The organism is Temperatibacter marinus (genome assembly GCF_031598375.1).
GTDB lineage: Bacteria > Pseudomonadota > Alphaproteobacteria > Sphingomonadales > Kordiimonadaceae > Temperatibacter > Temperatibacter marinus.
On sequence record NZ_CP123872.1, the window covers coordinates 2,273,187 to 2,330,689 of the forward strand.

At 43.5% G+C, this 57,503-nt stretch carries 57 protein-coding genes and 3 tRNA genes (2 of these 60 cut by a window edge); 33 read left to right on the forward strand and 27 right to left on the reverse strand.

Going from position 1 to position 57,503, the window contains the following annotated elements:
• Both ettA and QGN29_RS10080 read left to right on the forward strand, forming a co-directional pair.
• On the forward strand, positions 1-534 hold the end of the coding sequence (gene ettA, locus QGN29_RS10075; protein WP_310797728.1) for an energy-dependent translational throttle protein EttA. The gene continues 1,137 nt to the left of window position 1, outside the view; 534 of the gene's 1,671 nt are visible here — the last part of the coding sequence; its start codon lies beyond the left edge, outside the window; the stop codon is at positions 532-534.
• A 185-nt stretch (positions 535-719) separates the two neighbouring features.
• The gene (locus QGN29_RS10080; RefSeq protein ID WP_310797729.1) at positions 720-1,808 is read left to right on the forward strand and encodes a hypothetical protein; all 1,089 of its coding nucleotides are present in this window, start codon (positions 720-722) and stop codon (positions 1,806-1,808) included.
• A gap of 31 nt (positions 1,809-1,839) precedes the next feature.
• On the opposite strand, the gene QGN29_RS10085 is transcribed toward QGN29_RS10080, so the two are convergent.
• Genes QGN29_RS10085 through lptF form a run of 5 tightly spaced genes read right to left on the reverse strand, consistent with a single transcriptional unit; the run spans position 1,840 to position 7,493 of the window.
• Positions 1,840-2,472, reverse strand: coding sequence for a hypothetical protein (locus tag QGN29_RS10085; protein ID WP_310797730.1), 633 nt, complete (start codon positions 2,470-2,472; stop codon positions 1,840-1,842).
• An 8-nt stretch (positions 2,473-2,480) separates the two neighbouring features.
• Positions 2,481-3,620 carry a hypothetical protein gene (locus QGN29_RS10090; protein ID WP_310797731.1) on the reverse strand — a complete coding sequence of 380 codons (1,140 nt, stop codon included), beginning with the start codon at positions 3,618-3,620 and terminating at the stop codon, positions 2,481-2,483.
• Positions 3,621-3,622: 2 nt separating this feature from the next.
• Positions 3,623-5,131, reverse strand: a complete 1,509-nt coding sequence (locus QGN29_RS10095; RefSeq protein ID WP_310797732.1) for an oligosaccharide flippase family protein — start codon at positions 5,129-5,131, stop codon at positions 3,623-3,625.
• A 14-nt stretch (positions 5,132-5,145) separates the two neighbouring features.
• Complete coding sequence (lptG, locus tag QGN29_RS10100; protein WP_310797733.1) at positions 5,146-6,306, reverse strand: LPS export ABC transporter permease LptG; 1,161 nt, start codon at positions 6,304-6,306, stop codon at positions 5,146-5,148.
• A complete protein-coding gene (gene lptF / locus QGN29_RS10105) occupies positions 6,303-7,493 on the reverse strand; it encodes an LPS export ABC transporter permease LptF (RefSeq protein ID WP_310797734.1) in 1,191 nt (396 codons plus the stop codon). The genes lptG and lptF overlap by 4 nt, the downstream gene beginning before the upstream one ends.
• 240 nt (positions 7,494-7,733) lie before the next feature.
• On the opposite strand from lptF, the gene QGN29_RS10110 reads away from it, so the two are divergent.
• The 3 genes from QGN29_RS10110 to QGN29_RS10120 all read left to right on the forward strand — a co-directional run bounded on the left by QGN29_RS10110 (position 7,734) and on the right by QGN29_RS10120 (position 10,387).
• Positions 7,734-8,303 (forward strand): DUF2141 domain-containing protein, encoded by a 570-nt coding sequence (locus tag QGN29_RS10110; protein ID WP_310797735.1) that lies wholly within the window; start codon positions 7,734-7,736, stop codon positions 8,301-8,303.
• A 158-nt stretch (positions 8,304-8,461) separates the two neighbouring features.
• Positions 8,462-9,439 (forward strand): diacylglycerol/lipid kinase family protein, encoded by a 978-nt coding sequence (locus QGN29_RS10115; RefSeq protein WP_310797736.1) that lies wholly within the window; start codon positions 8,462-8,464, stop codon positions 9,437-9,439.
• 12 nt (positions 9,440-9,451) lie between these two features.
• Positions 9,452-10,387, forward strand: coding sequence for a hypothetical protein (locus tag QGN29_RS10120; protein ID WP_310797737.1), 936 nt, complete (start codon positions 9,452-9,454; stop codon positions 10,385-10,387).
• A 101-nt stretch (positions 10,388-10,488) separates the two neighbouring features.
• Here QGN29_RS10120 and QGN29_RS10125 read toward each other — a convergent pair whose 3' ends face one another.
• The 5 genes from QGN29_RS10125 to flgI form a co-directional block, all read right to left on the reverse strand.
• Positions 10,489-11,319, reverse strand: coding sequence for a flagellin (locus QGN29_RS10125; protein ID WP_310797738.1), 831 nt, complete (start codon positions 11,317-11,319; stop codon positions 10,489-10,491).
• 254 nt (positions 11,320-11,573) lie between these two features.
• Positions 11,574-11,948, reverse strand: coding sequence for a hypothetical protein (locus QGN29_RS10130; RefSeq protein ID WP_310797739.1), 375 nt, complete (start codon positions 11,946-11,948; stop codon positions 11,574-11,576).
• Positions 11,949-11,950: 2 nt separating this feature from the next.
• Entirely contained in the window at positions 11,951-12,526 is a 576-nt protein-coding gene (locus tag QGN29_RS10135; RefSeq protein ID WP_310797740.1) for a hypothetical protein, read from the reverse strand.
• Positions 12,523-12,882 (reverse strand): rod-binding protein, encoded by a 360-nt coding sequence (locus QGN29_RS10140; RefSeq protein WP_310797741.1) that lies wholly within the window; start codon positions 12,880-12,882, stop codon positions 12,523-12,525. Before QGN29_RS10140 ends, QGN29_RS10135 begins: the two co-directional genes overlap by 4 nt.
• Before the next feature lie 16 nt (positions 12,883-12,898).
• Entirely contained in the window at positions 12,899-14,122 is a 1,224-nt protein-coding gene (gene flgI / locus QGN29_RS10145) for a flagellar basal body P-ring protein FlgI (protein ID WP_310797742.1), read from the reverse strand.
• Between the two features lie 205 nt (positions 14,123-14,327).
• On the opposite strand from flgI, the gene QGN29_RS10150 reads away from it, so the two are divergent.
• Both QGN29_RS10150 and dksA read left to right on the forward strand, forming a co-directional pair.
• Positions 14,328-14,750: a flagellar assembly protein FliX gene (locus tag QGN29_RS10150; protein WP_310797743.1), complete on the forward strand. Its 423-nt coding sequence runs from the start codon at positions 14,328-14,330 to the stop codon at positions 14,748-14,750.
• A gap of 205 nt (positions 14,751-14,955) precedes the next feature.
• Positions 14,956-15,393, forward strand: coding sequence for an RNA polymerase-binding protein DksA (gene dksA / locus QGN29_RS10155; RefSeq protein WP_310797744.1), 438 nt, complete (start codon positions 14,956-14,958; stop codon positions 15,391-15,393).
• A 64-nt stretch (positions 15,394-15,457) separates the two neighbouring features.
• On the opposite strand, the gene spt is transcribed toward dksA, so the two are convergent.
• The 4 genes from spt to QGN29_RS10175 all read right to left on the reverse strand — a co-directional run bounded on the left by spt (position 15,458) and on the right by QGN29_RS10175 (position 19,732).
• Complete coding sequence (gene spt, locus QGN29_RS10160) at positions 15,458-16,654, reverse strand: serine palmitoyltransferase (protein ID WP_310797745.1); 1,197 nt, start codon at positions 16,652-16,654, stop codon at positions 15,458-15,460.
• A gap of 38 nt (positions 16,655-16,692) precedes the next feature.
• Complete coding sequence (locus tag QGN29_RS10165) at positions 16,693-16,932, reverse strand: acyl carrier protein (RefSeq protein WP_310797746.1); 240 nt, start codon at positions 16,930-16,932, stop codon at positions 16,693-16,695.
• A 127-nt stretch (positions 16,933-17,059) separates the two neighbouring features.
• Positions 17,060-17,995, reverse strand: a complete 936-nt coding sequence (locus QGN29_RS10170) for an NAD-dependent epimerase/dehydratase family protein (RefSeq protein WP_310797747.1) — start codon at positions 17,993-17,995, stop codon at positions 17,060-17,062.
• Between the two features lie 3 nt (positions 17,996-17,998).
• Positions 17,999-19,732 (reverse strand): fatty acyl-AMP ligase, encoded by a 1,734-nt coding sequence (locus tag QGN29_RS10175; RefSeq protein WP_310797748.1) that lies wholly within the window; start codon positions 19,730-19,732, stop codon positions 17,999-18,001.
• Positions 19,733-20,020: 288 nt separating this feature from the next.
• Here QGN29_RS10175 and QGN29_RS10180 point away from each other — a divergent pair, with 288 nt between their 5' ends.
• Both QGN29_RS10180 and QGN29_RS10185 read left to right on the forward strand, forming a co-directional pair.
• Positions 20,021-21,217, forward strand: a complete 1,197-nt coding sequence (locus QGN29_RS10180) for an aminotransferase class V-fold PLP-dependent enzyme (protein WP_310797749.1) — start codon at positions 20,021-20,023, stop codon at positions 21,215-21,217.
• Entirely contained in the window at positions 21,217-21,771 is a 555-nt protein-coding gene (locus QGN29_RS10185) for a regulatory protein RecX (protein WP_310797750.1), read from the forward strand. The genes QGN29_RS10180 and QGN29_RS10185 overlap by 1 nt, the downstream gene beginning before the upstream one ends.
• A gap of 18 nt (positions 21,772-21,789) precedes the next feature.
• Here QGN29_RS10185 and QGN29_RS10190 read toward each other — a convergent pair whose 3' ends face one another.
• Entirely contained in the window at positions 21,790-22,710 is a 921-nt protein-coding gene (locus QGN29_RS10190; protein WP_310797751.1) for an MBL fold metallo-hydrolase, read from the reverse strand.
• A gap of 198 nt (positions 22,711-22,908) precedes the next feature.
• Between QGN29_RS10190 and nhaB the strand changes: the two genes are divergently transcribed.
• From nhaB to QGN29_RS10230, 7 genes are all read left to right on the forward strand, one after another.
• Positions 22,909-24,498, forward strand: a complete 1,590-nt coding sequence (gene nhaB, locus QGN29_RS10195) for a sodium/proton antiporter NhaB (RefSeq protein ID WP_310797752.1) — start codon at positions 22,909-22,911, stop codon at positions 24,496-24,498.
• Between the two features lie 225 nt (positions 24,499-24,723).
• Positions 24,724-25,299 (forward strand): cold-shock protein, encoded by a 576-nt coding sequence (locus tag QGN29_RS14495; RefSeq protein WP_375164601.1) that lies wholly within the window; start codon positions 24,724-24,726, stop codon positions 25,297-25,299.
• A gap of 94 nt (positions 25,300-25,393) precedes the next feature.
• Positions 25,394-25,891 (forward strand): DUF192 domain-containing protein, encoded by a 498-nt coding sequence (locus tag QGN29_RS10210; RefSeq protein WP_310797753.1) that lies wholly within the window; start codon positions 25,394-25,396, stop codon positions 25,889-25,891.
• A 1-nt stretch (position 25,892) separates the two neighbouring features.
• Entirely contained in the window at positions 25,893-26,360 is a 468-nt protein-coding gene (locus QGN29_RS10215) for a PaaI family thioesterase (RefSeq protein ID WP_310797754.1), read from the forward strand.
• Between the two features lie 118 nt (positions 26,361-26,478).
• Positions 26,479-26,555 (forward strand) — tRNA-Pro (locus QGN29_RS10220).
• Positions 26,556-26,726: 171 nt separating this feature from the next.
• Positions 26,727-27,476, forward strand: coding sequence for a hypothetical protein (locus QGN29_RS10225; protein WP_310797755.1), 750 nt, complete (start codon positions 26,727-26,729; stop codon positions 27,474-27,476).
• A gap of 142 nt (positions 27,477-27,618) precedes the next feature.
• On the forward strand, positions 27,619-27,897 hold the full coding sequence (locus QGN29_RS10230) for an ETC complex I subunit (protein WP_310797756.1): 279 nt from the start codon (positions 27,619-27,621) through the stop codon (positions 27,895-27,897).
• 83 nt (positions 27,898-27,980) lie between these two features.
• Here QGN29_RS10230 and QGN29_RS10235 read toward each other — a convergent pair whose 3' ends face one another.
• Positions 27,981-29,804: a PHA/PHB synthase family protein gene (locus QGN29_RS10235; protein ID WP_310797757.1), complete on the reverse strand. Its 1,824-nt coding sequence runs from the start codon at positions 29,802-29,804 to the stop codon at positions 27,981-27,983.
• Between the two features lie 164 nt (positions 29,805-29,968).
• On the opposite strand from QGN29_RS10235, the gene QGN29_RS10240 reads away from it, so the two are divergent.
• From QGN29_RS10240 to QGN29_RS10260, 5 genes are all read left to right on the forward strand, one after another.
• On the forward strand, positions 29,969-31,276 hold the full coding sequence (locus tag QGN29_RS10240) for a homoserine dehydrogenase (RefSeq protein WP_310797758.1): 1,308 nt from the start codon (positions 29,969-29,971) through the stop codon (positions 31,274-31,276).
• 83 nt (positions 31,277-31,359) lie between these two features.
• A complete protein-coding gene (gene glpX, locus QGN29_RS10245) occupies positions 31,360-32,316 on the forward strand; it encodes a class II fructose-bisphosphatase (protein ID WP_310797759.1) in 957 nt (318 codons plus the stop codon).
• A gap of 13 nt (positions 32,317-32,329) precedes the next feature.
• Positions 32,330-34,147, forward strand: a complete 1,818-nt coding sequence (gene recJ, locus QGN29_RS10250; RefSeq protein ID WP_310797760.1) for a single-stranded-DNA-specific exonuclease RecJ — start codon at positions 32,330-32,332, stop codon at positions 34,145-34,147.
• A gap of 163 nt (positions 34,148-34,310) precedes the next feature.
• A tRNA-Glu gene (locus QGN29_RS10255) sits at positions 34,311-34,386 on the forward strand.
• Positions 34,387-34,423: 37 nt separating this feature from the next.
• Positions 34,424-34,499: transfer RNA gene (locus tag QGN29_RS10260), tRNA-Glu, on the forward strand.
• A 52-nt stretch (positions 34,500-34,551) separates the two neighbouring features.
• Here the strand turns inward: QGN29_RS10260 and QGN29_RS10265 are convergent.
• Together QGN29_RS10265 and QGN29_RS10270 are read right to left on the reverse strand one after the other, a co-directional pair.
• Entirely contained in the window at positions 34,552-35,943 is a 1,392-nt protein-coding gene (locus tag QGN29_RS10265; protein ID WP_310797761.1) for an FAD-binding oxidoreductase, read from the reverse strand.
• Positions 35,940-36,884 carry an L-threonylcarbamoyladenylate synthase gene (locus QGN29_RS10270; RefSeq protein ID WP_310797762.1) on the reverse strand — a complete coding sequence of 315 codons (945 nt, stop codon included), beginning with the start codon at positions 36,882-36,884 and terminating at the stop codon, positions 35,940-35,942. Before QGN29_RS10270 ends, QGN29_RS10265 begins: the two co-directional genes overlap by 4 nt.
• Positions 36,885-36,989: 105 nt before the next feature.
• Between QGN29_RS10270 and QGN29_RS10275 the strand changes: the two genes are divergently transcribed.
• The 6 genes from QGN29_RS10275 to rlmD all read left to right on the forward strand — a co-directional run bounded on the left by QGN29_RS10275 (position 36,990) and on the right by rlmD (position 44,046).
• Positions 36,990-38,786, forward strand: coding sequence for an acyl-CoA dehydrogenase (locus QGN29_RS10275; protein WP_310797763.1), 1,797 nt, complete (start codon positions 36,990-36,992; stop codon positions 38,784-38,786).
• Between the two features lie 122 nt (positions 38,787-38,908).
• On the forward strand, positions 38,909-39,154 hold the full coding sequence (locus QGN29_RS10280; RefSeq protein WP_310797764.1) for an exodeoxyribonuclease VII small subunit: 246 nt from the start codon (positions 38,909-38,911) through the stop codon (positions 39,152-39,154).
• A gap of 3 nt (positions 39,155-39,157) precedes the next feature.
• Positions 39,158-40,060, forward strand: a complete 903-nt coding sequence (locus tag QGN29_RS10285; protein ID WP_310797765.1) for a polyprenyl synthetase family protein — start codon at positions 39,158-39,160, stop codon at positions 40,058-40,060.
• A 35-nt stretch (positions 40,061-40,095) separates the two neighbouring features.
• Positions 40,096-42,027 (forward strand): 1-deoxy-D-xylulose-5-phosphate synthase, encoded by a 1,932-nt coding sequence (dxs, locus tag QGN29_RS10290; RefSeq protein WP_310797766.1) that lies wholly within the window; start codon positions 40,096-40,098, stop codon positions 42,025-42,027.
• A 2-nt stretch (positions 42,028-42,029) separates the two neighbouring features.
• On the forward strand, positions 42,030-42,782 hold the full coding sequence (locus tag QGN29_RS10295; protein ID WP_310797767.1) for a TlyA family RNA methyltransferase: 753 nt from the start codon (positions 42,030-42,032) through the stop codon (positions 42,780-42,782).
• Positions 42,775-44,046 carry a 23S rRNA (uracil(1939)-C(5))-methyltransferase RlmD gene (gene rlmD, locus QGN29_RS10300; protein ID WP_310797768.1) on the forward strand — a complete coding sequence of 424 codons (1,272 nt, stop codon included), beginning with the start codon at positions 42,775-42,777 and terminating at the stop codon, positions 44,044-44,046. The genes QGN29_RS10295 and rlmD overlap by 8 nt, the downstream gene beginning before the upstream one ends.
• Here the strand turns inward: rlmD and QGN29_RS10305 are convergent.
• The 7 genes from QGN29_RS10305 to QGN29_RS10335 all read right to left on the reverse strand — a co-directional run bounded on the left by QGN29_RS10305 (position 44,030) and on the right by QGN29_RS10335 (position 50,168).
• Positions 44,030-44,590: a PAS domain-containing protein gene (locus tag QGN29_RS10305; protein ID WP_310797769.1), complete on the reverse strand. Its 561-nt coding sequence runs from the start codon at positions 44,588-44,590 to the stop codon at positions 44,030-44,032. The genes rlmD and QGN29_RS10305 overlap by 17 nt on opposite strands.
• Positions 44,591-45,535 carry an alpha/beta fold hydrolase gene (locus QGN29_RS10310; protein ID WP_310797770.1) on the reverse strand — a complete coding sequence of 315 codons (945 nt, stop codon included), beginning with the start codon at positions 45,533-45,535 and terminating at the stop codon, positions 44,591-44,593. It lies immediately after the preceding gene.
• 13 nt (positions 45,536-45,548) lie between these two features.
• A complete protein-coding gene (locus QGN29_RS10315) occupies positions 45,549-46,157 on the reverse strand; it encodes a PAS domain-containing protein (RefSeq protein WP_310797771.1) in 609 nt (202 codons plus the stop codon).
• Positions 46,158-46,189: 32 nt separating this feature from the next.
• Positions 46,190-47,263, reverse strand: a complete 1,074-nt coding sequence (gene aroC / locus QGN29_RS10320) for a chorismate synthase (RefSeq protein WP_310797772.1) — start codon at positions 47,261-47,263, stop codon at positions 46,190-46,192.
• Positions 47,264-47,279: 16 nt separating this feature from the next.
• Positions 47,280-48,086 carry an enoyl-ACP reductase FabI gene (locus tag QGN29_RS10325; RefSeq protein ID WP_310797773.1) on the reverse strand — a complete coding sequence of 269 codons (807 nt, stop codon included), beginning with the start codon at positions 48,084-48,086 and terminating at the stop codon, positions 47,280-47,282.
• Between the two features lie 115 nt (positions 48,087-48,201).
• A complete protein-coding gene (locus QGN29_RS10330) occupies positions 48,202-49,128 on the reverse strand; it encodes a YihY/virulence factor BrkB family protein (RefSeq protein ID WP_310797774.1) in 927 nt (308 codons plus the stop codon).
• Between the two features lie 41 nt (positions 49,129-49,169).
• Entirely contained in the window at positions 49,170-50,168 is a 999-nt protein-coding gene (locus QGN29_RS10335; RefSeq protein WP_310797775.1) for a DnaJ C-terminal domain-containing protein, read from the reverse strand.
• 124 nt (positions 50,169-50,292) lie between these two features.
• On the opposite strand from QGN29_RS10335, the gene pdxH reads away from it, so the two are divergent.
• The 3 genes from pdxH (at position 50,293) to QGN29_RS10350 (ending at position 52,906) form a co-directional block, all read left to right on the forward strand.
• A complete protein-coding gene (pdxH, locus tag QGN29_RS10340; RefSeq protein WP_310797776.1) occupies positions 50,293-50,886 on the forward strand; it encodes a pyridoxamine 5'-phosphate oxidase in 594 nt (197 codons plus the stop codon).
• Positions 50,887-50,998: 112 nt separating this feature from the next.
• A complete protein-coding gene (locus QGN29_RS10345) occupies positions 50,999-52,456 on the forward strand; it encodes a coniferyl aldehyde dehydrogenase (RefSeq protein WP_310797777.1) in 1,458 nt (485 codons plus the stop codon).
• A 36-nt stretch (positions 52,457-52,492) separates the two neighbouring features.
• Positions 52,493-52,906, forward strand: a complete 414-nt coding sequence (locus QGN29_RS10350; protein WP_310797778.1) for a PaaI family thioesterase — start codon at positions 52,493-52,495, stop codon at positions 52,904-52,906.
• A 9-nt stretch (positions 52,907-52,915) separates the two neighbouring features.
• On the opposite strand, the gene QGN29_RS10355 is transcribed toward QGN29_RS10350, so the two are convergent.
• Positions 52,916-53,800, reverse strand: coding sequence for an acyl-CoA thioesterase (locus QGN29_RS10355; protein ID WP_310797779.1), 885 nt, complete (start codon positions 53,798-53,800; stop codon positions 52,916-52,918).
• 6 nt (positions 53,801-53,806) lie between these two features.
• Complete coding sequence (locus QGN29_RS10360) at positions 53,807-55,228, reverse strand: MATE family efflux transporter (protein ID WP_310797780.1); 1,422 nt, start codon at positions 55,226-55,228, stop codon at positions 53,807-53,809.
• 152 nt (positions 55,229-55,380) lie between these two features.
• On the opposite strand from QGN29_RS10360, the gene QGN29_RS10365 reads away from it, so the two are divergent.
• From QGN29_RS10365 to QGN29_RS10375, 3 genes are all read left to right on the forward strand, one after another.
• The gene (locus QGN29_RS10365; RefSeq protein ID WP_310797781.1) at positions 55,381-55,851 is read left to right on the forward strand and encodes a MaoC family dehydratase; all 471 of its coding nucleotides are present in this window, start codon (positions 55,381-55,383) and stop codon (positions 55,849-55,851) included.
• A 67-nt stretch (positions 55,852-55,918) separates the two neighbouring features.
• Positions 55,919-56,830, forward strand: a complete 912-nt coding sequence (locus QGN29_RS10370; RefSeq protein ID WP_310797782.1) for an SDR family oxidoreductase — start codon at positions 55,919-55,921, stop codon at positions 56,828-56,830.
• Positions 56,831-56,971: 141 nt separating this feature from the next.
• Positions 56,972-57,503 carry the start of a hypothetical protein gene (locus tag QGN29_RS10375; RefSeq protein WP_310797783.1) on the forward strand. 542 nt of this gene lie beyond the right edge of the window, so 532 of the gene's 1,074 nt are visible here — the first part of the coding sequence; the start codon lies at positions 56,972-56,974; its stop codon lies beyond the right edge, outside the window.

Consider the following 57,503-nt stretch of genomic DNA (forward strand, 5'->3'; position numbering starts at 1 on the left):
TCTGTTGATATCGGGGATACCGTGCAGCTTGGGTATGTGAATCAAAGCCGTGATGCCTTAGGCGGTGACAATACTGTTTGGCAGGAAATTTCAGAAGGCCATGATATCTTCTATTTTGGCAAACAAGAGATTAACACACGGGCTTATGTTGGGTCTTTTAACTTTAAGAAAGGTGATCAGCAAAAGAAGGTCGGTCAACTTTCCGGGGGGGAGCGAAATCGTGTCCACCTTGCAAAGATGCTGAAAGAACCCGCGAATGTGTTGCTTCTCGATGAGCCTACAAACGATCTTGATGTTGAAACATTGGCAGCGCTTGAAGAGGCTCTAGAGGTCTATGCTGGCTGTGCTGTGGTCATTTCTCACGATCGTTTTTTCTTAGACCGATTGGCTACACATATCCTAGCATTTGAAGGGGATAGTCATGTGGAATGGTTTGAAGGAAACTATGAAGATTATGAAAAAGATCGCAAGCGTCGCTTAGGGGACGCCGCGGCTCAACCGCATCGAATTAAATATCGCAAATTTGAGCGTTAAAAGTAATATCTTTTAAGACACTGAAAAGACTGCTTTAAGGGCGGTCTTTTTTTATTTTTAGATGACATAAAACCTGTCCGGACAAGAAAATATTAAAAAATAGAGCTGTCCTGACAGGCTTTTCCTCGTTTTTTCGGTGTGAGGTTTTTATGAAGAGACCACACGAATAACAAAGCGAGAAAACAATGTTACATTTATTATTAGCTTCCACCATGCTTTTGACGGGGGCACAAGAAAGCAAAGTATCAACCCCAAATTCCTTGCAAGAGATTTGTTCTCTGCCAACGTTAGACTGTGAAATATCTCACCAGGGTGTTGTGGTTGGAATGAAAGGAAATACGACGGGTTATGAAACAGCTATAGAAGAGGCATCAAAAAGATTTGAAGCGTATTTTGGCAGGCCCGCCCCGAAGGCGGCAATTATACTTGGCAATAGTGTGTCTGATACCCAGAGACGCCGCATCAGACAGGATCATCCCGTGGTTCTGCCTTGGTTAACCCCAAAAGACAAAAAAGCTCTTATTGAAAGAAGTATCCGGCAACAGTTGAAACAAAGAATGCCAAACCTGACGGACGCTAAGTTAGATGCCATGGTTCAACAGTCTCTTAAAGCAAGTCAGAAAGCAAAGGGCGTTAAAGAAGGCGCAGATGAATTGCACCAAGGAGTGGTCGCGCATGAATTGGGCCATCTATATTTTATAGAAACCTATTGGCCGAATAATCTCATGGATATTGGAAGCCCGTCAGCAGGGCATATGGCCAAAGAATATGGGGGACCTGCTGCTGATTGGTTGGATGAAATTGCTGCGGTTCTTTTAGAAACACCTTTTTTAAAAGCGCAGAGAAGGCAGGGCTTAAGCGAAATTGTTAGAGAGGCACGCTTGGATGATCTTTGGTCTCTGGAAGAGTTTTTCTTTATGACCCATCCAGCCTTCGAGCAAGCGAAAAAAGTTATTAAAGCACGCCAAAATACTGCGGAAGGACGCTCCAAAGGCGGAGTCGTGATCCTTTCCAAGGAGGATGTTCAGTCTAAAGGGGGAAGGTCACCCTTAAATTTCTATCTCCAAGCACAAGGATTTGCTGATTATTTGATAGAAAAAACAGGAGATAAGAAGGTTTTTGCTTCGATTGCAGAAAGCCTGTCAAAAGGGGGATCCTTTATTAGCTGGCTTGAGACCAAAGGTCAGGTTTTGGGAATTCCATTAACGGTAGCGAAATTGGATATCGACTTCAAACAATGGATTACGCAGACCTACAAAAGAAAAGACCGTTAGTTGTTTAAGACAGGTATTTTCTTCTCTATGTTTACTGACTAATAGCATTAAGAAGCTTTTGAAGCTTTTCTAGAGTCTCTGCTTTTAGGGCTGCGTCCTTTGAGTATTTTTCTAGAAAAGCTTTTCTTTCTTCAGGGCTTAGATGTGGAGGGATGATAATGACTTTTTCCTTGCGTGTCGAAGGGGCGTAATCACTGTGCGCTTTGGATTGGTTCAACTCTATGAGGATCGTAGAATAACCAGTAAATTCTGTAGGCGATAGTAGACCGTCTTGATTGGCGTCGGCGGCATTAATCAACCACGAGAGAGCCTGATTTTCTTCAGCAGGAATATTCTTTAAATCTTTTATTGAGAGAAGGCCGTCTTTATTTTGATCAAAATATGTGAAGACCTTTTGAGCATTTGAAAGAGGTTTATCATTCACAGGTAAACGGTAAAGATAATAAGCCAATAACAATGCCGTTAATCCAGAGAGGCAAAGAAAGAAGGGCAGCCTTTTTCTTCGGTTCATTTTTTTTTCATCTAGAGAATGAGAGATATGAGTTCGAATAGATTCACTGGCTGTGATTCCTGCTTTTTTGCTGGCTTCCATAAAGGCAGACTTCTCCGAATGAGACACTCTCACTTCGATGGTTTCACTCTTCTTTTCCGGTCTTTTCGCCATACTATAGATTATAATGCTTTCTCATAGATATGATAAGTTTTATAGACCTCACCCCCGAAACGAGTCAGCATGTTATTCATGGCTTTATTATCTTCTAAAATCCAGGAAAATTCACTGAAGACACCGCCGTGTTCAATGACTCCCTGCTTAGCCTCTTCTATGATATTATAGAGCATGGCCATGCCTAAACGATTGCCGTGGATAGATTGCCTCATCCCCATGAGCGGCGTACGTATGCGCATATCTGTATTCTTTGTTAAGAAGAGGCGTTTGATGAGTTTAAACACACCAAAAGGGAAGAGTTTGCCGTCTAAATCTTTGATCATTGAATTGATATCAGGCAGATTGATGATGAAGGCAACGGCTTCGCCGTCTAGTTCTGCAATCAAGGTTCTATAGGGCTTTACAATGGGTTTCAGCGACTTGGCCATATGAGCAATTTCGCCGGATGTCATAGGGACAAAACCCCAGTTATTTTCCCAAGCATCATTGAAAATATCAAGAACAAGGGCGAGCTCTTCATCAAAACGAGACATATCGAACTGACGTGTAGTGACGCGATCACTCTTGTCGGCCATTGCTGCAATTTTTTTGATCTTTTCAGGCGTTTCTGATTGGGTTTCGTAGCCATAAGCAAACATGCGCTGTACAACTTCAAAGCCTTGATCTTGTGTCCATTTGGTATAGTCAGGTCGGCCGTGAGGCATCATAATCATAGGCGGTGTATCAAATCCGTCTGCTAACATACCGCATTGTTCATTCGGTGAAAGATTCCATGGGCCTTGCATTCGTTTCATGCCCTTTTGTGACAACCAATTTTCAGCCGCCGCAAAAAGGGCCTTGGCAACCTTTTCATTTGCGGCTTCAAAAAGGCCGAAATGTCCCAAATTTGGTCCCCATTTTTCTTGGGCGAGAGAGTCTATTTGTGCTGAAATTGTTCCCGCATCTCTCCCGTCTTGAACGGCGATATAAAAGATATGATCAGCATGCTCGAAATAAGGATTTTTTCCAGGAGTAAGTGCGTCTAAACGCTCAAACATCAAAGGCTTGATAAAAGCAGGGTCATCTTTATAGATCTCATACTGAACCGAGATGAAACGCTTCAATTGTTTTTTACTTTCAACACGCTCAATCTGAATAGTGGACATGTTTATCTCCTGAAAACTTGAGCCCATTTCCCTAGGCTTTTTGCGTCAACTTCACTGAGTCCATAGCGCATGATGAGTGCCATAGATAGGAAGAGACTTGTAAAGGCACTTATAATCATAAATGGGGGGTCTAAATATGATTTATAGTGGATGCAAATGAGAAAAGGTAAAAGGCTTAAAATACTGACGGCCACTGGACGCAGTAGAGAAGCTGAATAAGGTTTTACTGAATAGGTGATCATACATTCAAGCATGGCTAGCCAAGCTGTAGTATTAAGTCCGCTGGTGGCGGCTATCGCAGCGCCTATGACACCATACTTAGGAATGAATAAATAGCTCAAGACACACATAACAGTGAGGCCGACAGCGCTATTTACAGTCGATAAACTGCGATGGCCTATCATTTCAATTATCGAGGTTGAAGGCCCACTCATGGCTTCAAGAGCTCGTCCAAGAGAGAGGATAATGATTGCTGTAGATGCGATCATAAACTCTTTTGGCATTGTTGCGAGAACATCATAATGACCGGTAATTAGAAGGGCACAAATTGGGAGGGCAAAGGTAATTGAAAGCCGCGTAGCATATTGAAACATCGAACTAAGAGCTTCTTGGTCACCCAGGGCTCTCTTTTCAGAAGCAAGTGGGGCCATGACATATTCAAAGGTAAGACGAATAACTTGAAGGATGCTCGCAATTTTACGGGCTACAGCAAAATATCCTGCAGCAGCTGCGCCGCTAGCACCTGGTAAAAATTGATTGAGTAGAATGACAGGCACTTCAGAGAACATACGTTTTGTAAGATTGGCAGGCATTAAATTCATGCCATAAATCAAGACTTCATAATTAGACTTTTTAAAAATTGGGGATCTTATGACCTCAGAAATAGAATAATGTTGTTTGACAAGTTTGAGGCCAAACAGTGCTGCAACAAAAACACTAAGAAAATGCGCGATGAATAAGCCATGACTGACCATTCCAGCAACTGCCAAAGAGACGCCCAGAATCAATCTTAGGATTTGTTCATAAAAAATTCTGACTTTTATTTCTGGCCCAAAAGTCCTTTTCGCGCGAATAGAAGCTGTAGAGACCTCAACAAGAGTCCAAAAGGGAAGAGTGAAAGCGTAGAATCGCATGATGGAGACAAGCTGTTCACTATCTTGGTTATTCGCATTGACAACAGCGGCTAAATCTTTAGCGAAATAAACAATTATTAAACTGATACTAAAAGCAAAGAGAAAACTAGCTTTCAAAGCAAAGCCTGCAATTTTGTCTGCCTCTGCGGCAGTTGCCTGAGGAATATAGCGTTGCAAGGCTGTGGTCATTGCACCATCCGTAAATGCAGCAATGACTTTTATGGCTGCCCATAAGAAAGCAAAAAGACCAAAAGTCTCTGCTCCGTACAGCCAAGCGAATGCGATAACAGAAACTGCTTCGATTAGAGCGCCAAGCCGACCTAAAAGTACAGCACCTGCTCCTGACGCAACTCTTTGATGATCCGTATTTTGCCCCATAGAATCTTTATCCATTATACTGGCTGACTTTTGGCAGGTCTCACGCGAGGAGAGGAGCCTTCTTCAGTGTTAAACAAAACAGCGTAGCCGATTAATAAGTATAAAATAAAGGGGGACCAAGCGGCAATGAATGGGGGAACAACGCCGAATTCGCCCATAGAAAGCATAAAATTATCTGCCACAAAAAATGAGAAACCCATCGCCATTCCAGAAAAAAGCCGCATAAAGAGATTGCCTGACCGATGCACTCCAAAAGCAGCAAGGGCCCCAAGCAGAGGCATGAGAAGAATGGCGGCAGGCGCTGCTATTTTCTGCATGAGACTTGCTTTTAGTGTGTCCGTTGGTAGCCCTTCACGCTCTAATTGATCAATTGAATTGCTCAATTGTCTATAGGGCACGTGCTTCGGGCGCACCGTGAGAGCAAGAAACCGTTCAGGGGGGGTCGGAATTGTCCAGTTCTGTTGTTCGACTTCTGTTGTTTCATGGGTATTGATGTTGAAATTTCTAAGGCCAAACAGTGTCCATTTTCCATCTTGATGATGAGCAAAATCTGCTTGTTGCATCCGTGTCATGCGCCCAAGATCGTCACGCTCAATAAGGGAAACATTATCCAAAATGACTCGTGACCCTGCTTTTGTGACTTTATTAACGCGGACAAGAGTTGTCCCTTCGGTTAACCAGACCGCTCCTCTAACATCGGGAGCAGGGGGCAAATTAATGGCAAAATCATTCTCTTTCCAATATTCTAGATCCGCATTGGCTTTGGTCACGATGGTGTCATGAAACGCAAAATGAGCGAGGGCTATAATCCCACTAGCCACACCTAAGGGTAAGAGAATTTTGTGGGAAGATAGGCCTGTCGCCTTCATGACGATGATCTCGCTATTTTGGTTAAGAGTTGCAAGAGTTAGTAATGTCGCTAAAAGCCCTACAAAAGGGATGAATTGCGTCATGAGCTGAGGATAGCGCATCATTAAATAGGAGACGATAGAGCTAAAGTCAGCTCCTTCAGCAGCCATAATGTCATCTGCCTGCGCCAGAAGATCTAACATTTGAAGAACGGTACACAGGCCTATAAGGATGCCTAGAAAACGTCCAATATACATTTTGATAACATAGACCGTCAAAGTCTTTGAAGGCAGCAGTGCACGTCTCATTGAGCGAAGAGTTATCATCCTCTGATCCTCATGATTTTCTTCATTCCTTTTGCAAGCGGTGTTTTTACTGCCTGCCAAGCTTTATCGACCCACAGAAGGGGATCTCCTCCTACCTTGTACGCGCTTATTCTAAAGAGAACTATACTTAATAGAGCAAAGGCAGAAAATAATACCCATACAGTAAGGAAGGGGGACATGCCTGCTGAGGATATGGCTGTTTCCATTCCTTCCATCACTTCATTGTATATGATGAGCAATGCCAAGCCAATGACCACGCCGCTTCCTTTTCCTGTTCTTTTATTGCTGATGCCCATCGGAATCGCTAAAAAAGGAAGGATCAGAAAAGTTAGATTATGCATGAGACGCCAATGAAGGTTACCTCTGGAAGAGTTCCGATCTTCTTCACTAAGGGTCGTATCGCCACTATTCATCCATAATTCAGGTAAAGTTTGTTCAAGTTCAGCGCCGCCCCGCATTCGGAATGGTTCTGCCGAGGGTAGTTTTATCGCTAAATCTTGCTGCTGAAAATTAAGCACACGTGGCTTATTCTGTTTCTCATTCATGTCAACAAGCACACCGTTAAATAATCTCAAAATAATTGTATTTTCATTGCTAGTCGCAAAAAACCCGCCGCGCTCAGCAGTCGCAATGATTGTTTGATCAGCATTGTTTTTTTCGAGAAATATGCCGAACAGCTCGGCGCCTGCGTTCCGAGACTCTTCGATCCTAAGCGTCATGCTGCCGATTTCAACAAATTCACCAACTTTAATGCTGGCACCTAATGCGCCACTTCTAAGATTAAAGACAAGATCGCTATAGGCATATCGACTATGAGGTTGGATCCAGCCGGTAAGTGCAATGTTTACACTCATTAAAAGGACGGCGAGCATCATAAGGGGCCTTACTAGCCGCAGTAAACCGATACCTGAAGAAGTAATTGCATCCAGTTCGCTTGATAATGATATTTTTCTAAATGCAATGATAATCCCCAAAAATAATCCTATGGGCAAAGCAAGGCCAAGATAATGGGGGGTAAGGTTGGCTAACATTTCAAAGACAACCTCAACAGGACCTCCTTGATTGACAACAAAATCAAAGAGGCGCAACATTTTTTCTAGCAGAAGCAAGAGGGCTGCCACAGCTAATGTCATCATTAGCGGCGTAAAGACCTGTCTTAATATATATCTGTCAAGTTTTGTAATCATAACTAAGTCAATGTAGTAGCACAGCCATTTTTAAATTTCATTCATTATTAAGTATTCTTTTATCTTTAATGTTCACATTTAATTGACTGGGTAATATGGCAAAAGCAGGGTGACATTATTTTCATTTGAGGGTAAGAGGGACACAATTTTGCCACCATCAAACAGTTAAAAGAATAGACGACAGTAAATCCTGCTCTAATAAGAGGCAGGGCCAAATAATAGATCAATAGGGTAGGTCATATGTTGACACAGTCTCATCTCCGTATAAAGGCGCGGTCCATGTGCCTTACAGTTTTGGCGTTTTTTTCAATAACAGCGCTGGCGGACGAGAAAATTCCCTTATCTTTTTCTCCTCAATCAACTCTTGAGAAAGAAAGCCTTGCCGCTTGTGGTCGGGACCAAACAGACACATTTTTGTTCGTGAATGTTGTCGACCTCCGATCTGATGAGGGCAATATAAGAGTTCATATTTATCCCAATAAACCTGAAGAATTTCTTAAGAGTGGCAAAGGGTTTAAGGTTGATGTCCCAACGAAAAAGAAAGAAAATATGATCTGTCTCGCGATACCAGATGCAGGAGACTATGCTGTGACTGTGATGCATGATAAAAATGCGAATGGCAAGGCAGATGTCTTTTCTGAAGGCTTTGGCTTTTCAAATAATCCAAAACTTGGTTTAAGTAAGCCAAAATATGAAAAGGTCGTCATGACTATTCCTCGTGGCGTTACCGCTATCAACGTAAAAATGAATTATATTTTCGGTAGTGATAAGAAGAAAGTTGACCGGCGTCGTCGACTAAGAAGACACTAAAGGCTATCAATTTTTAAATAATAGAGGTAGACTGCACCTTAAAGGACTGTGGTGCTGGGCTAAAAAAATACTGTAAATTTTGAGTTTAATTCATTAGAATTTCCATTAAATACAGAGCAGTCAGTGATTTAAATATGTTTGTGGGGTAGAGAATTACGGTGAGTCAAGATAACGGTCATACACCTTTAGTGGCTATTATCAGCAATCCTTTGAGTACTACAAATCAAAGGAAGTTGCCAGCCATACGCCGCCTTATCGAGCAGCATTCAAATATCATCCATTTTGAACTTGATCATATTGAATCTATTCGCGAGGCGCTGGAATTGTTTGAGCGGGTTGGCCCAGATCTCATTGTCATTAATAGCGGCGATGGAACAGTAGGCGCTGTTCTCGCCATGATCTTGCATAAAAAGATCCTCTCAAAAGTACCACCCATTGCTATTATGCCAGGCGGCAAAACAAACATGACGGGCGCGGATTTTAATGTGAAGGGTGCCCCAGATGCTGTGCTGAGAAAAATTCTGGCCATTGCTAAAAGCGGTGATATGGCGGATCACATTGTCGAAAAAAACGTGATCGAATTGGATATGAATGATGGGTCAGATGTTAAAGTTGGGACTTTCTTTGGAGGGGCTGGCGTGGTGCCGGCCATTCATTGGTGCCGAAATTATGCACATACTTTAAAGATACCTCTGCCACTTGCCCATGCTTGGACCATCATCAATTTGATTTTGTCAGCCTTCGGTTTGAGTAAGCATAAAGGTATTATGGTATCCGATGATATGACGATCCATGTATTCGGTAGCGGCCATTTTACGGGTAAATTTTCAATCATGTCAGTGACCACTCTTGATAAATTATTACTTGGTTTGAAACCATTTAATAGTGTGGATAAAGGCGGTTTAAAAGCCGCTATGATTCGTCCCGATGGGCGGTCCTTCTTACGGGCTGTAATTGGCTTGGTAACCCGCCGGTTTGGGAAAAGGGTAATGGAAGGCATCAATACCCGAAATAGTGACGAAATTCGTATTGATACGACCAATGCTGTCACCTTAGACGGCGAGATATTTCAACCGACAGAAGGCAAGCCTATTATTTTGAGAGGGGACAGAAAAATGGCCTTCTTGAGGTTATAGATGGATAAAGGAATGGAACCGAAATATCACATTTCAGAGCTTATCCAGCAAGAGTGGCAAAGGCCCGTGAATGAGATCACACGTAAAGCTGCAGAGGATATTGCACGCAAATACGGCGACAGTGTTGTTGCTGTTCTATTTTATGGCTCCTGCCTGAGAACGGGGGAAGTTGAAGATAGAATATTAGACTTTTACGTGATCGTTGATGATTATTGGAAAGCATATGGGAAAAGTTGGCTTGCACGCGGAAATCAACTGATACCACCGAATGTCTTTTATCATGAAATTGAAATCGACGCGGTTGTCACTCGATCAAAATATGCTGTGATATCGCTAGATGATTTTGAAAGTCGGGTGCAGGATGATTGCTTAAATGTATCTATTTGGGCCCGTTTCTGTCAGCCTACGGTTCCCTTGCTTGTAGAAGATAAGTCAGTAGGCTTACGTCTTCAGAGGGCGATCCAACAAGCTTGCCTAACAATGCTTGCGAATGCGTTGCCGATGGTTGAGGGGCATGTCTCTAGCGACTCTTTGTGGGTGGAGGCGTTTAATAGAACCTATGCGTCTGAAGTGCGTTCTGAGCCTGAGGGGAAAGGCTTAGAAATATATGAGCTTGATAAAAAGCGTTATGATGAATTTTATGATGCTCTTGCAAACCAGCTGTTAGAAACAACAAATTATAACAGGGATGCAAGGCCTGAAGATAAACTTGCGGACAGGAAAGTTGGACAGAAACTTTGGAAAAAAAGAGCTAGAAATGGAAAGATAGTCAGTATTTTGAGGCTTATGAAAGCTTCTATGACATTTGACGGAGGTATTGATTACCTTGCCTGGAAGATTAAAAGACATTCTGGTGTGGAAATCGAAGTTACAGAGCGAATGAGGCGCTTTCCAATTATTTCGGGACTACTGGTCTTTATGAAAATGCGCGGTAAGGCTTTTAAGTAATTAAATCAACTCATTAAAAATAAAAAAGGACCTGATTTTTCAGGTCCTTTTCTTTATGGAAAGTCAGTCTGTCTAGGGTAGTGGCTCTCTTTAAGAGAGGGTTATCCTTGGAAGAGTGAGAGGATTGATTGCGGGCTCTGGTTAGCGATGGAGAGCGCTTGTATACCCAACTGCTGCTTAACCTGCAGAGCTTGTAATCGAGCACTTTCTTTCGCCATGTCAGCATCCACAAGGTTACCAATACCTGTTTCGATCACATCTTGAAGTTTACCGGCAAAATCCCGGTTTTGTTCTAAGGCTGTGGAACCAGATCCAAGGCGTGTCAGAACAGAGTTCAAATTATCAATAGATGTATTCAGGGCTGTTACAGCAGAGGAAGCCAGTGTTGAGGTGGTAATAACCTGCGTCGACGAGATGGTAATCACAGAGCTACCCAAGGATAAATTCTCATGGGCAACGCTCAATGTTTGTGTCGCATCAGCATTGGTAATCGCTACAATTTGATCAGATCCACCGTCAATTAGATTTGTACCATTAAATTCTGCATTATTAATAATTGAAGAAATTTGATTTCTAAGAGCAGAGAAATCTTGCGACAATGCTGATCTGGACGTTGTATCAAGTCCGATATCAGCCGCTGCAACGGCTTTCTCTTTCATCTCTAATAAGAGATCAGAAATTGCATTAGACGCAGCAAGAGCTACATCAACGGATGAAATACCGCGGTCAAGTGACTGTTGTACAGCATTTAAGCCTCTGACATCGCCGCGCAATTTTTGGGCGATAGAAAAGACAGCTGCATTATCTTTCGCAGAAGAAATCTTCAAACCAGTATTAATATTGGTTTGAGTCATTTCCAAGTCATCACTTGTTTTATTCAAATTCCTAAGGGCTGCAAGAGCACTCGGGTTTACGTTAACTGAGAAGGTCATTTTAACACTCCTTATAGACTTTCCATAGGCTGATATTTTCAGCTTCACCCTATATTATGCAACTGACGTGCCAATTTTAATATTGTTCATAAGATATTGTAATTAAACACTAAAAAGCAATAATATTAAGGGTTAAGGGTGGAATTCTTCATAAGGGAAGATAGGCGATCTCTTTATGTGGGAATCTTTTTCTTCCCGTGCAGAGGTGGAGAGAAAGGAGAGGGAGATTCTTGCCCACCACCCTTGATAGGGGTTTATTTGTTCGAGCGCGGCAAGGATGAGGGTGTGGAAGGTTTAGAGTTAGAATCGCTGGTTTTCTTTTTAGAAGAAGCTTTTGTTGAATTACTAGAAGGGCCAGCCTGAGCTGTTAAAGGTAAGAAAAGTTGCGCCAGTGTGTTCATGGCTATAGGGGTCGTTGGATTAAGACCCCCGGTTGCTTGACTGGATACGTGATGATGACTTGAAAGTGTCGCCATCAACAGTTTTTGAAAAGCAAGTCGGTCCGTCACCGAAAGGTTAGATCTATTAATTAATTGATCTATGCGGGTGAGCGAGAGGGGGCCTTGCGTGGTATGAGTAGTATTTGGGCCCAATTTTAAATCTTGAGAAGAAAGGCCTAGACCATCCATGATTAAATTACTTGGTTTAGCGATATTGAAGTCGTTGTTGCCGATTTTGGTGCAACCATCGCCGCATTAGCACCGTACCCAACTACAGGTCTATTTTGCTTGGTCACTTCTTCGCCAATTGACCGTATGATGCCCTCAGAGATTGATTTCATGCGAATCACAACCCGGGTATGCTCTTTGAGAGCGTCCCTGAACGAGTCAGTAACTTTACGGATAAAACCTCGAATGGCAGATTCTTTAGGGCCAAGAAGATGCTCATTCACCTGGAGATGATGTAAGGTCGTTTTATATAAAGCCATGAGGCGAGACTTTTCACCGTGCAAATTTGCCGCATCTTTGGTGGCTCTTGAGAGTAGAAAACCGGTCTCTTGTTTGATCAGCGAGGTTAATTGCTCAGTGATATCGATTAATCGTTGGCCTGGACCTGTGAAATTTTGAGGTTTTTGGGAACTGGTGTCCAAAGTTGACTGTTCCGAGATGTCCTCATCACTCATTGAGGCATCCTTTAGCTTTTGTGTCGGCTTTTCAGATTTTTCGCGGCTTCTTGAAAAAATAGCCATTCGGGGATCAACAGTCATGATGCTACCTCCTGCATTTTTAAGATTTCACTGTAAATTGAATCTGAAAGACCAATACCCCCTCCAGAAGCCATACTTTTCCCCATTTGTTCAACCATCATGCCGCGGAACATTTGTTCTCCAGAGCCGCCTCCCATTGTTTCATCAACGGGAATGTCTTGGAACATTGGCTGTAGCAGTTGGCTAATGAACATGGCTTCAAAACTTTCTGCCACTTTTCGGATTTTCTTATCCAATTCTGGAGAGATGTCTTCCCCCTTAACGCCAGTAATTGACGCTTTGGCCTGCTGGATCTGTCCTTTGAGGAGCATTTCACTTGCAAGGCCGGATTGGGTTACTGTTGATATATCAGTCATTTTTCCTCTTCCTGCCTTACATTGTCCGAATTTCAGCTTGAATGGCACCATTCTTCTTTAAGTCTTGAATGACAGAAATAATATCTCGAGGACCTAGCTCTAGGGCATGAAGCTGTTTAATAAGATCATCAAGCGTGACAAAATTGCCTAACTTATGGAATCTTTTGTTTTTACCATCATCAAAATCTAGGGCTGAGTCTGTGATAACGGGGCCTGCTTGGCCGCCTTGTGCAACGCCGCCAGCACCTGCATTAACGCCGCCTTGGCCGCCTTGACCTTGTTGCTGTGTATTTTCTACTTTAATAAAAAGGTTTGCTTGTGCCACAGTCACCATACTGATCCGTACATCTTGGCTCATGGTGATTGTTCCTGTACGTTCGTTGATCGTAATAACGGCCTTATTGTCAGGAACAACGCGAAGGTTTTCAATTTCAGCAAGTAAATCAACCATTTGCATTGGGTACCCTACAGGGCGGATCATCATTACTGTTGCAAGATCTGTTGCCCGCGCGAGGTTGTTTCCTAAGCGCTTGTTAATTGCAGACTCGATCCGGCGAGCTGTCGTAAGGTCAGGGTTGTTTAACGATATTTTCATAGAGCGCATTTCAGCTAACTCAAAATCATTTTCCGCGACAATGATCGCCCCATTCGTAAGGGTACCGTTTGTTGGGACACCCTGAGTGATGCTGCCGCCATCATCACCTTTTACAGTGAAACCACCAACAGTAAGCGCACCTTGCGCGAGAGCATAAGCTTGTCCGTCTGCACCGATCAAAGTTGTTGCAACCAATTCGCCGCCCTTAAGATCGCTCGCATCTCCGATGGATGAGATTGTGACATCAAGCGCCGATCCCTTATTTGAAAAGGGAGGAAGGTCAGCTGTTACTATGACGAATGCCACGTTTCGTGGCTTCATTTCTTCGCCTTTAATGTTAACACCAAGGCGCTCTAGCATGGACGCCATCGATAGTTCACCAAAGGGAACGTTTCTGAATGTATCGCCGGTGCCATTCAAACCTATGACAACACCGTAGCCCATCAATTTATTCACATGATGGTTTTCAAAAGTGACAATGTCTTTTATCCGTGAGGTTTGTGTCGTTGGTAAAAATTCGGCTTTCGGCTTTGGCTTAGCTTGTTCTGCAGCGTTTTGTTGCTGTGCATTAGCTGCGGAAGGCGCAACAATGATTGCAGTTGCTGCAATGAGGATTGTTGTGAATGTCTTTACCAAAGCGGTCATTTTATAGTCCTTTAAAGCCAAAATTTGCCTAGTTAACAGGCTCATTATTATTTCTTGTGCTTTTATATGCGAGAATTATGCCAGTTATTGAGAGGACTTTACTTGGCAAGCAGCATAAGGCGCTATATACTGTGTCTTCATCTTATGGATCGTGGACGATATATAAGAGTATCAAGAGTTTAATTAAGTATAAGTCGGGTTGATAATGAAAATATCTGGGCCAGGTCGTGTTCAATCAGGGAATGTTAAAAAATCCTCAAAAGCGGGAAAAGGCGATGCAGCTGCTTTTTCGCGAGAGCTTTCCTCTGGGCAAGATGTTGACGCTACCTCAGGTGTCTCTGGGGCAGGGCCTATTTCGCAAGTCAATCCTCTGTTAGGCTTGCAAGAAGTACCAGATTCAACTGAATCTCCCTCAAAAGGTCTGCATAGGGCCAATGATATGTTGGACATGCTTGAGGAAATTCGCAAAGGCATCTTGCTTGGGGCAATCCCAGCCTCACGTTTACGACAACTCGCGGATATGGCACGAGGGAGACAGAATCAGCCTCAGCAAGACCCAAGATTAGCAGAGATTCTTGCGGATATCGAATTACGCGCTGAAGTAGAACTTGCTAAGCTGGGCTATTGAATTCTCGTCCTGCCTTGTTAATAAACTCTTAACTGTTTGAATTGTATTGAGAATATCGCGTTGTATTTTTGTAATATAATTACACGGATATAAAGTATTAAGAAATATTTAATTATCCTTGTACTTTATTAACTAAATCATTATATACACGCAACTGGGCAAGTTATTAGTAGATTTGTGGCACATTCACATTTGGGAAAAGTAAATGACACAGCACACAGTGATAGATCGTATAGAGTTACCATCGGGCTATAAACCTTCAAACGATGAAGAGTTTATGAATCCTCTACATCTAGAATATTTCCGACGCAAACTTGAAGACTGGAAAGACGATATCATGCGCGTATCAGCGGAGACTCTTCAGAATCTGCAGCAAGATAACCTGCGTGAGCCAGATTTGGCTGATCGTGCTTCAAGCGAGACTGATTGGGGCGTAGAACTAAGAACACGGGATCGCCAACGAAAACTGATCTCAAAGATTGATGCGGCTATTGGTCGTATTGATGAAGGTGAATATGGCTACTGTGAAGTCTCGGGCGATCCAATTAACCTTCGTCGTCTGGATGCACGTCCTATTGCTACGATGACTATTGAAGCACAAGAAGCGCACGAGCGTAGTGAAAAAGTACACCGCGACGATTAAACGATAGAAGTTCTAGAGATTGAATAAAAAAGGCAACTGAATTTCAGTTGCCTTTTTTTATACTCTATAATTGCATTTGTAAATCACGGGCTGTTTTGACGAAGGCATTAACGATTTCTTGTATTTCTTCGCTGCTATGAACCGCAGAAATACTGACCCGCATAAGGTTTATGCCTGAAGGGGTAGCAGGGGGGATAGCCATATTTACATAGACGCCATTATTGAGAAGCGTTTCCCAAAAACGCGTTGCCATCAAGATATCATCTAATTTTACGGCAATGATCGGGCTTTCAGCTTTTTCAGTCGCCATGTCAAAACCAGCATCTAAAAGGCCTTTGTGAAGAGCGTGAGCGTTTTCCCACAGTTTTTCAGCCCGCCAAGGCTCGGCCTTGATTGTTTGAATGGCTGCGATAGCAGAAGCGATCACGCTAGGGGGAAGAGACGCTGTGAAAATATAGGGACGGCAAGCACTTCTAAGGATATCCATCTTTGGGTGATTTGACGTACAGAAACCACCAACAGTACCGACCGATTTAGAAAAAGTCCCTACTACAAAGTCTGTGAGATGTTCTACCCCTTCAATTTCCATGATTCCACGACCATTTGGGCCGCAAAAGCCCATGGAATGAGCTTCATCAACAAGGGTCGTACAACCATATTTTTTGGAAATTTCAAGCATTTCTTTGAGGGGAGCTGTATCCCCAATCATAGAATAAATACCTTCTACAACAACCAATTTACCAGCATCTTCAGGCAAACGCTTTAAGCGCTTTTCAAGGCTATCAAGGTCATTATGTTTAAACCGTACTATTTGAGCATTCCCAAGCGCACACCCATCATAAATTGATGCATGACTGTCCGCGTCAATAATAATATAGTCATCTTTCCCAGCAAGGGTTGAAATCATCCCTAAATTTGCCTGGTACCCAGTAGAAAAGACCATGCAATGGTCCATGTTGTAAAAGTCAGCGAGAACGGATTCTAGCTCTTTATGGCTAGAATAGGTACCATTAAGAACCCGTGACCCTGTCGTTCCTGTTCCAAAATCATCAATAGCTTGTTTTGCAGCATTTAAGGCATTTTCGTTAAAAGTCATTCCCATATAGTTATTGGTGCCAGCAAGAACTGTTTCCCGGCCATCAATGACTGCTTTCGTTTGAGACAGAACTTTCTCCATTACAACAGTGAAAGGGTCTGCTTTTTCAAAGGGCAAAGATTTTCTGAGTTCAATGATTGAATCAAATTTATCTAATAGGTCCATGACTATTCCTTAACTAGAAAGATAGGCGAGAGAGTGGTTTAACCAAGGTCTTCTTCAACGGCATCAGCCACTTGTTGAATCGTTTCAAGCTCTGGTAATTTGTTGATCGGTAGTAGGATGTCAAATTCATCTTCAATATCCGCTACAAGGTCCATCACTGTTAAGCTATCCAGTTCAAGATCGGAGGCAAACGTTGTTTCTGGTTTAAGAGAAATCCCCTTTTTGTTGAGAGGGGTGATTAGCTCATAAATTTTGGTACGAATTTCTTCGTTAGTCATAGCGCATACTCTCATTAAAATGTTTAGAATCCAACTATACTCAGAAGAAGAGTATAAAATCTAAGGATTTTTCTCAGCTACTGGAGAAATGTGGACACAATATGAATTCTATATAGTTTTGCAGAGATTAAAGCAAATTTTTTTGCTTATACCAGTTAATGGTTTCGCTAAATCCCTCTTCTAGTGTGTATTTTGGCTTAAATGGAAACGGAGGGGGGCTCTGAACTGTCCAATCTGAATGCGTTAGTTCATTAATTTTTTTGTGAGATAGTAATTCGGGCTTTCTAGTGAGAATAGCTTTTAAACTATTGATATAACCGATTAATTTCAAAACAAGCCACGGAATTGTAAGCGTTTTAATTTGACCATTTGGATAGAGAGGCGCCACTCTGTTTTTCAAATCCTGAGCAGTGTAGCCCTGTGAATTCGCATCGCCGCCTTCGATAGTTGATTGGTTGAAATCTTCGGAAAGTTGTTGAACAATCATGCGTGCCATATCATCGGCATGGATGAGCGCAAATCTATTATTCTGACTGCCTGCAGCAAAGAGAAAGCCTTGTTTTGCCATTTTGAACATAGGTAGGAATTCATAATCCCCTGGACCATATATGCCGCCTGGCCTGATAATCATCCAATCAAAGGGCCACTTAAACGTATGGAGAGCTTGATCTCCCTCCCATTTACTTAAAGCATAATGCGAGAGGCTTGGTTCTCGGGCTGCCATGCTTGATATCATGATAAATTTTTTAACTTTTGAATGTTTCGCAGCTTGCAATGCATTCCAAGCCCCCATTTTATTGACACGCCTGAACCCTTCTAGTGACAGCGCTTTGGTAAGGCCTGCGCCGTGAATGAAGATGCTAGCTCCCTGAGCAAGTAGTGATAAAGATTCTGGAAGTTCGACATCCCCTGTCACCCAAGTTACGCCGTCTTTTTCTTTTTGAGGGCGACGGGTAAGGGCTCTGACATGATAGCCTTCAGTGACCAGATGATCGATGAGGTAAGCCCCTAAAAAACCAGTCGCTCCTGTGAGAGCGACTGTTTTATTAAAGTCAGAAGGCATAGATTAACTCGCTAAAGCTTGCAATTGACCAGAAAGGAATTGATTTCGGGCTTTTACACGAGATAATTTCCCTGAAGACGTTCGGGGAAGGGCACGGGGTGCAACGAGTTCGACAATCACATTAATTCCAGTTTCACGTTGCACATGCTTTTTCAATTCATCAATAAAGCGCAATCTTTCTGCCGTATCAGAGACACGACATTGGACCAAAATGAGAGGAATTTCCTCTGCTTGTTCGCCAGGAACAGAAATGGCAGCCACATCGCCACTTTTGACGCCTTGTAATTGCTCTGCAGCCCATTCAATATCTTGTGGCCAGTGGTTTTTACCATTTACAATGATCATGTCTTTAACCCGACCAACAATGTAAATATAGCCATTTTTAAGATAGCCCATATCCCCAGTATTGAGCCAACCATCCGCGCTTAGACAGGCAGCAGTAGAGTCAGGGTCATTAAAATACTCACGCATTACAGAGGTGCCGCGCACAAAAATTTGCCCGACTTGTTTTTCGTTTAGAACAGCATCTTCAGTGGATCTGATTTCTACTTCATACTCCGGCATGGGTTTGCCGCAGTTAACAACTTCTCGCATGCGCGGTGCATCGTCACTATTATTTACAAGTAAATGCGTTTCGCCTGTTAGAAGGCTTTCGTCCATCAGGTCGATTTCTATGCCCTTGCCAACATCCCCAAAACTTACGCCTAAAGTACATTCAGCTAGTCCATAACTTGGCAGTAAGGCTGTTTGCTTAAATCCGATAGGTTTAAATGTATCCAAGAAGAAGCGCATAACATCAGGACGGATCATTTCGGCTCCGATTCCAGCAATGCGCCAGCTTGATAAATCAAGTTCTTCAAGGGCCGATTGACGTGTTCCAGCTCTGCGAGCGCATACGTCGTAGCCAAAGGTAGGGCTATAACTTATTGTTCCTTTGTTTTTTGTCAAAACACGCAGCCAACTTAACGGTCGGCGTGCAAATTCTTCGGTAGGAATAAAATCAGCTGTTAACTGACAAGTAACAGATGTTAAAAGCGTCCCAACAAGTCCCATGTCATGATAGAAAGGCAACCATGATGTTATTCTATCATCATCTTGTAAATTCACACCGTGATAGCCCATGCCATAGTTATTGGCCATAAGCGATTTATGGGTGACGACAATCCCATGGGGAAAACGTGTCGATCCAGAAGAATATTGTAGGTAAGCCACATCCTCTGTGGTGGGAAGACGCGGGTCTGCATCGCCGGCCTGGGCCATATAGTGATCCCAGTCACCTGTGAATGTAACGTCGGTCCCTTTTTTGGCTTCTTCAAGGATTTCATTCATGAAGGCGGGCGCCATAATAGCATTCGCCTTACTGCTTTGAAGCTGCACGTTTAATTGTGCAACATAGCCTTCTTTTCCACCAAATGAAGTAGGCAGTGGCATGGGAACAGGAAGAACTGATGCATAGGCACAGCCCATAAAAAAAGCGACAAATTCAGCAGAGGTTTCTGCAATCATCGCAATTCTAGCGCCTTTTTCAAATCCCATTCCTACGAGTTTACGGCCCATAGCTTCAGCCATGTCACGCATTTCTGAGTAAGGAAGAGATCGTTTTAGATTTCCACGTGCGTCATAAAAATTAAGTCCACGTTTTCCTTGAGCTGCATATTCAACAGCTTCAACAAGCGTTTCAAAATCAGAGAAACGACGTTTAAGACTTTTATCCACACTAGGGGTTGGTTCTGTCATAAATCAGGGCCACCCATTTTCTGTTTATACTAGTTCACTCAGTATTAATCAGGATTTCATTGTAATTTACATGCAATAAAATACCACTATATTCCAAAATTTGCCTCAAGGCCATCCCTTAGGCAATAATCTTTTGATATATAGATGTTCAGGTTTAAAACCCTTGACGAACCCCTAATTTCACTTCTTTAATATTTTTGAATTACATTTTCGTGCGTAAATTCGCAAGTTTTTTCTTCTGTAATATCAACTTAACTGCAACAATTATGGATCAATTAAGGCTAAACAATGACGGATAAAATCCTCTCACACCCTGAACTAGATATCGAAAATATAAGGAAAAATGCGGATTTCGACCGATCTCGAGTTCATCTTGATCATGCAGGTGCCTCATTTTTATCTAAGCAAACTGTTGCGAGGATGCAACAGCATTTGGCTTTGGAAGCGCAAGTTGCAGGCTATGTGGCTCAAGAACAAGTGGCTGAAGAACTAGAAGATACCTATTCGCTTCTTGCAAAATGCTTTGGTGCGGCGTCATCTGACTACGCCTTGACTGGCAGCGCTGTCGATAGCTGGACAAAATTATTTTACAGCACCCCAATCGATAAAGGACAAAACATCGTTACGGCTCATACTGAATATTGTGCAAATTTTGTTGCCATGGTTCATGACCAAAAAAGGCGTGGGTATGAGATTAGAATTGCTAACAGGCTAGACAATGGAGATATCGATTTAGATCATTTTGATCAATTAGTTGATGAGAATACAGCTCTGATTGCCTTGACATGGATTGGCTCGAGTAGTGGCCAAATATTACCGGCTTCAAAAGTGGGTGAAATTGCGGCACGTAAAAATGCTCTCTATTTATTGGACGCCTGTCAGGCAGCAGGGCATATCCCTGTTAATTTCCAAACTGTAGGGGCTGATATGGCTAGCGGTACAGCTCGGAAATTTTTACGGGGACCTCGGGGTGTTGGGTTCTTATATGCATCTGAAAAGGCTAGGAAGGCCTTAAATCCTGTTGTTATGACAAATAATTCTGCCAGTTGGGAGGCGACATTCGAGATAAAATGCCGTGACGATGCAAGACTTTTCGAAGCTTGGGAGCGGTCCGTGATGACGGTCTTAGGTTTTAGAAACGCCTTGAGTGAATTCCATCAGATGGGTATTCAGGCTTTGACAGATCAAACACGACTGGTCTCTAACTACATTAGACGTCAACTTGAGGCGATGAATAATGTTACAATCGGCTGTCCTCCAGGAAGCGAGGGGGCGATTATTACGTTTAATAAGGACGGACTTGAGGCTGGTGATGCTAAAGCGGCATTTGAAAAGCAAGGGATTGCTGTCAATGTCGCTTCAGTCTTTCATACTCGGTTAGACCTTGAGGCAAGAAATATTGATAGTTTGATCCGCATTTCCCCGCAATATATGACTGCGCAAGAGGAAGTGGATCGGTTCCTTGATGTTTTAAGAGCACTGTAATGGAAAAGCGAAAAAAACCTGTTACAGCGGCTTATCTTGAAAGGGCAGCACTTTTTTACCTGGAGCGCTATAGCTCGAGCCGTAAGAATTTGGAGCGTGTTCTTGATCGTAAGGTGAGACGCAGGCACGAAGACCATAGCCCGCCTTCCCAAGAAGAAAAGGAATGGATTAAGCAGGCTGCTGATAAGTGTGTAAATCTTGGCTTTGTGAATGATCAACGCTACGCAAGTCAAAAAGCGCTTTCTATGCATCTGAGCGGGAAATCAGAACGGGCTATCAAAAACTATCTCTATCATAAAGGATTGTCTGAAGAAGATATTTCATATGCTTTTAAAGACCTAGAAGAGGAACGCGGCGAGGATGCTGATTTAAGGGCAGCCATAATTTATGCCCGTAAACGTGGTTTTGGCCCGTTCAGAATGCGTCATAAGTCTGAAGATCGAGAGCAAAAAGACTTGGCCTCAATGCTAAGGGCAGGCCATTCGATGGAGCAGGTCCATAAAGTACTAAAAGTTTCCTCCGTAGAGGAGCTTGAAGATATTTTATATGGATAAGTTGATCGGTTGAGTGTCCTACATGGGCAGTTTTATGCCTTCTCTTGCAATATTGTATCCTGCCTTGATAACCTGTTTACTTTCAGAGCTTTCAGCGTTGAGCAAAGGATTTGTGTGGTTCATATGGATAAACCAAATTCGATTCTTATCTTTATTTGAAAGAGACTGAAAGAGGGTCATGCTTTCTTTGACGCTTGGGTGAGGAATTTTGGACATATCTCTACCGGGCAATTCATCCCCTGAGAAGAACGTTGCATCAATCAATGCATAATCAACTTTCTTAATTTCTTCACGAATATCTTTACGCCATAAATGCCATTTATTGATATCGGGAATGAATAAAGCAGATTTGCGTGGTCCTTGAATATGAAAGCCTACAGTTTCACTGTATTCATCTCGGTGGGGGACAAGCAAAGGTGTTACGGCTAACGTTTTGCTTAAGCGATATGTTTTTTCATTTGAAAGTTCAAATAAAGTAATATTTCTCTTCTCTACCAGTTGTGACCAGGGCCCATTCGTCTCAATATACTGCTTCATTTTGGGCATGACAAAGACGGGCATTTTTAAGGCACCCATGGCTTCGTGCCCCAGATACATAAGCCCCGTATAATGGCCGATATGAGCATGAGTGATAAAGATTCCGGAAAGTGAAGGGGAGAAAGGTTGCTGATGAAGGCGGTACATGTGCTCAGGAAAATCAGGGCTGGCATCAAAGATATAGCTTTTCTGTGTTTGATCTACATAAGCGATAGAGATAGCTGTGCGTCTTTTGTCTTTGTCCGCCCATCCCGGTAAACAATGGCTTTTATAGCATCCTGCTTGAGGGTAACCAGCATCTTGAGCCGTGCCTAGGATGAATACATAGGGGTGTTTTTCTTTTGAATAAGCCGTTAAAGACAAACATAACAGAGTAACGACTAGGGTGAAAATTTTAATCATCTCTCTCTCTCCCTTTTACGATTGGCTGGCATTAAAAACCCTTTCTCGATCTTAGGCAAGCACTTGTTAAGCTGTATTTTTTTAGGGTAAAATCCAGTTTTGCTTGAATTCTACTCTGCGTAATTATACAAGCAGCATTAATTCCCTCTTTGAGCTATCACTTGAAGGGACGGTCTGTAATTGAAAAAGGGACTTACAATGAGTAGTCGAATTACTAACAATCCATATTGGCAGAATTTCATGGGTCACTCTGCGAATTGGTACAAGCTTACAATCCTTGCTTTTCTTATTATCAATCCAATTCTATTCAGCATTGATCCATATGTTGCAGGTTGGGTTCTTGTCTTAGAATTTATTTTCTGTCTTGCGATGGCACTCAAGTGTTATCCACTGCTTCCTGGAGGGCTTCTTGCCTTTGAGGCGATCGCTTTAGGTATGACGTCGATCAAAACTCTGGAGCATGAAATTGTAGGCAATTTAGAGGTTATTCTATTGCTTGTCTTCATGGTTGCAGGGATTTACTTCATGCAGAAATTGATCTTATTCCTTTTTACAAAGATGCTTGTAAACATAAGGAATAAAGTGGCTCTTTCACTGCTTTTCTCTTTTGCAGCGGCATTTCTTTCTGCTTTCCTTGATGCGTTGACAGTAACAGCAGTGATCATCACTGTTGCCATTGGTTTCTACTCAATTTACCATAAAGTGGCTTCTGGTAAGCACTTCACCCATGACCATGATCATAAAAATGATGGCTCTGTTGAATCGCTGAACCGCGACGACCTAGAGCAATTCCGTTCTTTCCTTAGATCTTTGATGATGCACGCAGCAGTTGGTACGGCTTTAGGCGGCGTATGTACAATTGTTGGTGAGCCGCAGAATATTGTAATTGGTACAAAAGCAGGATGGGATTTCATCGAATTCTTCATGCGCATGGCACCTGTAACATTACCTGTTCTCGTGTCGGGTCTTATCACATGTGCCCTACTTGAGATGAGTGGTAAATTTGGTTACGGCGGTAAAATCCCCGAAAAAGTGATGAATGTTATTGCGGACTATGATCAGTATGAAGACGAGCGCCGCACGCCAAAAGATAAAGCGTCACTTGTCATGCAAGGGGTTGTTGGTGTTTGGTTGATCATTGGTCTTCTAACACATATGGCCCCAGTCGGGATCATCGGTCTCTCAATTATCGTTCTTGGCACAGTCCTAACTGGTATCACTGAAGAGCATCAGATTGGTCACGCATTTGAAGAGGCCTTGCCTTTCACTGCCTTGCTGGTTGTTTTCTTTGCCATTGTTGGTGTCATTGCAGATCAGGGCTTGTTTGCGCCCATCACAGAATTTGTTCTCTCACAAGAGGGCTCAACTCAAGTGACTTTCCTATATGCAGCGAACGGTATCTTATCAGCGATTTCAGATAATGTATTTGTGGCGACGGTCTACATCAATCAAATGGTTGAAGCCGCAGCTACTGGTCGTATTGACCGTGAAACATTTGATATGCTTGCTGTTGCGATTAACACTGGAACAAACATTCCTTCGGTTGCGACACCAAATGGTCAAGCAGCTTTCTTGTTCTTGCTTACATCAGCAGTTGCACCGCTTATTCGCCTGTCTTATATGAAGATGGTTGTTATGGCGCTGCCTTATACAATTGTAATGTCAATTGTTGGTTATATTATGGTTGCCAATTACCTTCAGCCTGCGACAGACTGGATGTATGAGAATAATATGATCCAGCACCATGAAGGACTGCCTGGACAAGGCAACTCCGGTGGAGATCACTAGATAAGGGTTTAAACCCAAATTTTCTAAAAAGGAGCGCGAGTCGCTCCTTTTTTTTGTTCTTTGAGTATATTTTTAGACGAATCAGTTCGAATTTATGCTGAAATATAGAGCGAAGGCCTCTTATTGCGGTTTTTTGTTGCAGGCCAAGGAGTTATTTGTTTACACTTTGTTAAGCATTTAATGCGTCGAGGAATAAATTGTAACGAGTAGGGTAGGGGAAGTACCATGAGTGAAGAGCAAGCTATGGCGGCTCAGGAGCAGCATGATGGGGAGTTATGCAAGCTTTCTGGAAAAGTAAAATGGTTTGATGCTGTCAAAGGTTTTGGCTTTGTCGTGCCAGAGGTTATTGAAATCGAAGGCCCAGAAGAAATTTCTAGTGATATTTTGTTGCATTTCTCAGTATTAAGAGAAGTTGGTCGACGAAGTGTGCCAGAAGGGACAACCGTCAATTGTTTTGTGGCTAAGCGTGATCGAGGCTGGCAGGCCGTTGAAGTGGTCTCTTTGGACCTTTCAACAGCAGTATCCCCAGAAGATTTTGGCAGAACCTCTTTTTCGCATCCTGGTATGGATGTTACTGTCTCAAAAGATTTTGAAGATGTCACAGTAAAATGGTTCAACCGAGTGAAGGGCTATGGTTTTGTTTCTTGTGGATCTGGAGATCAAGATATCTTCGTACATATTGAAACCCTTCGTCGTGCTGGATTGACTGAACTTGAACCGGGGCAAGAAGTAAGGGTAAGAATTGGTGAAGGGGAACGTGGTCCGCTTGTTGCACAAATTGCATTGCCTGGGGATGCTTAAGACTTGTTATTTTAAGTTATAAAATATTGGGCTCTGGATAATAGATCTGGAATGTTGCCACATTTAACGTATATTCATGCCATGGACCCTAACCATGGCATTTTTTATAGGATCATTTATGCAGCACTCAATGCGCCTTTTCTTTGCACTTTCTTTATTATGCATCAACAGTTTCTTTGTTCAGGCTCAAGAAAAGGAAAGTTATTTTCCTCTTACAGTTAAAACAGCAGAGAAAGAAGTGACTTTTCAAGTGCGACTAGCCCTAGACCGCGAAACTCGTGCACAGGGACTTATGTATGTGAAAGAAATGCCAGACACAGAAGGCATGCTTTTCATTTACCCAAATGAAAGTAAGCGGTCATTTTGGATGCGGAATACATATATTTCTTTAGATATCATCTATATCAAGCGCAATGGCCGCATTGACAGCATCCAAAAAAATGTACCGACATTGAATGACGACTCTCGCCCTAGTGAGGGGAAAGTCATGTCTGTTCTTGAAATTAAAGGAGGGCTGTCTGATAAGTTAGGGATTAAGGTCGGGGATACAATTAAAGTGCCGCTGAGCTGGCGTTTAAAGGCGCAGTGGTAAGATGTTTCCTGTTTTTGAGTATAACGCAGAGGATTTAGTCGCCTCAGAGGCCCCTGACGGTTTTAACGCTATTACAAGCCACAGCGAATATGCCTGCCATGCAGGGCCAATTTTTGAACGGATTTATACGGACGAGAAGGGGAATGAGCAATGGGAGCGTGGCTTTCGTGTGCTGCCTAAGCATACCAATGCGGGAGCAATGGCTCACGGAGGCTTGCTGATGACATTTGCAGATGTTCTTCTTGCCACCGCAGTCTTTAAGCGATTACCCCCGCCCTTTGTCACAGTGAAGATGACCAGTGAGTTTTTAGGGAGAGCCCCTGTAGGGGCCTGGGTCACTGGAAAAGCATGGATGGTAAAGCGTACAGGCTCACTCGCCTTCTTAGAGGGGCAATTGATGATAGATTCGAAGATTATATTCACAGTTTCTGGTATTTTCAAACATCGTGCTGGTAAAGAATACGGGTAATAATCTTATCCGAAAGCACTAAAAATCAGCAGGAAAGTAAGTTTTTGTAAGATTTTTCACGAAAATTGATTTTTCCCCTTGCATTTATACGCCGTAGGTCATAGATACACACCCGCGCCGGGGAGTGGCGCAGCCTGGTAGCGCACCTGTTTTGGGTACAGGGGGTCGCAAGTTCGAATCTTGTCTCCCCGACCATCTTCTCCTTCGGGAGAAAATACGACGATCGCTTGAGAGACCCAAACCTCGAGCATTCAAAAAGCCTCACTGGAAACAGTGAGGCTTTTTTGTTGGGTATCTTTCTGTTTTTACAAGCTTCTCAAAATACATTAGTCTATTGTTCTCTGATGAAGGGTGAGGGGTGTAGGGATGATTTTACGTAAATTTATTAAACATGTTTCAGAGCAGAATTGGGTTGCTGTTGGGCTGGATGTCATTGTTGTCATCGTTGGTATTTTTCTTGGCATGCAGGTTACCAATTGGAACGAAGGTAAAAAGCAAGAAAGTTTAGAGCAAGAATATATTGCCAGACTTCATCGTGATTTAACAACGACGATTAAAAATACCGAGTATAATATCCGGTGGGATGAAGCACGCTATCAGTCGGAAATGATCATTAAAAAGAGCCTTGATGAAGGAAAGCTGGAAGAGAAAGATTTACAGGTATTTTCAACGGGCCTTTTTTATTTGGGATTCAGAAATGAGCTGGCTCTCAGCTGGCAGACCTTTGAAGAATTAAAGTCTACTGGCTTGCTTAGTATTATTCAGGATAAGACCTTGCTGAAGGATCTTGGTAATCTGGAAGACGCTTACTACCGGCGCAAAAATATCCTTAATAGTATTGAAGACCTTAATAGCACTATTACGTCCCCCTTAATAGATTTCTACTATGTGAAATCAGTAGCACGTAATCAAGCCACTTTAGTATTTGATTTCGAAAAGATCTCTCAAAATAAAAAATTTAAAAATATTGTGAGTAATATAACGTGGCGAACCCATGAGATGTCAGAATTTAGAATGTATCATTACAAGCAAGTTAAACGAGTCTTGGCTTCTGTGGAGGCCATTATGGAGCAGCAAAACATTAAAGAACTTCCCCTTAATGAAGGGCAGTCATAAGAAAGTATAGCAGAATTTTAAGCTTTTAATTTGTTATGGAGCGGCTGTTTTTTACCTTTCCAGCTAAATATGATTTGCGCAGATGGTTTTTTGTGGTACTCCAAAGTTGAAATCTAATATCTTATAAAATAAGGTTTGAATGATGAAAGCACGTATTTACTGCCCTTCTAAAAGTGTAACTCAATCTGGCTCTCGTGGTTCTGATAAGTGGGTTCTAGAGTATGAACCTGCGGGTCAAAAGGCTGTTGAAACTCTGATGGGGTGGACCGGGACTAAAGACGCCCTACAACAAGTGAAGCTTTCTTTTCCGTCACAAGACGAAGCAGAAGCCTATGCAAAGCGTAAAGGGATCGACTACGATGTAAAGCCACAGCAAAGTCGTCGTGTGCGTTTTCAGGCTTATGCAGATAACTTTAAGTAAGCTATCTGCCAGATAGGGTTTTTGGTGAAGGCATTCATTTTGGATGCCTTTTTTTAATCTCAGTCTGTTAGGCCTTCAGTCTGTTAGGCTTTAACCTTAACATAACTGCCAGGGGCATCTTCAAGGGCAGGATAGGGGCCTTCCCCAGGAATACGCGGCTCTGTCTGTCTTTTACTGCGTTTATTCAGCCAAGTGAGCCAGTCAGGCCACCAACTGCCCTCATGCTTCTCTGTGTTAGCCATATAGTCATCTAAAGTATCAGCTTTTGCATCATTCACCATATACCAATATTTACCCCCCGTGTTATCTGCAAGCGGAGGGTTAATCACCCCGGCGATATGACCACTTCCCCCCAATACAAAGCGAGCAGGGCTTTTTACACGATTTCTAAGAGAATAAACGCTTTGTGCTGGGGCAATATGATCATCCACAGTTGCGAGGATATAGAGCGGCGTGTCAATCTGAGACAGGTCTAGGGGTACATCACATAATGTCACCCCCTCAGGATCTTTCAATTTATTATGAAGATACATGTTTTCTAAATATTCGCTGTGGCATTTTTCGGCCTGATTTGTGCTGTCAGAATTCCAATAGAGAAGATCAAAGGCCATTGGTTCTTTCCCTAAGAGATAATTATTAATCAGATATGACCAGATTAAATCATTGGATCTTAGCATGTTAAACGTCAGAGCCATGGCTTTGCCGTCCATATAGCCTTGGGAAGCCATCATAGATTTTATCCCAGCGACTTGTTCTTCATCGATGAAAGTCAGAAGTTCGCCTGCATCATCAAAGTTGGTAAGCGTTGTGAAGAGAGAGGCTGATTTAATCATCTCAGCTTGATTGGTTGCCTGTAAATAGGCAAGGGCTGCGGTCAGCATGGTGCCGCCCACACAATAGCCCGTTGTATGGATCGCTTTCTCACCCGTGATTTCTTGCACAACCTTTAAAGCTTCAAGATAGCCTTCTTGAAGATAGTTATCCAAACCTTTATCACGGTGTTCTGCCGTTGGATTAACCCAGCTGACCATAAAAGTTGTGAACCCTTGATTGACCAACCATTGAACAATGGATTTCTTTTCGTTTAGATCAAGAATGTAATATTTATTGATCCAGGGCGGGAAGAAGACCATCGGTGCTTTTTTAATCTTGTTTGTGGTCGGCGCATACTGAATAAGCTCTATCAGATCATTTTTGAAAACGACTTTACCCTTAGTAACCGCAACATTCTTTCCCACTTCGAATTGACTTTTATCCACCATTGAGATGAGGGGTACACTGTTCTGACCTTCCTGCAGGTCATGCATCATATTTTGCATGCCTTTCATCAGGTTTTCCCCCTTTGTTTCCATCGTCTCCTTCAGAACATCGGGATTGGTCATGATAAAATTACTAGGCGAAAAGGCATCCACCATTTGTTTGGTGAAAAAGTCTATCTTCTCTTTCTCATGGTGATCAATGCCTTCAAGGCTTTCGAGGGACGCATAAATATGTTTTGAGAGAAGGAGGTAAGAGTTTTTTATGAAATCAAAGGTCGTGTTTTCTGACCAATCTTTTGATTTGAAACGTTTATCTCGGCTTGAATCGATGATATCTTCAACGTCTTCACCCGCCTGTTTTTTGGTCGCATGATCCCACAAGCGGCCATAATCTTCGAATAATGCCATTTGATGGCTTACTAATTTCTCTGGATGCTTCATCATCTCATTCGTCATAGAAAAATAGTTTTTCATCAGATGAAAGGGATCAGGCATGCCTGATGGGGGCGATTCTGTTGGTATTTTGCTGAGATATTCAGTGAATAATGACTGTGATTGCTCAGAAGCTTTGACCATGATGTCTGAGAGGGTCTTTAATTCTTCTTCAGACCAAGGAAAATTATTTTGCTCATTCTGTTCATTAGACATAAAATTGCTCCAAAAAAACGCGGCCTGATCTTATGTTATCAAGAAGCGCTTTTAATGCAATAGAATGATGCGTGATATTGCTAAATTCTTTCTTTTGGCTGGACCTGTTATGGGAATCGTGCTAGCGCCACTTTTACCTAAAGTATAAGTCTTGGAGTAAGCTCATGTCTGATAAAAACAATGCCATTGGGGTTGCCATCGCCGGTCTAGGGACTGTTGGCGTGGGCGTTATTCGTATTATTGAGAAACATACTGCCATGCTTGAGCAACGCTCAGGCCGAACGGTGGAAATTGTTGCAGTTTCTGCACGAGATAGAAACCGAGATCGAGGCGTGGATCTGTCGTCCTATGCCTGGGTAGATGACACGACTTCGCTGGCTGACCATGACGGTGTTGATGTTGTTATTGAGCTTGTCGGGGGCAGTGATGGGACAGCTTTGGCACTGGCTAGAAATACACTTAAAAAAGGCAAAGCCTTTGTGACTGCAAATAAGGCTTTGATTGCTATTCATGGAAAAGAATTGGCTAAACTTGCTGAAGAACATGATAGCTTCCTTGCTTTCGAAGCAGCTGTTGCAGGCGGCATTCCAATTCTTAAAGCCCTAAAAGAGGGACTTGCTGGCAATCAGATGAGTAATCTGCGGGGCATTTTAAACGGAACCTGTAATTATATCCTTACACGCATGGAGAATGAGGGCCTTGGGTTTGAAGAAGTTCTCGCAGATGCGCAGCGTCTAGGTTATGCAGAAGCCGACCCCACTTTTGATGTGGACGGTATTGATACAGCCCATAAAACAGCGATATTAGCAGCCTTAGCCTTTGGTGTAGAGCCAGACTTTGCCGCCATTGAATGCGAGGGCATTAGAGCGATTGCTTCCGTCGATATCGATTATGCGAGAACGCTTGGCTATACGATTAAACTTCTCGGCAGTGTACGCCGTACAGAGACTGGTATTGAACAACATGTTCACCCGGCCATGGTTCCCTTGGAAACGGCTCTTGCAAATGTTTCTGGAGCGACAAATGCCGTTCAAGTCTATGGTGATGCTGTTGGAGAAACCGTCTATATTGGGGCTGGCGCAGGTGAATTACCTACAGCCAGTGCCGTCATGGCCGATGTGGTTGATTATGCAAGTGGGAATAACCGTCCGGCTTTTGGTGTACCGTCAAATGAATTGAAAAAACTTATTCCTGTTTCAAGCGATGAACATGTAGGCAGTTATTATATTCGTTTTCGTGTGATTGATGAACTTGGAAAAATGGCTGAAATAACATCAGTCCTTCGTGATTCTAATGTCTCCATTGAAAGTATGATCCAGCTTGGATCTGCTGAAGACGGCGGTGTATATATGGTTCTGACGACGCACCCAATTCAAGGAAGCGCCGTTCACACAGCGATAGAGAAACTACATGCCATAAATGAAATGAAAATATTAGACAAACCTGTGGTTCTAAGGATTGCCAAAGTTTAGTAAATGTGTCATTAGGCATTCATAATTTTGTCTCACTGGTCCCAAATAGTGTGAGGCATGATTTGACATAAAGGAGATATATTATGAGCTCGACCCATTTAGGTAGAGATCTCGTCATTGAATTTGCTCGCGTTACAGAGGCTGCTGCCTTATCTTGTGCGGGGCTCATTGGACGCGGTGACGAAAAAGCGGCAGATGCTGCAGCCGTTGAAGGCATGCGAAATTCCCTCAATACTCTGCCGATCAATGGCACTGTTGTAATCGGCGAAGGTGAACGCGATGAAGCGCCAATGCTTTTCATCGGAGAAGAAGTTGGTTCTGGCGGAGCAGATGTTGATCTTGCTATGGATCCTCTTGAGGGCACAACAATATGTGCAAAGGGTCAACCAAATGCTCTTGCTGTTATTGCAGCGGCACCGAAAGGCGGTCTGTTGAATGCACCTGATGTTTACATGGATAAAATTGCTGTTGGCGGTGGTCTTCCAGAAGGTGTTATAGATTTAGATAAGTCAGTGGAAGAAAATGTAAGATCTGTTGCCAAAGCAAAAGGCAAAACGATTGATCAAATGATAGTCTGTGTCCTTGATCGCCCGCGTCATGTTGATAAAATTAAAGAACTTCGCAGTCTAGGGTGCGGTGTGAAACTTATTGGCGACGGCGATGTCGCAGGTGTTATTGATACCACCAATGAAGAAGCCGGTGTTGACTTATATATTGGGGCAGGTGGTGCTCCTGAAGGCGTTCTGGCTGCTGCGGCATTACGATGTATTGGCGGGCAATTCCAGGGCCGTTTACTTTTTAGAAACGACGATGAGCGCGCTCGAGCACGCAAATGGGGTATTAAGGATTTAGACCGTAAATATACACTGACTGAACTCGCCAGTAAGGAAGTTATCTTTGCTGCAACAGGCGTGACAGATGGTTCATTGCTTGAAGGTGTGCGTCGTAAACCTGGAGGGTTCACAACAGAAACAATCATTATGCGGTCTGAAACCAAAACAGTTCGTTGGATTAAAGCTTTCCATCCTGATGAAGACTAGTTAATCTGAGTGAATGACTCATGATACGATAAAAAATAGTGATGACACGGCGGATACTTTATTAGGTGTTCGCCGTTCTAGTCTTGGCCAGCGATGGTCTTTGAAGCCCTTTATCTCAAGACATGCAGAGGCGATCGCAGACCTTCTCGGTGTTTCCCCAATCGTTGGGCAAATTATCGCCGCGCGCAATATAGACATAGAGCATGCGGCAGAATTTTATGAGCCAAGCTTGAGAAATAGTTTGCCTGACCCGAATGAATTTTTGGATATGGATAAGGCGGTTGATCGATTATGCCAAGCTCTTGAAAGAGAGGAAAAGGTCGCAGTTTTCGGTGATTATGATGTGGATGGTGCCACATCATCAGCACTTCTCATTCGGTATTTTAGAATGATCAATCGGCAGATGATGGTTCATATTCCAGACCGCAATCTTGAAGGCTATGGCCCTAACACGGCTGCTCTGACACGCCTTCATAGCAAAGGGGCGAAAGTTGTCATCACAGTCGACTGCGGCACCTTGTCATTTCAACCTCTAGAAGATGCGTTTAATTTGGGCCTGGACATTGTTGTGGTTGATCATCACAAAGCCGAAACAACGCTTCCAAAAGCTGTTGCCGTTGTGAATCCCAACAGATTAGATGAGAGTGGTCACTACGGACAATTGGCAGCTGCGGGTGTTACTTTTATGCTTTTAGTCGCACTCAATAAAGGATTACGTGAACGAGGCTGGTTCTCATCTCAGCAGATAAAAGAACCCAATTTGTTGTCTCTCTTGGATATTGTTGCCTTGGGCACAGTCTGTGATGTAGTGCCCCTCACAGGCGTCAATAGAGCCTTTGTTAAGCAAGGGTTGAAGATTATGGCCCAGCGTCAAAATGCAGGCATTGTAGCTCTCTCTGACGTTGGTCGTGTAGACGAAGCTCCGAATGCATATCATCTTGGTTTTGTCTTAGGGCCCAGAGTGAATGCTGGAGGCCGCGTGGGAGAGGCTGGCCTCGGTGCGAGATTGCTGGCTTTAGACGATTATCAAGCTGCACGCCAAATTGCAGATAAATTAGATGGTTATAACCAAGATCGCAAAGTTATCGAGGCACATGTGCTCGATGAAGCCTTTTCAATGATGACAAAAAAATACGGGCCAGATGGTGGTCCCGAAACTTTGGTTTTTGTCGCTGCAAAAGGCTGGCATGCTGGGGTTATCGGTATTGTTGCAAGCCGCTTGAAGGAAAAATACAACAAACCAGCTTTTGTGTTAGCAATTGAAGAGAATGGAGAAGCCAAAGGATCAGGACGATCCATCACGGGTGTTGATCTGGGCGCTGCAGTTCTAGAAGCTCAGGCGAAAGAAATTCTTGTGAAAGGAGGCGGGCATGCAATGGCCGCCGGCTTAACAGTGATGGAGGATCGTTTGGATGACTTGGAACACTTTCTCGGGGCCCATATGGCTGAAGCAGTCTCTAAGGCTTCAGAGACTCGCACCCTTGAAATTGATACTGTGACAACCTTTATGGCCTGCCAACCTCAAATGATCGAGGATATTGAAAAGGTGGGACCATTCGGTGTTGGTAACCCTGGGCCTAAACTTGCTTTTTCACATGTGACCCTCACAAAGGTTGATGTTGTCGGGCAGAATCACATGCGGGCAATTTTTACATCTAAAGATGGATCCTCGATGAAAGCCATGGCTTTTAGAAGTTTAGGCGAGCCTCTTGGAAACAGCTTAGAAGGGGGGATTGGCAAAAAATTTCATATCGTTGGAAAGGTGAAAGTCAACACCTGGGGGGGGCGTGAATCTGTTGAGATGACACTAGAAGATCTGGCCTCTTGCTAAAGGCTTCTACAGAGGTAAATTCCCCGCAATGGATGGGGAAGAAGGGTCCTATCAAGAAAATTGAAAAATTATTGCAGAATAATGTAAAAAGAGGTTGACCAAACGAGGGGAAACCTTTAACAAGCCTCTCGTTGCCCAGAAATGAGTAACAGATTGGTTATTTGGTCCCTTCGTCTAGTGGCCTAGGACGCTGCCCTTTCACGGCGGAAACACGGGTTCGAGTCCCGTAGGGATCACCATATCTGAGTGGTCAGAGTAACCAAGCATAAGAATAGCGGTCCCTTCGTCTAGTGGCCTAGGACGCTGCCCTTTCACGGCGGAAACACGGGTTCGAGTCCCGTAGGGATCACCATTCTTTATAAAATAGCAGGCTTCGGCCTGCTTTTTTTATGATCAATCTCTCTTTAAATTACGCGTCCTTTGTTTAAGATATCCTTAGGGTCAAGAGCTGCTTTTATTTTTTTGAAAGCAGCAACTTTTTCCGGATGTCTCAAAGCTAGTTCTTCACGTTTAAGGGTACCAATACCATGCTCTGCAGAGATGGATCCCTTCATGGAGCAGACTAGGTCATGGATGGCTGCGTTCATCTCTGGCCAGTGGTTTAAAAATGTCTCTTTAGCCATGGTTTCGGGTTGCATGATGTTGTAATGGAGATTGCCATCCCCAAAATGCCCAAAGGGGGTTGGTCGCGCCCCTTTAACAATAGATTGAATTCTATGTGGGGCCTGTTTCATGAAGGATGCAAGCTGCTCAAGTGGTAGGCTAATGTCATGCTTTATGCTGCCCCCTTCATACTTTTGGGCTTCTGAAAGATTTTCTCTTAAAGCCCAGAGAGCCTTTTGTTGTGCTTTATTTTGGGCAATGACGGCATCAGTGATGGCCCCGCTATCCAAACATTCAGCCAGTGCCTTTTCAAGGCTGTCAGGACCTTCAATCTCAATATCAAATAGAATTGACCATGGGGCAAGCTGGGAAACGGGTGCTTTGCCCGCCATGTGCTTTTCCACAAAGTCTAAGCCAGTCTTGCCCATCACTTCAAAGGCGTGCAACCCTTGATTTGAGAGTGTTTGTAAAGCATTCATTAAAGGCAGGCACTTATCAATGTCATGGACAGAGAGCCACCCCGTAACAAGAGTGTTTGGTTTTGGAAAAAGCTTTAGCTTTGCTTTTGTGATTATTCCTAGCGTTCCTTCAGAGCCAATAAGTAGATTTTGTAGATCAAAGCCCGTGTTGTCTTTTTTTAAGCCACCAAGGTTGCTAAAAATAGTGCCGTCAGGCAAGACAGCTTCGATACCAGCAACCAAATGACGCATCGTGCCGTAACGAATAACATGAATGCCGCCTGCATTGGTTGCCATCGTCCCGCCAATTGTACAGGAGCCTTCTGACGCGAGCGATAGAGGGAAATGATAAGGCTCTGCTTCTGTGTGAACGGTCGATAAAATGGCCCCAGCTTCCACTGTTATGGTCATCGTATCAGAGCAAGGTGCCTCTACACGAGACATCTTTTTTAGGGAGACCAGGATTTCTTCTCTGTTCTCTAATCCAGGAGTACTACCCCCAACCAATCCTGTATTGCCCCCTTGAATAGAGAGGTTTACTTCTGCTTTGTTGGCCAAAATTAGAATTTTTTGCACATCAGCAGTAGACATGGGCATCAACATCAGGGGGGTCGACCCATGAAATTTATCGCGCCATTCACTTAAGTGAGGGGCGATAATATTTTGATCCTCTGTCCACTGATTTTCAGGCAGCAAGGCTTTGAAATCTCTTAGATGTTCAGTCTTGATTGTCATGCGTGATCCTTGGGTGCGGCAGCGCGTTTCAAACGATCATTTATGGCGATGCCAATACCCGTTGCAGGGATAGGTACAACCGCAATGGCTTTTTTCCCAGCCTGATCAGCTTTTCTTAAACTGGCAAAGAGATTTCGGCCGGCTTCCTCTAAATGACCCTTTGCCGATAAATTCAGGTTTCCTTGATTATCACCAAACCCTATAATGAATATATCGTCATTAGGTGGTCCACTATACTTTAATGTCACTTGAGTATTCGGAGCATAATGCGAGCTCAGTTGCCCCGGAGCCGTAATTTCTGATCCTTCACGATCAAAAACAGGACACTTTGCGACAGCTGCAATTTCATCACTCTGAATTGTTCCAGGTCTAAGAAGAGATATCTTATTGTTTTCAATGGAAATAATAGTCGATTCTAAGCCAACAACACAAGGCCCACCGTCTAAAATGAGGCTGACTTTACTTCCCAGACCTTCCTCTACATCTGCGGCACATGTTGGAGAAATTTTGCCTGATGGGTTGGCACTGGGTGCCGCGATTGGTTTATTCAGTTCTGCAATAAGTGCTCGGATGGTCTCATTTTGTGGACAGCGCACAGCAAGAGTATCAAGACCAGCAGAGACTGCTTTGGCAAGGCTGCAATTCTGCTTCCGCGGTAAGACAAATGTGAGCGGACCTGGCCAAAATTTGTCGATTAATTTCTGGGCGGTTGTCTTAATATCAACATAACGCGCAGCCATTTCTATGTCAGAAACATGACAGATTAAAGGGTTATATGAAGGGCGACCCTTGGCGGCATAAATTAGAGCAACAGCCTGCTCATTGCTGGCATCAGCGGCAAGGCCGTAGACAGTCTCAGTGGGAATGGCAACCAACTCTCCATTAGAGAGGAGGTCTAGGGCTTTTTCCTTCGCACCTGCAGCATTTTCTTTAATGATCACTCTTATAATCCTTGATGTACGTGATAAAAAGGCTATGTTCTTTGAATACTTTGATGATGATAATATCGCAAGTGTAATGTTCTAATGAGTATGGAGGTATAAGTTATGACTGATTATAAGGCTCCCCTAGAAGAGATCAGTTTTGTCCTAGAAACAATCAGCAGCATGAAAGAGTGGGACAAGCTCCCGGGCTTTGAAGATGCGTCTGAAGATATGGTGGCAGCTATCCTTGACGAGGGTGGGAAGTTTGCCAGTGAAATGATTGCCCCAACAAATGGTCCCTGTGATTTATTTGGTGCAAAATTGAATGATGGGGTTGTTACAGTTTCTCCAGAATTAGACCCAATTCATAAAGCTTATGTTGAGAATGGATGGAATACACTAGCCAATAATCCTGAGTTTGGTGGCCAAGGGCTTCCTGAAACATTATCGCTTGCTTTCGCAGAAATGCTAACTTCAGCGAATATGGCTTATAGTCTTCACTGGATTCTCTCTAACGGTGCCGTTAGTGCGATTCAAGCCCATGGGAGTGATGCCATCAAAGAGAAATATCTACCGAAGATGGTTTCTGGTGAATGGTCTGGCAGTATGAATTTGACCGAACCAGCTGCGGGATCGGATGTTGGGGCCTTAAAAACCAAAGCTGAACCGCAAGAAGACGGCAGTTATCATATCAAAGGTCAAAAGATTTTTATTTCTTGGGGTGAGCATGAATTGAGCGAAAATATCATTCACCTTGTGCTTGCACGGACGCCAGGCGCCCCTGAAGGAACGCGCGGCATTTCTATGTTTGTTGTCCCTAAGTATCTTGTGAAGGATGATGGAACACGAGGCGAACGGAACGACGTGAAATGTGTTGGGGTAGAGCATAAGCTTGGTATACATTCTAGTCCCACATGTGTCTTATCTTTTGGTGAAAAGAATTCTTGCGTTGGCTATCTTGTCGGCCGCGAGAATAAAGGTATGGCAAATATGTTTACCATGATGAACCATGCAAGAATTATGGTGGGCCTTCAGGGTGTTTCTATCGGCGAACGGGCCTATCAGAATGCTGTGAACTTTGCAGCAGAGCGCATACAGAGTGCTCAAATTGGATCAAAAGACAGATCGTCTGTGGCAATTATTAATCATCCTGATATTCGCAGAACGTTAATGACAATGCGTGCTCATATCGAAGCTGCACGTGCCATTCTTTACCGGAATGTTTGGGCCATTGATCAAGCTCATAAATCTACGGATGAAGAAGCGAAGCGCCTTGCATTAGGCGAATCTGATTTGCTAACGCCCCTTTCTAAAGCCTATGCAACTGATATCGGGTGTGAAGTCGCATCAATGGCAGTTCAAGTCTTTGGAGGTATGGGATATGTCGAAGAAACTGGCGTGGCGCAATTCTATAGAGACATTAGAATCGCCCCGATCTACGAAGGGACGAACGGCATTCAGGCTTTAGACCTTGTCGGGCGGAAATTGAATATGGACGGCGGTGAACATTGGAAGCATATGATTGCTGAGATCAAAGCTTTTGTTCAATCTATGGATCGCTCTCTTTCTGGTCAAAAGGAAGGACTTTCAGAAGGGATAAAAGCCTTAGAATCTGCCTCAGAAAGTTTATTTGCGAATGGCTTTGAAGGGCTCGTCGATACAGCTGCGGGCGCAACGCCTTATCTGAGGTTATTCTCAACTGTTGTCGGAGCGTATCTTCTTGCAAAGCAAGCCGTTATAGCGGAAAGACGCTTAGCCGGTGATGAGGGTAATCCTGTCTTCTTAAAAGCAAAAATTGTGACTGCTAAATTCTATATTGAACAGATTTTACCAACAGCTGTTTGTTTACTTGGCCCTATAACTGCGGGAGCTGACCGCCTCTATGAAATCGAAGAAGAAGGTTTCTTAAGGCAAGGATAGGGTAATTTTAGCCCACATCTGTGCAAGAAATGAAAAAACGGGATGCAACTGTTCAATAGCAATTGCATCCTGACCGCCAGCCTTCTATAAGCAGACAATGATAGATAAAAGGAGGATCCCTGGTGACTGATATTCCAGCAGATATTCAGGAAATGAGCTTTGAAGCAGCTATGGGCGCGCTTGAGCAGATTGTATCTAAACTTGAAAGTGGTCAAGCACCACTAGAGGATAGTATTGATCTGTATACGCGGGGCACTCTTTTAAAGAAGCACTGCGAAGCAAAATTGGCTTCCGCCCAATCGCGTATTGAAAAGCTAACTCTTTCAAATGATGGGCCCACAGGTTCTGAAACATTTGAAAGTGACTAGGCCATGCCAGATTTTCAAAATCAGGCTTTACTTGATGCCCTTCAATCAACGTCTAATGCCGTAGAAAAAGTACTAGACCCTATGCTAGCCCTTCCCAAGGGGCCTGAAGCTCGGGTAGTAGAGGCGATGCGTCATGCTGTCTTTGCAGGCGGTAAGCGGTTGCGGCCTTTTCTAGTTTTAGCCAGTAGTACTCTCTTTGACGTAGGGAAACACCAAGCGTTGCGTGTTGCAGCGGCAATAGAATGCGTTCATACATACTCGCTGGTTCATGATGATTTGCCTGCAATGGACGATGACGATTTGAGACGGGGTCAGCCAACCGTTCATAAAGCCTTTGATGAAGCAACAGCAATTCTGGCAGGAGATGCCTTGCTAACGCTTGCTTTTGATATTCTCTCAGATGAGAAAACCCACCCCGATGCTAATGTGCGGGTACGATTAATCGCAGCTCTAGCGCAAGCAGCAGGGCATGCAGGTATGGTTGGCGGTCAGATGATAGATATGCGTGCAGAAGAGTTTGATCTTGACCAAAATGCAATTTATCGTCTGCAGCAAATGAAAACAGGGGCTTTGATCGCCTTTTCAGTAGAAGCCGGCGCTATAATGGGTCATGCTGATAGTCGAATGTATCAACATTTGCAAGGATATGCGCGGGATTTAGGTCTTGCCTTTCAGATAGCGGATGACATCTTAGATGTTGAAAGTACGACAGAAGAGGCGGGAAAGGCTATTGGAAAAGATGCAGAAGCCGGCAAAGCAACACTTTTGGGCTTAATGGGACTTGAAAGAGCAAAGAAACAGGCCCAAATATTAGCAGATCAAGCGATAGAGCATCTAAAAGAATTTGATGAGAAAGCTTCCCTTTTGCGTGCTGTAGCTCATTTTGCTATAAACCGCCGAAAATGAATCGAATAATTTCCTAAAGAGGATAAAGAGTAATTATGACAAGTCGTCCAGAGACGCCCTTACTAGATAAGATTACTAAGCCAGCTGACCTTAGAAAGCTTGAGAAATCAGAGCTGCGTCAGTTTGCGGACGAACTGCGTCAAGACATGATTAGCGCTGTGTCAGTTACGGGAGGTCATTTTGGAGCTGGGCTCGGTGTCGTAGAACTGACAACTGCGTTGCATTATGTTTTTAATACACCTGAAGATCGATTGATATGGGATGTGGGGCATCAGGCTTATCCTCATAAAATTCTTACAGGCAGGCGCGAACAGATGCGAACCATCCGACAGCCCAAAGGGTTATCGCCTTTTACCAAAAGGAAGGAAAGTGATTTTGATCCCTTTGGGGCAGGCCATTCTTCGACAAGTATTTCTGCTGCAGTGGGGATGGCAGTCGCGAATAAGATGGATGGTAAACCAGGTAAAGCCATTGCTGTCATAGGGGATGGATCAATCAGTGCTGGTATGGCTTATGAAGCTATGAACAATGCGCGAGAGGCTGGTAATAGACTGGTGGTCATTTTAAATGATAATGATATGTCAATTGCTCCTGCTGTAGGCGCGATGAGCGCTTACTTGGCCCGTGTACATAGCTCTAAGAGTTTCTTGAGTGTGAGAAACTGGATGAAGAAACTTGTCGATAAGTTACCGCGAACGCTTGGTGATTATTTTAGACGCAGTGAAGAATATGCACGGGGAATTGCCACAGGTGGGACGCTTTTTGATGAATTAGGTCTGTATTATGTAGGGCCTATTGACGGCCACAATATGGATCATCTGATCCCCATATTGGAAAATGTAAGAGACGCTGAAGACCAGGAAAGCCCGATACTTGTGCATGTGGTCACTGAGAAAGGACACGGTCATCCTTTTGCTGATCCTCATCAGGAGAAATACCATGCGGTGGCCAAATTTGATGTTGTGACAGGAGAACAACAAAAGTCTGCTCCTAAAAGCCCAACCTATACCAATGTCTATGCAGAAGCTCTCATCCAAGCTGCGGAGAAAGATGATAAAATTGTTGCCATAACTGCAGCGATGCCCTCAGGGACTGGGCTTGATAAGTTTGGGAAGGCCTTTCCTGAGCGAACTTTTGATGTTGGTATCGCTGAACAACATGCTGTAACTTTTGCTGCGGGGCTAGCCTGTGAAGGCTATAAGCCTTTTGCCACCATATATTCAACTTTTCTTCAACGGGCCTATGATCAAGTTGTTCATGATGTCTGTGTGCAAAATCTACCTGTAAGATTTGCTATTGATCGTGCAGGCCTTGTAGGGGCTGATGGTCCAACGCATGCCGGCTCTTTTGATATTACTTATCTTGCAAGCCTGCCAAATATGGTTGTAATGGCCGCTGCAGATGAAGCGGATCTCAAGCATATGATTGCCACAGCTGCCGCTTATGATGACGGGCCTATTGCTGTACGCTATCCCCGCGGAGAAGGGATGGGCGTTGAGCTTCCAAAAGAAGGCGAAAAGCTTGAGATTGGTAAAGGGCGTATCATGCGCAAAGGCACAAAGGTTGCTCTTCTCTCATTGGGGGCTCGCATGGCAGAAGCTCTAAAGGCAGCGGATGAACTTGAAAGCCGTGGTCTTTCTACAACAGTGGCAGATGCCCGCTTTGCAAAGCCATTGGATACAGGGTTAGTGAATGATCTAGCGCTTGGTCATGATTTGGTTGTTACAATTGAAGAGGGATCCATTGGGGGCTTTGGGTCTCATGTGAGCGATCATCTTTGTGAAACGGGACTGATGGATGGTCCTTTGCGATTGCGAACGATGAAATTACCAGACGAATTCCAAGAACATGGCAAACCAGATGAAATGTATGCTGATGCAGGCCTCACAGCAGATGGTATTGTTGAGACAGTTTTAAAGGCACTTCAAAGAAATGATTTATCTCCAGCGGCAGATGAGAGCGCCTAATCATGGCCAAGAAAATTCGTGCAGATGTTGCTTTAGTGGAACGCGGACAGGTTGAAAGTCGGGCCAAAGCTCAGGCCTTAATTATGGCAGGAAAAGTCTTTCTTGGTGAACAAAAAATCGCCAAAGCTGGCCATCAAATTAAAGAAGATCAATCCCTTGATGTAAGAGGGAAAGAGCATCCTTGGGTTTCTCGAGGGGGGTTGAAACTTGAAAAAGCCATGAAAGAATATGCAATTGATCCTCAGGGATGGACAGTGATAGATGTGGGTTCTTCAACGGGAGGGTTTACTGATGTTGCCCTTTCTCACGGGGCGGCATGTGTTTATTCAGTTGATGTTGGGCATGGACAGCTTGCTTGGAAATTACGCAGTGATGATCGTGTGGTTGTTCTTGAAAAGACAAACGCTCGCTATCTAACTGAAGAGCAAATCTCCACAGCAGCAGATATGGTTGTCTGTGACGCAAGTTTCATTTCTTTAAAAACAGTATTGCCAGCAGCACTGTCCCTTACCAAAGAGCAGGCTTGTATGGCAGTCTTGATTAAGCCTCAATTTGAAGTCGGCCGTGATAATGTTGGAAAAGGCGGCGTCGTCAGAGACCCAGCCCTTCATAAAGCTGTCTGCGATGATATGCGCGATTGGGTGAATAGTCTGAGTGAGTGGACAGTTCAGGGTATTACAGAAAGCCCAATTAAGGGCCCCGAAGGGAATATTGAATTCCTTCTTTATGCAACCAAGGGGGCGGGGAATGAATAAAGGTCAAGAACGGGTTCTCATCGAAGAGATTGGAGCGCAGGGAGACGGCGTCGGGTATATTGGAGAAAAGGCAGTCTATGCGCCAATGACAATGCCTGGAGACGAAATATTAGTCGAGATCATTAAAGAGCAAAAGTCTTCCTATGCGACTAACCTTCTTCGGATTGAAAAAAACAGTGCGCAAAGAGTTGATCCCCTTTGTCAGCATTTCGGTAAATGCGGTGGCTGTCAGTTACAGATGCTGCCTAATGACCAGTATAAAAAGTGGATTAAAAAGCGGATTACATCTGCACTGGATCATCACGAATTGTCAACAGAATGTGTCTCAGAACCGCTCATTAGTCCGCTTCATTCAAGACGGCGCGTTGCTTTAAAAGTACTTAAAACAGGAAAATCTCTGAAGTTAGGATTTAATCGTCAAGGGTCCGCACAGCTTGTTGACTTACAGGAATGCCCGGTGACTGAAAAAACCATCACAGCTTTATTTTCACCGCTGAAGGAGTTGTTGAATGGGGTGCTAAAAAATCGTGATAGTGGCAATGTGCATATTACCTTAGCTCACTCGGGTCTTGATCTGTTGATTGATGTTCCTCACGAGCTGACTTTAACAGATCGTGAAGCTCTATCAGACTTTGCTCATAAATATGATGTAGCAGCCATTCATTGGATGGATCGCGATTTTATGGATCCCGTTCTTATCAGGCGCGAGCCTGTAATGCTCTTTGGGGACAAATTGTCTGAACTGCCACCTGCGGCCTTCATACAGGCGACACAAGCCGGAGAAAAGAGCTTGATTGATGAAATGGCAAAGGCTGTAAGAGGGCACAAGCGTATGGCGGACCTTTTTAGTGGAATTGGCACATTCAGTTTACCGCTTGCTAGTGAAATGCAGGTTCTCGCCGTTGAAGGGTCAAAAGCTGCAACAGACGCACTCCAAAATGCCGTTAATAGTGCAACAGGCCTTAAGAAAATCCTTGTTCGGCATCGTGATCTTTATAGAAGGCCGCTGACTTTCAAAGAGTTGGAGGCGTTTGATGCTGTCGTATTTGATCCCCCTCGTGCGGGAGCAAGAGAGCAAGTTATAGAACTTGCACAATCGAACGTTCAAACAATTGTTGGGGTTTCCTGTAATCCAAATACGTTTGGCCGCGATGCTAGGCTGTTGGTTGATGGGGGATACACCCTAGAGAAAGTTGTCCCAGTGGATCAGTTCTTATTTAGCCCTCACCTGGAAGTGGTTGGGATCTTTAGACGTCATCAATAATCAGAGCAGGTTTGTTTTTGGGAATGCCATGACCAATATCGAGCCAGTGGTCTTTGATAATGATTTTAGCTCTAGCATTTACCAAGTCTATGGGATCAAAGTCGCTTGCAGGCTCACCGTGGGATAGCATATAGACGAGACGTTTATCTTCCACTTCATCATAGATTGGAACGGCGACTACTTCATCCAGAGTGCTGATGCCCCGCTCATAAGGGGTCAGTGATTTAAGGTAATAGACGGAAGGTGTCGTGATGACATCTTTAAGATCTTTATAGATTTGTTTCTTTGTATTTTTATCAAATAAAAACAAGAGATTAAGTCCGTTCATCTCGGCCTTGAATAGGGCGCATTTCGCACTGCCTGCAAAGAGAATATTCGCGTGATAGAAAGCTTCGTCTTGATAAACATCCAGAATTAATAAATGGGGAATACTCTCTGGAATCCGCTGTAATTTGAAAGAGGATTTAGTCGGTAGGCCGTCTTTATTTTTGGGTAAGCTGTGCCAAAAATTTAGATATTCAGAAGCAATTTCGCCGATCTGCATTTAGGGCCTTTCGATTTCGAAGATAAAAGATTTAGCTGCTGTTGCCGACTGTAAGGGAATTTCTTCCATAGGTAAATGACCGACTTTAGGATAAACGATTAGGCGGCCGTTTGGTAAGCGCCTGTCCCACTCATAAGCAGAGGAGACGTGGATTAACTTATCCTCTTCTCCCCATAGAATTAAGGTGGGAACTGTGATCATTTCAGCTTGAATGTCTGGTTGTTTTTTTGCATAGCCAGCAAAGCGCATTCGTGTAGCTCGTCGATTTCCTTCCACTCGATTAAGGTCAAAATATCGATCAATCATTTCTTTAGTGATGAGAGTGTGATTTGAAATGCTTTTTTTTGTGCCTTCGACGACAACACTGCGCGGTGTTATATATTCAAATAGTAAATTAATGACCGGAATGGGAGCGAGTTTAAAAGCAAGAGGTCTATCCGTTTCACCTTCATCGGTAAGAACGCCCGCTGCATCCAATAGAATAAGCCCTTTCACTCTGTCTGGATAGGTGAGCGCATAATGAGCGCTAATTCCGCCGCCCATGCTATTGCCTGCAATATAGAGCTGAGCGACCGCTAGCTTTTGCCTAACTTCTTCAACAACAGTCGTCATACAGTCATAGGCATAGTTGCAAGAATAGCCCCCTGTCAGTCCATGGCCAGGCATATCTATAGCCACAATATGAAATTGATCACTTAGTATCTCAATCCAGGGGTGCCATGTATGAAGGCTGCTATTTGATCCATGGATTAGAAAAAGGCTGGCTTCTTTTGGATCTCCATACGTTTGAATATGAACTGTACCGCCTGAGAGCGCGAGCCACTGGCTCTGTTCATTGGCATATTTCACCTTTAACGATTCAATGGTTAAATCAGGTTCAGAGAAAACAAGGAATGCAGCAAGAAAAAGAGCAAAGCTATAAAGAGCGATTTTGAGAGATTTCATTGTCAGCTCCTCGTCATGGACTATGCGCAAGGAACTGGTTTGTCGTTAGACCTGAAAATGGCCCTGGAACCCCTTTTCCAATATCAATCCATAGATGCTCATTCCCCTTCTGGATATGACCACCATCCTCGGAATATGTAATAAATTCTTGTTCGGCGATATCTTTAGCAACAGATAAGAGAATAGGAATATTTTTATCTCGCCTTTCATCATAGAGAGGTAAAATTAAGCTTTCATCATAGAGATGGAAATTTCTTCTATGTGGAGAAATCATGCGACGCCAAATACCAGCAGGGTGTGCAATAAGGCTCTTAAACCCCTCATAAAGCGGGTGTCGATCTTCTGCAGGAAAGAGATCTAAAATATTGGTACCAGTTAATTCCATTTGATATCGTTCATAGACGTTTGTGCCTGTTAATTTGATGCGAACACAAAGGGAATTATCTTCCTTTCCTTGTTCAATAGTCTCTGAGGGGTCTTCCACCTCAAGGACTGATAGATAAGGGACACATTCCGGTACTTCAAATGGCTTAAAGTTGGATTTTAAAGGAATAATTTGGCCGTCCATTTTGATGGATTGCCAATAAGTTAAAAAGTCTTTTACCAATTGAGAGATAATCATTATGCATTTATGACATAGTTAATGATTTCTATCTACCCACATTGTGCTTTATGCATCAGAATTTGATCGGCTAAGACAATCGCCATCATTGCTTCCCCTACAGGCACAGCTCGGATGCCAACACACGGATCGTGCCTGCCTTTGGTCATAACTTCAGTGGCGTCACCTGAGCGAGTAATGGACTTTTTAGGAGTTAAGATAGAGCTTGTTGGCTTTACAGAAAAACGACAAACCACAGGTTGCCCTGTCGCAATGCCACCAAGCACACCTCCTGCTTTGTTAGAGAGATATACCGGATTTCCGTTTGCATCTGGGGTCATTTCATCTGCATTTTCTTCGCCTGTAAGCAAAGCGGCTTCCATGCCTACGCCAATTTCGACACCCTTTACAGCATTTATCGTCATCATAGCACAGGCAAGATCGCTGTCTAATTTCCGGTACAGCGGCGCCCCGATACCTGCGGGCACGCCCTCAGCAACAATTTCAATTACTGCGCCAATGCTACTGCCCGCTTTTCTAATCTCCGTTAGTTCTTTTTCCCAGCTTTCAGCTGTTACCGCAGAGGGACAAAAGAAAGGGTTTTTATGCACGGTTTCCCAATTAAAATCATCACGATTAACTTTTGTAGGGCCCATTTGCACCATAGCGCCGCGAATGGTAATAGTGTCACCTATGATCAAACGCGCAATGGCACCGGCGGCAACTCTACTTGCTGTTTCCCGGGCACTCGAGCGCCCACCGCCGCGATAATCACGAAAACCATATTTAGTGTCATAGGTTATGTCAGCATGGCCGGGTCGATATGTTTCAGCAATATTGCCGTAATCCTTTGATCGCTGATCTACATTCTCGATCATAAGCTGAATAGGCGTGCCCGTCGTTTTTCCTTCAAAGACACCCGATAGGATTTTTACTAGGTCAGGTTCTTTTCGCTGGGTTGTGAATTTGCTTTGACCAGGTTTTCTTTTATCAAGGAATTGTTGAATATAGGCTTCATCTAAGGGAAGTCCTGGAGGGACGCCGTCAACAGTACAGCCGATAGCGGGCCCATGACTTTCGCCCCAAGTCGTAAATCTAAACACATGACCAAAGGTATTAAAAGACACGGATATTCTTCCCTATTTATCGAGTTAAAGTCTTCATATGGTCTTCATCAAGTGGCATGCAAACAGAAGAGAAGCCTGAATCTACATGATGATTTTCACCGGTTACGCCAGACGATAGATCGCTAAGCATGTAAAGTCCAGCACCTGCAATATCGTCCATAGTAATATTGCGCTTAAGAGGGGAGTTCTTTTCGTTATATTTCATGAGCATTCGGAAATCACCTACGCCACTTGCAGCCAAGGTTTTCATTGGACCAGCTGAAATAGAATTGACACGAATGCCTTTTTCACCCAAATCTCGTGCTAGATAGCGAGTAGAACATTCCAGGGCAGCTTTTGCCACACCCATAACGTTGTAGTGAGGTACAACTTTTTCTGCGCCGTAATAACTTAGAGTGAGGAGGCTTCCTCCGTCGGGCATCATTTTTTCAGCTCTTTTAGAAACTTCAACAAAAGAGAAGGCTGAAATATTCATGGTCATGAGAAAGTTATCAATAGACGTGTCCACATATCGACCACGTAATTCTGATTTATCACTATATCCAATCGCATGAAGAACAAAGTCAAGTTTGCCCCATTTTTTTTCAATTTCTGCAAAAAGAGCATCCATTGAGTCTGGGTCGGAAACATCACATGGCAAAACCATATCAGATCCGATACTTTCGGCAAGAGGGCGGACTCTCTTTTCTAGGGCTTCACCTTGGTATGAGAAGGCAATGTCAGCCCCTTGATCGGCACAGATTTTCGCAATTGCCCAAGCCATAGATCTATCATTGGCTACGCCCATGATAAGGCCTTTTTTGCCTGCCATCAGTTTTGTCATTGATCTTTCCTCCATTAAACGCCCAGATAAATGTAGGGGCGCGATATTTTGATGCAGTCTATACCAAAAAACTCAGTAAATACAAAGGTTAAATCGATGAAGTATCACGTGAATTTTATGAAAGACTTTCACTTTTTTGTGAAGGCTTCTCTGTTTCTTCTTTTTCAGATTGTGTTACTCGATCTGAATGTTTAGTCCAGGCTGCATTAAATTCTGCACCGAAAATAAAACCAATACTAACCACATAACAAAAAAGTTGTACGATCACGACCCCTGCGAGGGATCCGTAAGTTACGTCATATGTGCCAACTGATTTTAAATAAGCAGAAAGCCCTTTTGCCGTCAGAAGGAAGAGAGCAAGAGTAAGGATTGCTCCTGGCAAACGGAAAGGTCGGTATATACTACGCGGTGTGAGAGCAACATATAAAACATAGAGGCCAATCAATAAAAAGAGAGGGCTAATTGCAAAAGTAAGCCAGGTCCAAAAGGTTTGCAGACCCCCAGTCATAATGTCAGGGAAGAGGCTGTTGATCGCTTTTATGATCGGAGGGCCCATGACCTGTACTGACATTGAGAGAAGGATCAAGAAGGAGGAAATTATGACAAAAGCTAAGCTTTCTAAACGTCGTTTCCAAAAGCTGTGACCATATTCTCGACCAAAAGCGCGAATGACAATTTCGCGGCCAGCTTCTATGCCATTTGCAGCAGTTAGGAGGGCAAAAAGGATAGAAAAGGTCAAAATCTCTTTGCCTGCATTACGCAATATCCCTTGAATAGGCGTGTTCAATGTTTGACTGACCTCTGGAGGGAGGAGGGAGAGGATAAATTCTATTGCTTCTAGACCCTGATCAGATTGGCCAACAACACCTGATATAGAAATCATAAAAATCAAGAAAGGAAAAAGACAAAACATGGCGAGGAAAGCCATATTTCCAGCTGCTGCCATGCCGTGATTGTGGCCAAACCCTCGGCCTGCATCTCCGAGAATTCGTAGTGCCATGCGAGTCTTGCTATAGATATATGTAGATGAAAATTCTGTCATTAAAGTCCCTTGTACCTGAAAAGCTTACAAGGATAACATCTTTATTTCAATCCTGCTTTTTCTCTGAGTTCAGGACCTTTACCGCCCGTCCAACCTCGAATGAGGATTTCCAGCTCTTTATCTCTAACATCTGGTAGCATAACCGTAAGGTGCACATAGAGATCTCCTTCAGCACTGGCTTTGCGGACACCTTTACCGCGGAGTCTCAATCGTTTGCCACTGGAAGTTCCTTTTGGGACACGAACAGTCAAACGACCATGCGGTGTCGGAATTTCGATATCCCCACCAAGGACGGCTTCGTCAAGAGAGATGGGGCATTCCATATGAATGTCACTGCCATCACGTTTAAAGAGAGGGTGATCAGCTACCAGAATTTCAATAAGAGCGTCACCAGAGTTGCCCCCTGCAACACCAGGGCCGCCTTGCCCAGGAAGCCGGATGATTTGCCCTTCTTTTATACCAAGGGGAATTTTGACATCTACTTCGCGTCCATCGTTCAGCATAAGACGGCGCGTGCTGCCTCTGATCGATTCTTCAAAGCCTATGGTGATTTCATAAGTGACATCGATGCCTTTTCTCTTCGGTCGTCGGAAAAAACTAGATCGTTCCTCTTTGGAGCGTTTTTTTTGTTTTTTGCCGAAGAATTCCGCAAAAAGATCCTCTTTTCCATCCACGTCCATCCCAAAAGCATTAGTGTCTTTCGCTTTTAGATCTTCCTCTTCTACAGAACCACGGTCAAATCTTGCTCTATAGCGTGCGCGCTCTTCTGCTGCTTCTTGATAGGGGTGTTTCGGTTGTCTGTCTTTTGGGCGCGGGCGGCCTTGCTCGTCAATCTCGCCCCGATCATATTTTTTTCGCTGTTTTTTGTCAGACAATAATTTATAGGCATTATTGACCAATTTGAATTTTTCAGCAATGCGCTCATCATCACGATTAAAATCGGGATGAAGTTCCTTTGCGAGGGCGCGATAAGCGGCTTTTATGTCTGCTTCAGAAGCAGATTGAGCAACGCCTAATATGGTATATAAATTTCCCATCATACTTGTAACGAAAGTAACCTTTAAAATATCAATTGATAGATAGAAATTTCTATCTATCTCATATACTCTAATTATTGTATCAGAAAGATAAAATTTTAACTAATTTTTTGAATGAGAGCTTAAAATGTCCCTAGTTGATCATAAACACCCCTTTGAATTGTTCGAAAAATGGTTTGGTGATGCCAAGTGTCGTGAGGCTGACGTTCCCGAAGCCATGTCACTTTCAAGCGTCAGTCCAGATGGTAAGCCCAGTTCTCGTATGGTGCTTCTTAAGGGTGTTGATGAAAGAGGTTTTGTTTTTTATACAAATTGTACAAGCAGAAAAGGGCAGCAAATACAAGGGAATAGCCATGTAGCTCTTCTTTTTCATTGGAAAAGCTTAAAGCGCCAAGTCCGGATTGAAGGGCAGGCAGTACCTGTCACTGAGGCTGAGGCAGATGCCTATTTTGCTTCGCGCCATAAAGACAGTAGGATTGGCGCTTGGGCATCAAAACAATCTCAACCTATGGAAGGTCGTTTTGAGTTTGAAAAACGCATTGCAAAATATGCTGCAAAATATACTTTAGGTGATGTCCCAAGGCCTGAATTTTGGAGCGGTTTTCGTATTAAACCTACTATGATTGAATTTTGGCAGGATCGCAGCTTTAGACTCCATGAGCGCAACGTTTATTCTTTACAGGATGATGGGCAGTGGGAAGTCTCTACACTTTATCCATAAGTGAGGTAGGGAATGGTCTTGGCTATTATTTACTGGACTAGTCAGTCTATGAAGGGTAGAAAGAAGCAGGATTAGGCTTTCTTTAAAGTCATGAGAATTATGGAGAAGATTGATGGACGGTGGTATTGTTGCTAATGAGCATTTTGAAGCAATTCAAACCCTTTTAAATAAACAGCGGGAAAGCTACCTTCAAGAAGGTTTTGTGAGTGCCGCAGTTAGAATTGACCGTCTCAAGCGTGCAAAAAATCTTGTTCTAAAATATAAAGATGAACTGTTAGATGTCATCAACGAAGATTACGGAAATAGATCTAAAGAAATTGGTCTTGTGACAGACGTTATGGCCGCAAATGGTGCACTTGCAGATGCCATTAAAAATGTTAAAAAATGGATGAAGCCCGAGAAAAGGGGGTTGATGTTTCCCCTTGGGTTGCTCGGTGCGCGGGCCCAAGTGAATTATCAACCAAAAGGGGTGATGGGTATCATTACGCCGTGGAATTTTCCTCTGACAATGATTTTTGTACCTCTAGCTCAAGCTTTGGCAGCAGGAAACCGGGTTATCATTAAACCTTCAGAGCATACGCCAAAGACGTCAGATTTTATTCAGAAGATCATCTCAGAATCCTTCGACGAGACTGAAGTCGCTGTTTATACAGGCGGTGTTGAAGTCTCTCAGGCCTTTGCATCGCAGAACTGGGACCATTTAATGTTCACTGGCGCCCCGGTTGTTGGCAAACTGATTATGCGGGCAGCAAGTGAAAATCTTGTGCCTGTGACCCTTGAGTTAGGCGGAAAGTCACCTGTTCTAGTCTCACGTGGGGCAGATCTTAAGATGGTTGCTGAACGTGTTGCTACATGGAAAATGACAAACGCAGGCCAAATCTGTCTCACCGCGGATTATATTAATTTACCAGAAGATAAGAAAGATGAATTCATTGAGGTCTATAAGCAGACGGTATCTGAGATGTTCCCAACGCTTTTGGAAAATGATCAATATACGTCTATCATTACAGAACGTCACCGTGATCGGATGCATGGCTATCTAAAAGAATGCGAAGACAAAGGGGCCACAGTTCATACCATTAATCCAGCAAAAGAAGACTTTTCTCAGCAGCCAGAAGGCATGAACAAAGTGGCACCTGCAATTATTGAGGGTGTGGACGATAGCTTTAAAATTATGCAGGAAGAGATTTTCGGGCCGCTTCTTCCCATTCGGACATATTCTAAATTTGAAGAAGTGATTGATTATGTGAATGATCATGAAAGACCATTGGCGATTTATTATTTTGGTACGGATAAGGCTGAGATTGAAGTCGTTTCACATCACACCACGTCTGGCGGGTTAACAATTAATGATTGTGTATGGCACGGTGCCCATGAAACTCTCCCTTTTGGTGGTGTCGGCAATAGTGGAATGGGACGTTATCATGGATTTGATGGATTTAAAGAGTTTAGCCATCACAAGCCTGTTTTGAAGCACCCTGCAAAGATAGGCATCAACAAGTTGTTAGGTATAGTCCCACCTTATGGGGCAACACTGAAGCGCACAGCGAAGATGGAATTGAAAAAATAGTCTTATTCCATAGTTTTTAGTAAAAGGAGTGTTGGTATGGCAACTCAAGAAGAAGTTATAAAATTTTTGGAAAAATCTTACCCGCACTTGCCAGTTTCTATAAGATCTATCCAACAAGGCACAGCTACAATAGCCATGGAAGTTGGCAGTTCTGCTACCTTACGCCCCGGCGGTACGGTAAATGGGCCCACTATGATGATGATGGCTGATGTTGCACTTTATATTGCCATACAAGGGATGGGAGAGCTCACCTTAATGGCAGTTACAAGCAGTTTGAACTTTAATTTCTTAAGGCGCCCCAGCCCAGATGCAGCCTTAATTGCTGAAGCAAAAATATTGAAGATGGGCCGAAATCTTGCTGTGGGGGAAGTGACAATTTTTTCTGAAGGAGATACGGCGCCCGTTTGCCACGCCACAGGCAGCTACGCATTACCGCAGAAAAGTTCCTAAACAAAAAGATTATTTTTCGTGAACCCGCAAGAGGCCTTCTTGCTGAATGCTTGCGACCAATGTGCCATCTCTTGTGAATATATGCCCGCGCCCTAAAGCTCTAGCGCCGCCAGTCCATGTACCTTCTATGGCGTTAAACATCCATTCATCTACTCTAAAGTTTCGGCTATGAAGATGAAGCGCATGATCAAGACTGCAGATGTTTTTTATCCGGGGATCGAAAGGGACAAAACCATGAGGCCTAAAGGTTCCTGCAATAAGGCCCATGTCAGAGAGATAGGCTAGCAACCTGATATTGTTTTGCCGGTCATCATCCCCGTCGTACCGCAGCTTAAACCAGAACCCACCGTGGATATCTTTGGGTTTTGGGTTAAGTATTTCGACCCGATCATAGGAACGCATTTCGAATGGAACAAGTGGTTTTTCAATGCGTTTTCTGAGCGGTTCGGCTTTCGGGCCCATTTGATCGATAACATGATGGTAATAGGCATGATCATCAATTAATTCTTCCGGAGGCGGGACATCAGGCATCTTTACTTGATGCTCTAGACCTGTTTCTTCAATATGAAAGGACATGATCGCTGTAAAAATAGCGTCTCCATTTTGGATTGCATTTACCCGGCGGGTACAAAAGCTGCGGCCATCACGGATCGGATCAACTTCATAGATGATTGGAATTTCACTATTGCCGAGACGCATGAAATAAGCATGCATGGAATGCAGTTGATATTGAGATTCTACAGTGCGTTGACAGGCATCTAAGGATTGTCCAATCACATGACCACCGTAGACATGTTTATTGGGCCATTTATTTGGAATGCCTTTAAATAATAATTTATCTAACCGTTCTAATTCTAGACCATCAATCTGTTTCTGGTAATGCGCATCAACCATATAATGTTACTCTTTAATCTCTTCTTCATCACAGTGTATTCTATAATATTCTCGAACACCAGTTCTGTTAATTGCATGAGCCGACTGTAATGGTGCGGGAGGCGTTTGATCAAGCGATTTAAGCCAAATGTTGCCCTGTAAGCGCCACAATAAGGCGCTGGCTTTAATGATGAAATCAAGCAACATTAAGCTATACATGATCCAAAGAGGCCAACTGTTTAGCACGCAAATATATCCAAGAATGACTCTGGCTCCTATGGTGCCGATAAGTGTTGCCATCATGGGGAATCGCGTATCACCTGCACCCCGAAGTGTTCCACCAACAGCAAATTCGATGGCCATGAGTGGTTGGCAAAGAGCAAGGATAACAACAAACATTTGAGCGTGGGCAGCCACAGCAGGATCATCCGTTAAGAGATAGCTTAGTGGCTCTCTAAATAAACCAAAAACAAGAGCCAAAAATGTCATACAGAGAAGAGCCATTTTAAGGGCAACATAACCTGATTGACGCGCTTGATCTGGCTCGCCAGCGCCGATACGTTGTCCCGAGAGTGTCGCGCCTGCAGACCCAAAAGCTATACCGATGACAATACAAACACTTAGAATATTTATGCCAATTCCATAAGCAACAAAAGCTTCCGTGCCATAAGAAACAAGTAGAGCCATAACAATGATTGATCCTATTTGTATGACATATTGTTCTAAAGCTGAAGGAATGCCTATTTTCGCTAATTTTTTGAACCGTATTGGGCAAAAAAGATAGTCCCAATTCGGTTTGATTTCGTGTTTTCCTTGGGCCCAAATGATGAAGTAAAGGGCAGTAATCCCCACTTGCGCAACACAAGCGCCAACTGGAATTCCAAGAGGCCCAAGGGCTGGTAAACCAAAGGCTCCCATAGTGAAGCCATAGGCCATTACAATATTGCTGACACTGGATACAGCCATGATTTTAAGAGGCCTAAGCACATTGCCAATGGCTCTATAATTGGTTGATAATGTAAGATTCACTGCATAGATGACACAGAGGCAAGCTATGGGATACATCATCGTCGTTGTTGTTGCGATAAGAGAAGGGTCGTCACTAAAGATACTGGCAATCTGTTCGGCGAAAAGAAACACAGGGGTCGCTATCGCTAGGGCGATAATGAAAGAGAGACCGATTGAGCTTGTTGCAGCTTTATTTGCCTCTTCATAGTCCTCAGCACCCCATGCCCTTGCTACTAGAGCTGTTGTGGCAACTGACAGAGCCATAGCCGCAGCCATCAGGAGGAAGTTAACCCGTGTCGCAGAAATGACTGCAGCACTGGCATCTGCCCCTAGAGGGGCTACAATATACATATGAGCGATCATTGTTGAGACCGCAAGCATATTGCTAACAATATTGGGGGCAGCAAGCTTCCAAACTGTTTGATAGGGGAAAGACTTCATAAGGTCCTGATTTCTATTCTATTTTAATTCTATTCATGAATACCATAGAGCCCTTCATAAAGCACATAGTTTATTTCTCATAAGATTATGCTTGATTTTGCGGTGCAAAAAGCCATTATCACCATGAATTTTAATTAGTTTTGGAGGAAAGTATGACTAAGATTGTGGACATCAATGAACTTGAAAATTTTGTTGGAGAAGTTACGGGAACCAGTGAATGGTTTCAAGTTACTCAAGATCAAATTAGCCTGTTTGCGGACGCGACACACGATCATCAATTTATCCATATTGATCCAGAACGCGCGGCAGATACTATGTTTGGCAGTACCATTGCGCATGGATTTTTGACGTTGTCTATGCTGTCACATCTTGCCATAGATTGTATGATAACAATCCCAGATCCTGAAATGGTGATTAATTATGGACTTGATACAGTGCGGTTTATGTCGCCGGTAAAGGTCGATAAGCGCATCCGAGCGGTCTGTAAACTCGTAGATGTACAGGTGAAGGGCGCTGGAAAACGTGCGCTTTGCAAATATGATATATCGATAGAAATTGAAGGCGAGAAACGTCCAGCCATGAATGCAGAGTGGCTGATGATGTTTATGGCGAAGAAAAAGTAATAGTATCATTAATTTGAGTAACTTAACCTAAAAGTAGGTTGGTCCCATTTGTTTAAGGAGGTATTTTATGTCTGAAATTCGTTATGACGGACAAGTCGCTATTGTCACGGGTGCAGGTGGAGGGCTTGGACGCTCTCATGCGCTAGAGCTTGCCAAACGTGGCGCGAAGGTTGTTGTAAACGATCTTGGGGGGGCTGTTGATGGATCGGGTGGATCTGTTTCTGCAGCTCAGGCAGTCGTTAATGAAATTGAAGCTTTAGGCGGCGAAGCTTTGGCCCATGGTGCCAACGTTCTTGAGCGTGAACAAGTTGAAGACATGGTTGCTAAAACTATAGAAAAGTGGGGACGCATTGACGTTCTTATCAATAATGCGGGTATTTTGCGGGATAAGTCATTCGCTAAGTTAGAGATGAGTGATTGGGACCTTGTCACAGGAGTTCACCTCACAGGCACAGCCAACTGTACACGAGCAGTCTGGCAAATTATGCGAGATCAAAATTATGGACGTATAGTTGTGACATCTTCTTCTTCTGGTATGTATGGAAATTTCGGCCAGGCAAATTACGGGGCTGCTAAGTTGGGCGTGGTTGGTTTAATGAATACACTCTGTCTTGAGGGTGCAAAAAATAACATCCATGTTAATACTCTTATTCCTGTTGCTGCGACACGCATGACAGAAAGCTTGATGCCTCCTGAGATGCTTGAGTTATTAAAGCCAGAATTGGTGACACCAGCCGTGATTTATCTTGCTTCAACAGAGGGGCCAAATAGAACAGTTCTCTCTGCCGGTGCAGGGGCTTACTCTCGTGTTGTCATTCAAGAAACCGAAGGGGTTGCTTTCCTTGAAGAAGACGCAACTGCAGAAAATATTGCGGCGAACTGGGGGACAATTGATGATCACTCAACGCTTAAAGAGTTAACGGCGGGCAATGAACATACGATGAAATGTGTTCAGATGGCGTCTAAAATCCGGTCTTAACGTGAGTTTCCACATAGGGTCTTTAAAAGCGGTGTTTTTACATCGCTTTTTTTATAAATTTGGCAAACTAGACTAATCAGTCTTGTATTTAGAAAATAGTCTGGCTAAAAGTAAAGAGTGGAAGTTAGGGAATCATAAGAAATGCAGTCTTTGAAGCTACTTGTTGGATCAAAAGCTCAGGAAATAATCCGTCGAAACGGAGGGTTGTTTTCCGATCAGGTGCGTCTGGTTCTTGGAGCTTCAGGGGGGCCTAAATGGCTGATTTTAAGAGGGCTGGACGATTATATTTTCGGAGATTGGCTTTTGAAAAGCCGAACACCAAAAGATTTACTTGGTACAAGTATTGGTTCTATGCGCATGACGGCAGCATGTACTGACGATCCGAAAGAAACCTTTAATGACCTCCTAAGGGTCTACTGCGAAATGAAGTATTATAAAGAGCAAACCTACCATGATTGGACAGCGAGTGCTTATGATTTTTTTAAAGAGATTTTTACAGACAGCCGCAGGAAGGCCATTGCCAATGGAAAAGATCGCCGCCTAAATATCATTGCAACACGATGCCGTGGATTGGCGGGTCATCCAACTTCCTTGTTTTTGAATATCGTAGGCCTTACAAAGGCTTACGCGCAGAATTTGGTTGATCGTAAGCATTTATCTAAAACATTTGATC

Bases quoted from the DNA above. Each gene is read 5' to 3' on its own strand.
- QGN29_RS10080 (WP_310797729.1), top strand. From the start codon at position 720: ATGTTACATTTATTATTAGCTTCCACCATGCTTTTGACGGGGGCACAA.
- QGN29_RS10085 (WP_310797730.1), bottom strand. From the start codon at position 2,472: ATGGCGAAAAGACCGGAAAAGAAGAGTGAAACCATCGAAGTGAGAGTG.
- QGN29_RS10090 (WP_310797731.1), bottom strand. From the start codon at position 3,620: ATGTCCACTATTCAGATTGAGCGTGTTGAAAGTAAAAAACAATTGAAG.
- QGN29_RS10095 (WP_310797732.1), bottom strand. From the start codon at position 5,131: ATGGGGCAAAATACGGATCATCAAAGAGTTGCGTCAGGAGCAGGTGCT.
- lptG (WP_310797733.1), bottom strand. From the start codon at position 6,306: ATGATAACTCTTCGCTCAATGAGACGTGCACTGCTGCCTTCAAAGACT.
- lptF (WP_310797734.1), bottom strand. From the start codon at position 7,493: ATGATTACAAAACTTGACAGATATATATTAAGACAGGTCTTTACGCCG.
- QGN29_RS10110 (WP_310797735.1), top strand. From the start codon at position 7,734: ATGTTGACACAGTCTCATCTCCGTATAAAGGCGCGGTCCATGTGCCTT.
- QGN29_RS10120 (WP_310797737.1), top strand. From the start codon at position 9,452: ATGGAACCGAAATATCACATTTCAGAGCTTATCCAGCAAGAGTGGCAA.
- QGN29_RS10125 (WP_310797738.1), bottom strand. From the start codon at position 11,319: ATGACCTTCTCAGTTAACGTAAACCCGAGTGCTCTTGCAGCCCTTAGG.
- QGN29_RS10130 (WP_310797739.1), bottom strand. From the start codon at position 11,948: ATGGATGGTCTAGGCCTTTCTTCTCAAGATTTAAAATTGGGCCCAAAT.
- QGN29_RS10135 (WP_310797740.1), bottom strand. From the start codon at position 12,526: ATGACTGTTGATCCCCGAATGGCTATTTTTTCAAGAAGCCGCGAAAAA.
- QGN29_RS10140 (WP_310797741.1), bottom strand. From the start codon at position 12,882: ATGACTGATATATCAACAGTAACCCAATCCGGCCTTGCAAGTGAAATG.
- flgI (WP_310797742.1), bottom strand. From the start codon at position 14,122: ATGACCGCTTTGGTAAAGACATTCACAACAATCCTCATTGCAGCAACT.
- QGN29_RS10150 (WP_310797743.1), top strand. From the start codon at position 14,328: ATGAAAATATCTGGGCCAGGTCGTGTTCAATCAGGGAATGTTAAAAAA.
- dksA (WP_310797744.1), top strand. From the start codon at position 14,956: ATGACACAGCACACAGTGATAGATCGTATAGAGTTACCATCGGGCTAT.
- spt (WP_310797745.1), bottom strand. From the start codon at position 16,654: ATGGACCTATTAGATAAATTTGATTCAATCATTGAACTCAGAAAATCT.
- QGN29_RS10165 (WP_310797746.1), bottom strand. From the start codon at position 16,932: ATGACTAACGAAGAAATTCGTACCAAAATTTATGAGCTAATCACCCCT.
- QGN29_RS10170 (WP_310797747.1), bottom strand. From the start codon at position 17,995: ATGCCTTCTGACTTTAATAAAACAGTCGCTCTCACAGGAGCGACTGGT.
- QGN29_RS10175 (WP_310797748.1), bottom strand. From the start codon at position 19,732: ATGACAGAACCAACCCCTAGTGTGGATAAAAGTCTTAAACGTCGTTTC.
- QGN29_RS10180 (WP_310797749.1), top strand. From the start codon at position 20,021: ATGACGGATAAAATCCTCTCACACCCTGAACTAGATATCGAAAATATA.
- QGN29_RS10185 (WP_310797750.1), top strand. From the start codon at position 21,217: ATGGAAAAGCGAAAAAAACCTGTTACAGCGGCTTATCTTGAAAGGGCA.
- QGN29_RS10190 (WP_310797751.1), bottom strand. From the start codon at position 22,710: ATGATTAAAATTTTCACCCTAGTCGTTACTCTGTTATGTTTGTCTTTA.
- nhaB (WP_310797752.1), top strand. From the start codon at position 22,909: ATGAGTAGTCGAATTACTAACAATCCATATTGGCAGAATTTCATGGGT.
- QGN29_RS14495 (WP_375164601.1), top strand. From the start codon at position 24,724: ATGAGTGAAGAGCAAGCTATGGCGGCTCAGGAGCAGCATGATGGGGAG.
- QGN29_RS10210 (WP_310797753.1), top strand. From the start codon at position 25,394: ATGGCATTTTTTATAGGATCATTTATGCAGCACTCAATGCGCCTTTTC.
- QGN29_RS10215 (WP_310797754.1), top strand. From the start codon at position 25,893: ATGTTTCCTGTTTTTGAGTATAACGCAGAGGATTTAGTCGCCTCAGAG.
- QGN29_RS10225 (WP_310797755.1), top strand. From the start codon at position 26,727: ATGATTTTACGTAAATTTATTAAACATGTTTCAGAGCAGAATTGGGTT.
- QGN29_RS10230 (WP_310797756.1), top strand. From the start codon at position 27,619: ATGAAAGCACGTATTTACTGCCCTTCTAAAAGTGTAACTCAATCTGGC.
- QGN29_RS10235 (WP_310797757.1), bottom strand. From the start codon at position 29,804: ATGTCTAATGAACAGAATGAGCAAAATAATTTTCCTTGGTCTGAAGAA.
- QGN29_RS10240 (WP_310797758.1), top strand. From the start codon at position 29,969: ATGTCTGATAAAAACAATGCCATTGGGGTTGCCATCGCCGGTCTAGGG.
- glpX (WP_310797759.1), top strand. From the start codon at position 31,360: ATGAGCTCGACCCATTTAGGTAGAGATCTCGTCATTGAATTTGCTCGC.
- recJ (WP_310797760.1), top strand. From the start codon at position 32,330: ATGACTCATGATACGATAAAAAATAGTGATGACACGGCGGATACTTTA.
- QGN29_RS10265 (WP_310797761.1), bottom strand. From the start codon at position 35,943: ATGACAATCAAGACTGAACATCTAAGAGATTTCAAAGCCTTGCTGCCT.
- QGN29_RS10275 (WP_310797763.1), top strand. From the start codon at position 36,990: ATGACTGATTATAAGGCTCCCCTAGAAGAGATCAGTTTTGTCCTAGAA.
- QGN29_RS10285 (WP_310797765.1), top strand. From the start codon at position 39,158: ATGCCAGATTTTCAAAATCAGGCTTTACTTGATGCCCTTCAATCAACG.
- dxs (WP_310797766.1), top strand. From the start codon at position 40,096: ATGACAAGTCGTCCAGAGACGCCCTTACTAGATAAGATTACTAAGCCA.
- QGN29_RS10295 (WP_310797767.1), top strand. From the start codon at position 42,030: ATGGCCAAGAAAATTCGTGCAGATGTTGCTTTAGTGGAACGCGGACAG.
- rlmD (WP_310797768.1), top strand. From the start codon at position 42,775: ATGAATAAAGGTCAAGAACGGGTTCTCATCGAAGAGATTGGAGCGCAG.
- QGN29_RS10305 (WP_310797769.1), bottom strand. From the start codon at position 44,590: ATGCAGATCGGCGAAATTGCTTCTGAATATCTAAATTTTTGGCACAGC.
- QGN29_RS10310 (WP_310797770.1), bottom strand. From the start codon at position 45,535: ATGAAATCTCTCAAAATCGCTCTTTATAGCTTTGCTCTTTTTCTTGCT.
- QGN29_RS10315 (WP_310797771.1), bottom strand. From the start codon at position 46,157: ATGATTATCTCTCAATTGGTAAAAGACTTTTTAACTTATTGGCAATCC.
- QGN29_RS10325 (WP_310797773.1), bottom strand. From the start codon at position 48,086: ATGACAAAACTGATGGCAGGCAAAAAAGGCCTTATCATGGGCGTAGCC.
- QGN29_RS10330 (WP_310797774.1), bottom strand. From the start codon at position 49,128: ATGACAGAATTTTCATCTACATATATCTATAGCAAGACTCGCATGGCA.
- QGN29_RS10335 (WP_310797775.1), bottom strand. From the start codon at position 50,168: ATGATGGGAAATTTATATACCATATTAGGCGTTGCTCAATCTGCTTCT.
- pdxH (WP_310797776.1), top strand. From the start codon at position 50,293: ATGTCCCTAGTTGATCATAAACACCCCTTTGAATTGTTCGAAAAATGG.
- QGN29_RS10345 (WP_310797777.1), top strand. From the start codon at position 50,999: ATGGACGGTGGTATTGTTGCTAATGAGCATTTTGAAGCAATTCAAACC.
- QGN29_RS10350 (WP_310797778.1), top strand. From the start codon at position 52,493: ATGGCAACTCAAGAAGAAGTTATAAAATTTTTGGAAAAATCTTACCCG.
- QGN29_RS10355 (WP_310797779.1), bottom strand. From the start codon at position 53,800: ATGGTTGATGCGCATTACCAGAAACAGATTGATGGTCTAGAATTAGAA.
- QGN29_RS10360 (WP_310797780.1), bottom strand. From the start codon at position 55,228: ATGAAGTCTTTCCCCTATCAAACAGTTTGGAAGCTTGCTGCCCCCAAT.
- QGN29_RS10365 (WP_310797781.1), top strand. From the start codon at position 55,381: ATGACTAAGATTGTGGACATCAATGAACTTGAAAATTTTGTTGGAGAA.
- QGN29_RS10370 (WP_310797782.1), top strand. From the start codon at position 55,919: ATGTCTGAAATTCGTTATGACGGACAAGTCGCTATTGTCACGGGTGCA.